Origin of the sequence: Providencia sp. 2024EL-00732, assembly GCF_044006275.1 — a bacterium.
In the GTDB taxonomy this organism is placed as follows: Bacteria; Pseudomonadota; Gammaproteobacteria; order Enterobacterales; family Enterobacteriaceae; genus Providencia; species Providencia huashanensis.
Genome location: NZ_JBIPDG010000013.1, coordinates 1 through 57,671 on the forward strand (window position 1 = coordinate 1; position 57,671 = coordinate 57,671).

The window sequence follows — 57,671 nt, forward strand, 5'->3', positions numbered from 1 at the left end:
TTGTCAAACGAGAGAATAACGTTAAGCCAGGCGATGCTAATGCTGCGGTTACTTTTGAATATTATCAGGATTAAGAGCCATGAAAAAAATAAAACAGGGGTTACTGACTTTTTTAATGCTCCTCATGTATTACCCCGTGATGGCGGCAGATGATTACAAAGTAGAATACCAATTTTCTGTTTTATTTTTAGCTAAAACCTGTGAAATTGATGTCCCAAATGAAATTATATTTGGTAATGCATCTGGTGTCACAACCGTCAGTGAAATTAAAAAGGATACGGTGGCAAAGAATTTCTCGATTGGTTTAAGAAATTGTACTACGACGGATCAAAAAACGGCGGCGGTTTATTTAGCATCAGGTAATACATTAAATGGCAGCAAAAACTTCTTCAATGATGACCCAAATGGTGTCATCGGTGTTCAGTTATTAGAAGGAAATCGGGTTATTGATGTTAATCAGAACTCATTATTAAAGCCAGATGCAGCCTCAATAATTTGGGATAATATTCAAAGTGTCAGTGAAACAAAAATGGTGACAGCCAAATTACGTTGCGCTGAAAGCAATTGTAACCCTAGCGATGGTGATTTCTCTGCAACATTAACTATTGGCTATTATGCCGATTAATAATATAGCGGAAGTTTAAATGAAAAAGATAATACAAGCCTTATTAGGCATAGTTTTTGTATCACAAGCTTCATTTGCTGCGGTTTCACTCGACCATTCAAGGGTTATCTTTACTCAGAATGATAAAAGTCAAAGTATTACAGCACATAATAGTGGTGGGAAAAAATATCTGGTACAAAGCTTAATTTTTTCAACCTTAGAAAAGGAGGGTGAGGCTAGTGAAAATTTCACAGTCATACCTCCAATTGTAACACTAAAAGAAAATTCAAATAACGCATTGAAAATCATACCAAAATCATTAGGCGATTTACCTAATGATAGAGAGTCCTTATTTTATCTCATGTCTAATTTTATTCCTGAGACACAACAAAGGAATAATGATGATAGCGATAAGGTGAACACAAGATTCAACTTATCAACAAAAATTGTAATAAAGATGTTCTACCGTCCAAATGGAATTAATGGTCATGTTAATGATTACATTAATAAACTAACAGCAACTCAGGTAGGAAAGAAAATTGTAATTAAAAACCCATCTCCTTATTACTATACCTTAGTAAATATAAAGATGGATAACATCGATTATGATAGTGATAGAGCACCAATGGTAGCCCCATTCTCAACAGTTGAATTAAATACAAATAGAAAAATATCAAAGTTAGAGTGGAGCATAATCAATGATTATGGTGGAGAAACAAAAGCAAAACCACTCATCTTAAAGGGTACTCAACATGATTAAAAATAGCGTATGGTCCTTTTGGTTTATTATTCTACTTTATCCACTAATTGCATCGGCGGATAACTCAACAGGATTTGACTTTGTACTAAAGCGTTATGTTTATAATGAAAGCAACTCAGGCGGTATTAGTATTGATATGACTAATGCAAACCCCGATAGCTATTTAATGGAAGCTTGGGTTGCTAATATTGATGAAGCGACCTTACTTCCTAAAAGTGAAAATAAAAATGAGCAAGTTCCATTTATTATCTTACCTCCGCTAAAGAAAATGGACCCGAATACTCAAACCTCATGGAATATCCGTCGAATTAGTAATCAAATTAATAATACTGATATACCAAAAGATAGAGAAAGTTTGTATTGGATTGGGATTAGAGCTATTCCTGGTGAAGGGAAAAATAAAAAAGAAAATAGCGTCCAATTGAATATTATCCCAAATTTCTATTTTAAATTAATCTATCGTCCTAAAGCGATTGAAGAACTTAAGACAGCGGAATTAGCGAAAAAAGTTAAGATAACTCGCAAAGGTAATTTATTACAGATTGAAAATCCAACCCCGTTCTATCTATCATTTGATTATTTAAAAGTGGCTGGAAATAGTATTAAAAATGAAGGTAGGGAAATAACATTAACGCCTTTTTCAACCAAAGATATTACATTACCTAATTCGAAGGCTGGAAAAATCGAATGGCGATTTACCGATGAATATTTAATGGAGTTACCTCCTCAATCCATAGAATAAACATCGATTGAAACATAAATAACAAGAATAAATAACGAAAGGTGATGCAGTGAAAGGGATAAAAATAAAATTAATTGCATTAGAGGTCTTTATTTGTTGCTATGCAATGGCCCCCTCTTTTATGCATGCCGAATCGTATTTTGACCCCGGCCTATTAATGCACGGCAGTGGGATAGACGTTTCTCAACTCGATTTAAATGACTTTGCGGATAACAATACATTAACGCCCGGCGTCTATGACGTGGTCGTTAATGTTAACATGATCCCGTCAGGGGAATTTAATCTCGCATTTGAAAAACAGCAAGATGGTCATGTTGCCCCCGTCTTTACAGTCGGCGAACTGAAAAAACTGGGTGTTAATACGGCATCTCTGCCCAAGTTAAGAGATTTGAGTGAAGACACGAAGATTGAAAACTTATCCAGTTACATTGCCGATGCTGCCATCACCTTTGATGTACAAACCTGCCATCACCTTTGATGTACAAACGCTGACGGTGAATTTATCCGTCCCTCAAATTGCTATGGTGCCAAACTTTGCTGGCTATGTACCGCCTGAATTACGCGATGATGGCGTTACAGCGTTAGTGATGGACTATGTCTTTAACTACAGTAATAACCGCCAACTGGGCAAATATCACCAAAAAGCAGGAACCAGTGATTCTCTGTTTAGTAATATCAATGCAGGGATCAACATGGGGCCATGGCGCCTAAGAACGAGTTATTTATATAACTACAGTAAAAGCAGTGGGTCTTCCAGCACAAGTGACTCCAACTTTTCCAATACTTATATCTATCGCACCATTAATGCGATTAAATCAACGCTAAAAGCCGGGGAAATCTCGACAGGCGGGAATATTTTTGACGCCATTCCTATGAAAGGCGCCACGCTAAAATCAAACCCTCAGCTTGACCCTAGCAGCATGCAAGGGTTTGCACCTATAGTGGAAGGGGTGGCGAACACCAATGCGACTGTCACTGTGCGCCAGAACGGCAGTGTGGTCTACCAAACTTTTGTGGCGCCTGGGCGTTTTATTATTCGTGACATCCCTGCCAGCGGCTTAGCCGGGGATATGGAAGTCACGGTTGAAGAAGAAAATGGCAAACAAACTGTTTTCACTCAGGCTTATTCCTCGCTGCCAATGATGGAGCGCCAAGGCGCTTATAATTATGAAATTTCCGCGGGTCGTTACAATGGCGGAATTGCCGTGGACTCTGAGCGGAAAAACTTTACGCTTGGTTCCTTCAGCATCGGGCTACCACATAACATCACCACCTATGGTGGGGTGTTAGTTTCTAATGGGTATAACTCTTTTGTGGGTGGGGTCGGCTTATCGTTGGGTGTATTAGGGGCGTTATCTACCGATATTACCCACTCGGATGCTCGATTTTCAGGGAAAAGCCTCAAAGGGCAATCCTATCGTATCCGTTACTCAAAAAGTTTGTTGTCAACAGGGACCTCATTTGACTTAACGGCATTACGTTATACCTCTGAGAACTTCTATTCGTTCTCAGATTACAATAATGCCGGTTATGCGATTAAAGATGACTTAGCGCCTTGGACGGGAGCGCGTCAACGTTATAGTTTCCAAACCTCAATTAACCAATCTTTTGACTCTTATGGTTCCCTTTCATTAAGAGCGTCAAAAAATACTTATTGGGGCGGCCAAAACTCAAATACCTCGGTTGGGATGTCTTATAACAATAACTATAAAGGGGTTTCTTATAGTCTCAGTTATATGGTTGACCGCGTGAAGAGCTATAACAATACTTGGCCTGAGAACCGCGTGGTTTCCTTTGATGTGTCTGTGCCGCTCAGCTTATTGACGAACAGTGAAATGGCACAAACCATGAGCGCGCGTTATGGGGTCAGTGTAGATCAGCACGGTGAAACTCGTCATCAAGTAGGGTTAACTGGTAGCGCGATGAATAGCCGCTTTAGTTATGGTCTTTATCAGAACTATGACAGTTATAATAACAATTACGGGGGAAGCCTGAATGGGACTTACTCCGCGAATAATGCAACATTATCAGCCGGTTACAGCTATTCAGATATGAGTCGCTCAATGAACGGTACCCTAAGTGGCGGTGTAGTTGCGCATTCAGATGGGGTCACATTATCGCCAAACGTGGGGGATACGATTGCGATTATCACCGCAGAGGGGGCAAAAGGGGCGTCATTATCCTCTGGCGCGCAATTTGACCGCTTTGGGAATGCCATTATTCCTCAGTTATCCAGTAACACGGCTAACCAAATTGCGGTTAATGTGAACACATTACCGGATGATACGACCTTTAAAGACACCTCGATGATGGTATATCCAACGGAAGGGGCGGTTATTAAGCGTAAGTTTAAAACCAAAATTGGTTATCAAGCGATTATTAATCTGAAAGCCACGGGGAAAATCCCACCTTTTGGGGCGATCGCGACGTTAGTATCAGAAGACGATGAAAACGATATCAATACCGGAATTGTGGGTTCAAATGGCCAACTTTACATGAGTGGGTTACCAAATACTGGTCGTATTAACGTTAAATGGGGTGGTCAATCGGGTCAGTGTACCATTAACTATTCTGCATTAGACACGATTGCAGTTACTGCAGATTCGCCAGTAAGAACTTTAACGGCGGAATGCCAGTAGTCAGACGGGCTAAAAAGACACATTATTATTTATTTTTTACCTATTTTTTGCTTATGTTCATTCATCGATACTAAGCAAAAGATAGGTAATTTTTTTGCTTTCATTAAATTGTCGGGCTAACTCACAAAAAACTCTCTTTAACTCCCCCATCGCACTATGATCTATCGTATAATCGGCGGATTGAGCACCTACATTGATTTAATGTGACTGACTAAAGTTATTTTTGGGTCAATAATATGATGGGTTAACTCATCACATTGATAGGAGGGGGTATGCTAGATTTTTTGAAAAATTACGATAATTTAACCATTAGCGAAAAGAAAGTATTAAAATATCTTACAGATAATATAGCGGATATCCCTTATTTAAATATCAATGAATTAGTTGCTAAAACCTTTGTATCAAAAACGGTAATTATTAATTTATCCCAAAAATTAGGGTTTAGTGGGTTCAAAGAGCTTAAGTTTCAAATTAATAACTCTATTTTAGAGCAAAATAAAATAGAAAAAGTAAATATATCATCGTATAAAAAACAGTTAGAAAAGAATATTAATAAGAGCTTTACCTTAATAAATGAAGAACAAATTAAGGATTGCGCTAAGATTCTGCATGGCTCTAGAAATATTTTTATTGTTGCAAGAGGGACAAGCAAAGCAGTTGGCTACTACCTTGAGCATTTACTTTTTGCACTCGGTTTACACTGCTTTTTTATCAATGACTACAATCTTTCTGATTCCTTCACTCGGTTAGTCAGCAAAGATGATACCGTGATATTTATTTCTTTATCTGGTGGGACTAAAAAAATTATTGAAACGGCTAAAATTGTTCAGTTAAAAGGGGCGAATATCATTAGTATGACTGCATTTAACACGAATGAGTTAACCACCTATACTGATAACTCGCTTTTCTGCTTTGCTGATAGTTATGACACTAAGCGCGATGACACAAAATCGAGAATTGGTTTTTTTATTCTCGTCGATTTACTGATTAATGAACTAGAAAGCTTACTTTAGTTACTGCTTCACTTAGTTTTAATTTTCACTTAACACGCTTTTAAAAAGAGTCGTTTCAAAATGACCTAGGTCATAAACCATGACCTAAGATAATCTTTAAAACCGAGACATCATTTCTTTTATAAAACCCCCGAGCTAGTATGCCTTTAATTCTAATAATAGAAGTCATAAGGAAAAAGTATGGCCAGAAGAAAGTTTGGTGAATCTGTTCAACGCTTTGGGAGAACATTACTCCTTCCGATCGGTGTTTTAGCACCTATTGGTATGATATTGGGCATCAGTGGCGCGTTAGTTCAAACTTATATGATCGCGCGTTTTCCATTCCTTGGAAATGAAACTGTTAACGCATTACTCATCAGTATTCGTTCTATTGCAGGGGTAATTTTCGATAATATTCCTCTTTTGTTCGCCATGGGGGTTGCTTATGGTATGAACCAAAGAGATAAGGGGATTGCGGTTTTTGCCTCCGTAGTCGGTTACTTGACCTTGTTGATTACCATGAATATCTGGTTAGTTCTAACAGGTAAACTTGCTGATGCAGCAATCATGAGTCAAGTGGGGCAGATAAAAGTACTTGGCATACAAACCTTAAATATCAGTGCTGCGGGGGGGATCATTACAGGGTTAATTGCATCATGGGCAACCGAAAAATACTATAACCTTGAACTACCAACCGCATTTGCATTTTTCTCAGGTAAGAAATCTGTTTCCATCATTATGATTGGCTTGATGATCATAGTTGGTGCGACACTTCCTTTCATCTGGGAAGTGTTAGTTATGGGATTAATGAAACTATCAGCCGTCTTTTTAAGCCCAGTAGGTCCGTTCTTTACTGCGGGTGGTGAGCGTTTATTTATTCCTTTTGGTTTACACCACGTTTGGAACGTATTATTTAGATTTACAGAAGCGGGTGGTACGTATGTTATTGATGGACAAACCTTTGTCGGTGTTGTTCCTGCATTAACAGAAGTCTTATTTAAACAAGGCCCTGACAGTGAATATTGGGCTATGATGCCAAGCTTGACTCGCTTTATGGCACAGCAGCAAATGTTAGTGACCTTGTTCTTGTTCCCAGCGATCGCATTAGCGATTTATAAAACATCGAAAAAAGAAAACCGTGCAGAAGTGAAATCCATGTTAGTTACGATGGTATTAACTGCGATGCTCGGAAACGTGACTGAACCACTCGAATTTACTTTCGTATTTATTGCACCTTTACTGTATTTAATTTACGCCATCATTGTAGGTATCGGCGCGGTATTATTGTCTTTGGCCGGCGTCGCTATTGGTTATATTCGAGGAACAGTATTCGATTTTACTATCTTTGGATTGCTGTACGAGCACACTAACTGGATATTCTTAGTCATCATCGGGAGCTGTTTAGCGGTTGTCACTTATTTCATCTTCTACTGGGCGATTATCAAATTTGATATTAAAACGCCAGGACGTGAAGAATCGAGTAACTTGAAAAATACATTAATTAAAGAAAAGCGTTATGGGGAAATTGCGGAAATTCTGGTTGAAGCTTTAGGCGGTAAACAAAATATTCGTAACGTAGATAACTGTATTACCCGTATGCGTATCGATGTCGCAGAAGTCAATAAAATCAATAAAGATTTAATGTTGGAATCAGGATGTACCGCATTCTTCTTTCCATCGGCAAACCATGTCCACGTTGTTTATGGACCGAAGGTTGAGTTTGTTCGCAATGCTGTTGATGAAGCAATGAAGAAATAGAGAAGGGACACAAAATGAGAGCATTATACGATTCTAAAAGTAAAACAATTGATGACCGTGGTATAAAAGATCTGCTATCTAATGAAGCGAAATATAAAACTTGGTTAATGTTTGAATCAATGTTAGCTCAAGCGCAAGCAGAGCTGGGGTTTATTCCCCAGTCTGCGGCAGATGAAATAAAAGAAAAAGCGGTTATAGAGAATATTGATTTTGAAGAAATGAACCGTATTTACCAAAAAATTGGCCATGGCTTTGTACCTTTTTTGAAGGTACTCGTGAACGCCTGCTCAGAAGAAAGTGGTAAATACATTCACTACGGTATTACTACGCAGAATATTCAGCAAAGTTCACAGCTGTATATGATGAAAACAGTACACAACAAATTTATGTTGTTGCTGAGCGAAATTATTGAGAACTTATCGAATTTAGCCGAAAGAACCAAACATATGGTCATGCCAGGAAGAACTCATGGGCGTCATGCTATTCCGATTACCTATGGCTATAAGGTTTCAGTTTGGATCAGTGATTTCATTGATTGTTATCAGCGCATGCAAGAATGTGAAAAACGCGTATTCACCATTATGATGGGAGGGGCGGTTGGTGCATTTAACTCGATGCCAGAAGTTGGCATGGCAGTGCAAAAAAGAGTCGCTGAATTAACTGGAATGGAAGCGATGGAAGTGCCATCAAGAAACCTCAGTACCCATAAATTAGAATATATGGCGAATTTGGCACTGATGGCTAACATTTGTCATAAAATCGGCGAAGAAGTTTATAGCACAACCTTAGAAGAAATAGCGGAAGTTTCTGAAGGGTTTACTAAGGGTACCGTTGGCAGTAGTACGATGCCCCATAAAATTAACCCAAAATTAGCCAAGGGAATTATTGCTAATTCGCAGAAACTTTATTCCTTACCAAGTGTAGGAATGTATTCTGCAGTAAGACCATATGAAGGGGACAGTAGTTCCTATATGTTATTCGATGGGCTAATAGAAGAAGCTTTAGAATTGACGACAGAAATTCTCTTAAGGACGGAAGAGCTGTCTAGAACCATCGTTCCTCATGAGGACAGAATGCTACATAACGTACTGAGAAATAAAGGATTAGATAATACTGAGTACGTCATGATGAAGATGGCAGAAAAATTAGGTAAAGATAAAGCTCACGCACTGTTATACGAAGAAGCGATTAAGACGGCAGCTGATGGTGAAGATTTTTATACCAACCTGACTAAAAATAGTGTGATCACCGCAGCGTTCAGTGATGACGAAATCAAAGCCATGTTGGACCCAAGATCCTATATTGGTTTATCGGTGGAAATCGCGGAAAAAGAAGCAAGGCGTGGATTGGCTATTTCGCAACAAATCAAGCAACACTATAAATAAAATCATTAGTCATTTCTAAATAAAGAGTTACCTAATTTATTAGGTAACTCTTTTTAATTATATAACAGTGCTGTTATATAATTTTATAGTTTGTGTTAATTGATATGTTTGAATATAAGAAACTTATTCATTATATATAGATATACTTTTTAAATTGGTGGTAATTATTATCTCATCAAGATGGATATTATCTATGTTAAAACAATATCGATTTACTGCGAAAAAAATTGATTTCTTATTACCGATTATTAACCACGCCTCAGAAAAACAAAGTACTATTTATATTTATGCTACGGGCTATTTTGATAATGACGAGGAAATAAAAAAAATCAAATTAGATCTCACTGATTTGGCCGTAAACTCAGCACCATTTACGGCTTTGCTCGCCTTTGTTTTTGGTTCAAAAGGGGTTGATGCCAAAACGGGCTTTGTTCCTCCAACTGAACTCGTTTTCACTTGTACAGAAAATAAATGGAATAAAAATACCTATGATATCGTTTCGTTAGCGATTGAATCTGAGGGGCTTTGGCCGTCGTAAAACCATCGCTACTCACTGCTGAGTAGCGATATGCTATGACGATAATTTTAATTTCCAGCTAATGCTCTAGGGAATAATAAATTATTTTCTAAATTAATATGGTTCATTAAATCATCGATTAGTTCATTAATACCATTATATAAAACGCGCCAAGTCGTACAGGCTTCTGGTGGTGGCGTTACATTATGAGTAATGCTTTTGATCGCTTCTAATAAATCGCCAGCGTCATCATGTTCTTGCTCCATAACACTAATGGGGCCAGCTGCATTTTGCCCTAATCCATTTTTGATCATTGGAAATAAAATACGTTCTTCTTTCATCATATGACTTGCAAGCTCTTCAAGTAGAGCTTCTAAGTATTTGGATAACCCATTGGGTACCGTGGGTTTGTTGGCATGAACTCGTTCTACTTTTTGCGCTTGTAATATGAGCTCGGGTAACTGTTCTCTATGCCTGTTATGATAACGAACAACAATGAAATCAATAATTTCACTAAGTGGTGCTTCTCGCCAATCTTTTTCTAATGTCTCTGTAGATAATTCAGCTAATTGGTTTTCTAACAGCTCAATATCTAAATTTAACTTTTCCGCGGAACGGCTTAGCGTTTGCTTTCCACCACAACAAAAATCCATATTATATTGGCGAAAAAATGATGAGGCTCTTGGAATAGATAACGCCAATTGTCCGAGTGTTTTATCTCTTAATTGCATGTTGGGGTCCTTTAAAAATAATACAGCCTTGAGGTTGTTATTGTGAGTCGGTTTTAAGCTGGCAGCGCCCATTGACGAGCAATATCTCGTCCATATGCACGGCAGTCATCTAACGTTTTTGTATCTGGTTTCCATTTGGCTTTTAAAGACAAGGCGGTATTAAAGCCAGCATCCATTAAACGAGTTTGCACGCGGTCAACAGCGCCGCCATTCCACCCAAAACTACCAAAAGCCGCGGCCTTTTTATTTAAGAAACGTAAACCCGTAAGTTCCTCTAGCATTCCTGCAATTTTAGGCATCATGACATTATTCATCGTTGAGGTACCGACTAGTGTACCTTTAGACCTAAATACATGAGTAATAATGTCATTTTTATCACTGCGAGCGACATTGAATATTTTAACTGCAACGTTCGGATCTGCTTCATTGATGCCTTGGGCAATTGCATCTGCCATTAAACGCGTATTATTAGACATCGTATCGTAGAAAATAGTAATGCGATCTTCTTGGTAGTCCGCAGCCCATTTTAAATATAATTCAATAATTTGTGTTGGGTTATCGCGCCATACAACACCATGAGAGGTTGCAATCATATCGACGGGTAGGTTAAAGCCTAAAATTTCGTTCACTTTTGGTGTGACAAGACGGCTAAATGGCGTCAGGATATTGGCGTAATAACGCTGACATTGTTCAAAAAGTTCATTTTGGTCAACTTCATCATTAAACAAGCGTTCATCACAATAATGCTGTCCGAAAGCATCGTTACTAAAAAGTACTGCATCTTCAGTAAGATAAGTCATCATGCTATCTGGCCAATGCAGCATTGGCGTTTCAATAAAAATTAATTGCTTATTATTGCCAATATCGAGGGTGTCACCGGTTTTAACAATTTGGAAATTCCACTCTGGGTGATGATGGTGACCATTGATTGAGTCTATGGCATTGGCGGTACAGTAGATAGGAGTGCGAGGGATATAGCTCATCAGTTCAGTCAATGCACCCGCATGGTCTTCCTCTGCATGGTTAATCACAATATAATCAATCGTGTTTAAATCTATTTGTGCACGGAGATTACGAACAAATTCACGGCTAAATTTATGGTCGACGGTATCAATGAGTACATTTTTTCCTTCACAAATCAAATAGCTATTATAGCTGCTTCCCTTTAGTGTTTTGTATTCAGTTCCATGAAAGTCTCGTACTTCCCAATCACGTTGCCCAACCCATTGAATATTATTTTTTACATGAATAGCCATCTTAATTTTCCCTATATTTTCGATATATAGAGATACATAATCAATATTCATGCCAATAATATAATTTATTGATTTTATGCGTTTTTTGTATTTTGAGAATTAAATGTAGGTCATAATGACTATACTTAGAGTTGTCATTATGACTATAATCTTAGTCAAATTGACTATAAGGATGCATGATGGGGTTTTCCGTAGAGGCCTTGGCAAAAATCGCAATAGAGTTACAAAGTGGCATCGAGCATTCAGACCGCTTTCAGCGCCTGATCACCACATTAAGGCAATCACTAAAATGTGACGCCTGTGCTTTGTTGCGTTATGAATCGGGTCAATTTATTCCGTTGGCTATTGATGGGTTAATGCCTGATGTTTTAGGGCGGCGGTTTTTATTAGACGCTCACCCACGCCTTGAAGCCATTGCAAGGGCCGGAGATGTCGTACGTTTTCCTGCCGACAGCCAACTTCCAGACCCCTACGATGGGCTAATACCGCATCATCAACACCTTAAAGTTCATGCTTGTGTCGGCTTACCTTTGTATGCAGGGCAAAATTTAATTGGTGCGTTGACGTTAGATGGTATGGAGCCAGACCAATTCGATGCATTTAGTGATGAAGCGTTAAGATTGGTTAGCGCACTAACCGCAGGAGCATTAAATAATGCATTGCTGATTGAACAGCTTGAAAAGCAAAATATACTCCCCAGCCAGCCCGCTTTATTTAAACCGACAGGTCAGACTGAAATTATTGGTTTATCAATCCGTATGCAACAGTTGAAGAAAGAAATTGAGATTGTTGCGACCTCTGAATTAAATGTTTTAGTGGGGGGAGAAACCGGAACAGGCAAAGAACTCGTTGTAAAATCCATCCATGAAAAATCCCTTCGTGCTGACCATCCATTAATTTATTTAAATTGTGCGGCATTACCAGAAAGTGTTGCAGAAAGTGAATTATTTGGGCATGTAAAGGGGGCTTTTACGGGGGCAATTACCCACCGTAGGGGCAAATTTGAAATGGCCGATAATGGCACTCTATTCTTAGATGAAATTGGTGAATTGTCACCATCATTGCAAGCTAAATTACTGCGAGTTTTACAATATGGTGATATACAAAGAGTGGGGGATGACGGTAGTTTACGGGTAAATGTGCGTGTATTAGCTGCAACGAACAGAGATTTACGTGAAGAAGTTTTGGCAGGAAGGTTTCGTGCAGATTTATTTCATCGTTTAAGTGTATTCCCATTATTTGTGCCGCCTCTAAAAGAGCGCGGCGAAGATATTATGTTATTAGCAGGCTATTTTTGTGAACAGTATCGGCTGCGATTTGGGTTGTCTAGTGTGGTATTGAGTGCGCCATTGCAGCAGTATTTACTTAACTATTCATGGCCGGGCAATGTCCGTGAACTAGAGCATGCGATACATCGTGCGATAGTTTTGACTCGTGCATCAAGTGAGACTGGCGATATTATTTTACAGCCACAACATTTCACATTTGATTACCATGACCATGAATTAACAACTACGGCTCCATTAGCAATTCCAACGATAAAAAATTTACGCGATGCGACAGATGATTTTCAGCGCAAACTGATCACACAGGTATTAGAGCAAAACCATCAAAACTGGTCTGCTTGTGCAAGGGAGCTCTCTTTAGATATTGCCAACTTACACCGATTAGCAAAACGACTAGGCCTTAAATAAGCTCTAGAATACTGAGAGTTTGTTAGCCTTTGGTGCTTATTTTCTCTAACCCATTGATAATAAGATTTAGCCCATCAATAAATCGCTGGTCGTAGTTGTTAGAAAATAGCATTTCTTTTGCTTCCCATGTGTAGGGGAATTTGTCTTGCGACAACTGATTAAACTCAGACTCTTTATTAATTAAATCGCTATCAGCAGAAAAAATAGCGGCTTGCTGTTCAATACAGCAACCTAAAATAAAATAGAAAACAGTCATGGTGCTGCTAGCGGCTTGATTGGCAGAAACCCCTGATTGCACAAATGTTTTAATCAACGCGTTATTAATGCGTAATACGTTATCGGAAATAACATAGGTTCCAGCAAAAACACGGGCGCCGTCTCGATGTTGTAATAATGCATCTCTTAGTTGAGATGTGAGCGTAATCAGATTCGCTTTCCAATCTTGTTTATATTGAAAATTAATCGCCACTGTCGCGACAATGTGATCAGCCATTCCTTCAAGCAAGGCTTGTTTATTACTGAAATGCCAATATAACGAAGCTGCCTTAATACCTATGGCATCGGCAAGTTTTCGCATGGTTAACCCTTCAATCCCCTCAGTTTCAAGCAGTGTTAAGGCTGTTTCAAGTACCTGTAAACGTGTGATTTTTGGCGTTCTCATAAATAATTCTCATTTTGTTCTTTATTATCTAACAATGTTAGTTTAACATATTTTATAAACCTAACAATGTTAGATTATCAATATTATTCATCCAGTCGGCAATGCTTAACATACTGTTAGGCTGCATTGAGGTTAATAAAATGACGACAAATGAATCTAAAACATTATCAAAAAGAATCATTTCCTTAACACCGTGGCTTAGTGTGTTATGCATTGGTTTTTTGATCTTTTTTGCAACCTTGAATTGGGACCAATGGCAGGGAACTAAACGTTACCAAGAATCAAATAATGCTTATATTAAAGCAGATTCGGCCATCTTAAAATCGCGTATGACAGGGTATGTTTCTCGTATTTTAGTTGATGATTATCAATTGGTTAAGCGTGGTGACGTTATCGCAGAAATTAATAATCAAGAAGAGCATTTCAAGCAGCAAATAGCGCAAGCTAATTACCAAAAGGCTCAACAAAATCTCAGCAATCTAGCGGATGAAATTAAAGAGCAAGACCTGACTGTTCAAATGTTATTTAGCCGTTACCAAGCCGCGAGTATTGAAGTTCAGCAAATGAAGCGGAGCCCATTGCTACGTAAAGCATTAATTAAAAGTGGCGCAATTACCCAACAAAATTATTTGGATGCCAATTCAGATCTACAACGCTTAATGAAATTAGAACAAGCAGCGAAAGCGGAATGGGAACAAGCCAAACAATCGTTACATATATTAAGCCAGCAAGAATCAATACGGGTCGCAGAACGGGATATTACCTTTGCGAATTTAAAACAAGCGGAGACTCAAACTTCTTATGCCACTATTACCGCTCCATTTGATGGGCAATTAAATAAAGTTAAATTGAATATTGGTAGCCTTGTTACACCCGGTACAGAGATTGTTACTGTCACACCTAATAAGCAGCCTTATATCATTGCAAACTTAAAAGAGACACAACTGAAAAATGTCTATGCGGGGCAAGCGGTATCTATCATGGTTGATGCTTTTCCAGATTCCACTTTTAAAGGTGTTGTGCGCGATATTGGAGCGCAAAGCAGTGGGGAATCCGCATTAATTCCCGCGGATAACAGTAGTGGGAATTTTACTAAGGTTGTTCAACGTATACCGGTTTATATTAGTTTTTTATCTGAACAAAATCATTTAGATAGGTTGCGTCCAGGTATGTCAGTAGTTGTGGATATTGATACACAAAGTATGGCTAGAAAAGGTAAATAAGATGTTCTTAAGCTTATTTCACGGTGCAAAGGAAACAAAACCTTTATTAGCTGTAGTTTCTGTTTTTCTTGGCGCTATTTTATCGACATTATTTACTCGTATGTTTTCCCTTTCATTAGGTGATTTACGGGGGGTTTTTGCGCTTGGTGTTCAGGAGGGAAGTTGGTTAAACATTGCTTTAAATGCAGCTCAATTAACCAGTATGACATTAACCCCTTGGTTTATGGTTATTTTAGGCGCTGAAAGGATATTGATGGCAACAAGTGCTATTTTACTGGGTGTTTTTGTTGTTTTTCCTATTATTGGAGGAAATTATGGGTTTACAGAATTACTAGTTATTCATTTTATTATTGGTTTGAGCTTAGGTGTTTATTTGCCAATGACAATTTCTTTAGCACTAAGAAATTTACAACCTAATGTCTGGTTGATTGTCATGGCCGCTTACAGCTTAAGGGTTTCTTTAGGAATGGATGCGGGGGTTGGTGTTTCTGGGTCATTTATTGAGGTTATTGGCTGGCAGTGGCTGTATTGGGGATGCGCATTGTTTGCTGCAATGATATGCATATTCGCATGGAAAGGATTACCGCTAAGTGAAATAAATTATGGGCTTTTCGAGAAAACAGATTGGGGAGGAATGCTCCTTAAAATTCTAAGTTTGGTTTTATTATATATAGGTGTTGTACAAGGTGAGATGTTGGGTTGGGGGGATTCCGGTTTTATTATTTCTTGTCTTATCGGGAGTGCTTCACTGTTTACTATTTTTATCGTGCGAGCATTATATTTTGAGCAGACCTTTGCTCATCCCAATTGGTTAGCTAATCGAAATTTGTGTATTTGTTTTATTATTTCTTGTTTGTACGGTTTCTTAATGTTGACTAATTCCCTATTTATTCCTTCATTTTTATCGTCTGTGGGGGGGTTAAAACCATTCCAAATTGGTGAAGTCACGAATATTGCGTTTATCGCTTATTTAATTTTTAGCCCAATTGCCGTTTGGTTTGCTAAGCGGGTTGATGGCCGATTACTAATGACGCTTGGTGTTGTATTAATGGGTTATAGTTGCCTGCTCGGTATGCAAATTGATTACCAATGGCGTATACATGAATTTATTCCGTTAATGATCATACAATCCGTTGGTGAATGTTTAGTATTAATCGGGTTAATCTCGTTATTTGTCGTGAATATGCAACCGCAATTTGCGCTGCATTTAGGTGCTTATGTTTCAATTGCAAGAGTACTAATGCCCGGGCTTGCTGGGGCATTAATGAATACGTATTTACGTATTTCTTTTGATGAGCATTTTGGCCATAAAACTGCGTTTATTCAAACAGGTGAACAAATGCTAAGTACTGAAAATAATACTATGTCTATAGTATCGTTAATTAATCGAGAATCATATGTTGGCTCGTTTATTGATGGATTTAGTCTTATTTTCGTCATTGCTATCATCGTACTTGTACTGATTTGTTTTTTAAAACCTAGCCCAGAGAATCATATTGTCCCTTTTAGTCGCTAATCTCTAACCTCCTTCAGGGGGAGAGAGAAAACAATGCATTGAGTTTTTCTTGATTAAGTATTCTTTCAATTGTTCAAGTTCTTTAATCGGCTTATTTTGGTTTTGTAACCGATTAATAAGTTGGTTTAGCTTATTAGGTTCTAAGCGATTTTGCTGTATTCGTTTTTCAAGGACAAGTAATGCACGTTTCTTGGATGGAGAATGGGCAAATTTTTTGTTAAGGATAAATAAATTTAGCCAAATACCATGGTTGATTTCAAAAAAATGTATTGTAGAGGTAAAAGGTTGTTTATTTTTCCTTGCTAGTAATAACCCGCTAAGTAAGCGATGCATTATCTGGGTTGTTGAGGGTTTGTTGCCTTTTAATAGCAAATTTATCCCTTGCTTAAATTGCTGTTCTGAGAGATGAATTAATTGCTGGTAACGTTTTTTAGGGTTGGTTGGGAAAATCCAAGCAAAAGCCGCCATCGCGACGAGCGGGCCGGATACCACTGCGATAGCATTACCCACATTTTGCGCAAATGTGAGGGGAAATGGGTAGCTAGGTTGTAGTAAAATCAGCGAAACCATGATGTAGTCAAATGCGATCAGAATTAATTTATTGTGTGAATAAATCACAACGCCACTGATGATTACTGGGATGATTAACAATGTCATCTGCCATGATGATGAGGCGAAAGGCCATAAACACCAAGTGCAAATTAATGCGACAATCGCGCCAAAAAATTGCCCGGTAAAGATGTATTTCATAAACTTTGCTGGGTAATCGATAGAAGCAAACAGTGCTAACATTACGGAAAGACCGAGTGTGAGATAGGCTAAAGCTTGCCATTGTGTCCATAGCCACAAAACCCCCACGGCACCTATTGTAACAAAGGAACGCGTAAAAGCATGCCAAGCAGAAATCTTATTTTGATGAAGTTTTAGCGGGTCATTTTGATTCGTGCGTTTGATTGATTTACCTAACATTGCGTAGTAAAGGGGGATTAGCAGTGTTTTGAGCGCCCCATTCGGGCACAAAGATAAAATATGTTTCCATTGGGTATCCGTGGGCTCCTGTGATGGGAAATAGAAAGATGGCATGGATTGAAATTGTTCTAAGTGTAGCAATATCTGGCTTTGGGAAATAAGTTTTTGCCGTGCTTTGGCGACCTGTTTACGGTGATAACGCCAGCCAATACGGTTAGCTTCTAAAATATCTTCATAGCTCACCATTGCCTGCCACAGTTGTTCAATATCCTGTTGTTTGATAGGCTTTTTTTTCTCGATCACTTGGTGCATAACTTGATAAAACTGCGTATCAATTTGGTTTTTAAGGGTAATCACAGGTTCTTGTTCACGTTTTGGGGTAAACAAAAAATTGAATACCACCGCTGAAAGCACTCCGACAAGGATTGTCCACAATCTATCCCAAGCTACCATAAACAAGTCATCGGTGCTGTGAACACTGAGCATACTGACCATCACCGCAGAGTAACCTGCCAAAAAGGTACCATAGGCCACGAAGCCTTTTTGTAGTTGGCCTATGCCACTACATGCACCTAACCACATAGCTAATCCTACGATAAACAATAAGGGGTTGATGAGATGTAGTTGAATTAATACCATCCCAGCTAATACGCCTATCACGGTTCCCGCGAAACGCCACCAACTTTTTTCCAGTAGGTTTTCACGCCAAGGTTGTGCTGAGGCCCAGACGGTCATAGCGGCCCATTGTGGGTGAACAAGTTGTAAATATTGTGCAATAAAAAGGGCGGCAATCGATGCGCAAGCGGTAATGATAGCAAAACGAAAGCGCATAGGGTTAAACCCTAAGCGAAGCAGTAAATTTGTATTATGTGGCATAGATTATCGATAAATTTGGCGTGTTAAATGGGTTAGTAGTTGATAAAATCAACCAATTGCGGTGTGATTATCGACTAATTAGTTGATAAAATCAACTAAAGAGGGTTTTATGCGTACAGAACAGGCTCGGGTATTTGGGGTGATCAGTCGAGCGGCTCACCATTATATGAAATGGATGGGGGAGCCTTATGGGCTCAATGCGATTGAATGTTTGATGATTTTACATGTTCATCAATATGATGCCTCTACACTAGAACAAATTTCGAAAGCGATGGTGGTGGATAAATCGGTAACAACGCGAGGGATCGGTAAGTTTTTAGACAAAGGCTGGATAGTGAAAACCAATAGCCAAACTGATAAACGGGCTTACCATATATCGTTGACGCCACTTGGTCACACTATCGTGGGTGAATTGAATGATAAGTTAGATAAGTGGAATGACTACTTAGCCGCTGATCTATCTGAACTGGAAGCGCAGCAATTATTTGCTTCCTTGGAGAGCCTAGCTAAGCGTGCGGTTGAAAGTTCAGCAGATGATTTTCCTTTGATATGCGAAGGAAAAACGCAGTGAGACTCAATAAAAAGCCAGTTGAGTTTAGCAACTGGCTTAGTGGTTAAATCAAGTTGTTATTTAAATACTAGGTTTATGAGGATATCGGTTTCCTCCTTCCCAATAAAACTCTATTTCGTTAACAGTTGCTGATTTATCACCAAATTTCAAATGAGTTTTTAGATTCCCCGTTCCATACTCACTGCGTAAACAATTACTTAGTACAGAGTATTTTCTCTCGATACTATTGAATTTATATCGTTCTGACGTGGTAAATTCAAAATAGTTATGAAAATCAACATTATCTGCATTATTTTTGACGTGTTCAACGGTATGGTTAATACGCAGTGGCGTCAGTAATTTTTTACTGCCTATATCCAGTTTAGTGATTGGCTGGATCATAAAATGTCGCGGGTTTCTAAAGATATCCAAATTCGCTTTACATTTATTATTGCTATCATCTTTATTAACTTCAAATTTATAGTCGGGCTTTATGATGCTGTATTTGCCATTTTTTTCATCAATAATTTGACCGACGGCTGCAACGACTTGAGGGGCTAACGATTTGACGTGATCGAAGCCATTCTTGCTATTCACATTGAAAGGTAAAGGTTTTTTCTCTCCCGCAAAACCAGTGATAACATCAGTGAATGACAGGTGGATCACATCACTTTTTTGATATTGTAGAATGATATTATTATTTCGGTTAACAAAATCGTAGCGACTGCCAACTAATGAACGAAGCTTACTAACAGCTTCTGAGTCAATATGTTGTTTTCACGTTTTTCCTAAATAATAGTTAATGTTGAGGCCAATGCGTGAATCTTGCTGAGTGAAAAATCCTTGTCTGCCTCGAGCCGAACTTGAGCGTTGCCAGTTCGATTTAGCCATTGTTGAATAGAATCACTTGCTGTTGACATCGCCATATTGCGAGCTTTGCGAGCTAGCTTTTCGGCTGAATCTACACTGGGTTTATTTGAGAGAAATTTACCCGCTTGAGTGGTGAATTGAACGAACTTCATTTCTTCGGGGGTTGGCGTTGCTGCCGGTTGGGGCTGTTTTATATCATCCCACTGGATTGTTGGGAGGGGAGCCATGGGGATATCTAATTCATCACCCGGCTTTAATTGTTCAAATGAATGGGCGAAGGTACGGAATTGATTCAATTTCCTTAGTGAATTCACGGACATATTATAGTGTTTAGCGATGGTCGCCGTGCTTTCTCCCTCTTTTAAAACATAGGGTTGGGTTTGACGGTAGTTTAGAGAGGCGGTGTTTGGCAACCATTTAACGTTATTGTTATTTGAACTACTCGCCATGATCGGGGTGAAGGTACAGGGCAAAGGAAAACTAATTTGGCTAATAATATTTAGCCAAGTTATTATTTTGTAATGTTTAGGAATAGGGTCCCATGCTCCGGTTTTCATCAAATAGCTCCGAATAGAATAAATTAAGAATATGTTTATGGTGTATTTCAATGGAAATACCTAGCTCCATCCTTGGGGCTAAAATAAACGTCATAGAGTGATAATTAATTTATTTTATGGTTTTATTTGAGCGGTTATTTCATTAATGATATTGTTTTTTGTATAAACTCGTCACGGAATTTTAATTGAATTATTATTTATATACTTATTTTGTTGATGATACTGAAAGTGTGATTTTTTCTGACAAATTCCTAGGTAATTCTGTTACTTTATTGTTCATCAAGATTAACTCACCATTTTTTTCAACTCGGATGCTAATGCCTAAATTTGGAGCATTATTAACAAGCTCCTCAAGTAAATCGAGTTTGAAACTAATGACCTTGCTAGCTTCATTGGTGTGTAGTTGATAGTTTAATAAACTCTCTTTTGGTGATGCTAATGTATCTATTGGGCTGATAGATAGAGTAATTTCTGAATTTTCAGGAATGATTGACTGTGAATAAATCTCCCCTTGTAATTGGTGGTCTGTGTTGCTTAGAAAGTTTTTAGGAAAATAGCTACAGCCTAACAATGTGCTAATAAATAATATAGGTAACAAAGACTTATATGCTTTTCTTAATGCTTTAATAATTAGCATGATAATAACTCAACTTATTGGAATGAACGGACAAAGATTTTCTGGAAGAAACATTTAATATAAGAATATAATGTGTTTCCTAAATTGTATTTTGATAAAATAGGCATCTCTGATTTTTCCCCAGTATATAAAATGCCAATTCTAGGTAAGGTCATAATCAAATTTTCGTCTAAATCAACCTTTTTAAAAGATTGGCGTAACTGCCTAACTAGCTTGTAATAGCTACTTTCAGTCACAATAGTTCCTCTTTTCTCCCAAATTTCATACATAACTTCTCTCTTGTTGCTTGTCTTAGTTAATAATATTTTTAATAAACAAGACTCGTTTTCGGTAAGATTAGCGGATATTTTCCCTCGTGAAAGGGTTCTTTTTAATGGGTCATAAACGACTTGTTCAGCTAATAAGACCGTTGGCTCGATTTCATTGTAATCAACACTACTCATACATTTTTCCATAATTAATAAACTGATAATAAGTCATATCTACCCTAACTGGCGATAATATATGCTTCAATATAAAAAAATGATGTTACATAAAAATAAGGTCGTTTTTTTATATTAAGACATATTATGACAACAGGGTAAATTTAAGGCATTTATGGTGGGTATATATATCAAAAAAATAGTGATATTTTTTATTTTTTTGTTGGGCGAGTTCAGGTCGTATGTTTTTTATTAAAAATTAAGACGAAATTTATTAATGATTGATAATACCCCCAACAATTGAAATTGATGGGGGCGGTAAAATTAAATGATCTCAACATCATCCTCATCATCAGTTTCTAATTTTATCTGACCAATATTACGGTTGAGTTGTTCTGATATAGGTGCACTCATCAGGCTGATTGAGATATAACGCTTTAAAGCTTTATTAAATCGGTCATTAAGTGACGGGACTTTTTCATCTGAGCGTGATGAAAGGGCTTGAGAAGCTCCAGCAATAAACTCTTCTTTTTCATTTTTACTTAAGTGGATCATGGTCTTAAAAAAGTAGGCAAAGAACTCTTTCTCGCTATCTTTTTGTTCTAATTGATTAATGAAAAGATCAATTTTCATTTTTGTCTCCGATGACATGGGGATAGCCGTAGTTTTTTTATCATTTAAAGTAGATGAAGAGGTTGGGTTGGACGCCGCTGTCATTTTTTGTTGAATGTCTTGCTTCGATGACAAAGTAAGTTCTGGCGTTAACGTCAACAGTGGTGATGAGTTTAGATTATTTACTAATAGAGTCATGTTCGCCTCGATGAATGTTCAATAATGTAATTAGCGCTTGATACGCTTTTTTCCGTTTTTCTATAATTTGGCAGCGGTTAGCGACAGAAAAAATTTGCGGTAACGTATTTTTGGCAGCAATTGATGGCGAAAAATAACAAATTTTATTATCTACCTCTAATGCAATGGTTGTGCTACTTGTATTTGTTTGAACTTGTATTCCAGAATGCTGCTCTTTCAAAAAGGGTTGCATATCAGCGGGAAGGTGTAGGTTTATATTACAAGGGTTTTCCTGTTGATGAAGAAAATAATCTGCCACAATATCCTTTATGCGTGGGTCACTAAACAATTTAACGAGTAACGTTTCAAGTTGTTCTGCACTTTGGCTAAGTCGTTTTTGTAATGCGATTTCGCTGTTATTAAGGCTTTCAATGAAATCGGCAAGTAATTGTTTAGCACCATCATTATAACCTTGCTGATAAGCGGTTTGGTATATGCTTTCTTTTTCACTTACTGCCTGCTGGTAGTAATCATTTGCCTTAGATTGAGCATATTGAATTACATTTTTTTGGTATTGAGAGGCACTTAAAGCTCGTTTTTTAATTAACACTCTTTCTTGTGAAGTCTCTTTAACTGATGGCGGTATTTTCATTGTTTTTGTTTCTATTAATATAATGGCATATTTCTTCAATGATATTCCAAGGCAACATTGTTTCTCTATGTGCTGGGATCATTTGTTGAATTTCACGATTAAACATATACTTAGCACGTAGGATATAAGCGCTGCCAAAAGGGGCTAAACTCGATAAAACCTTTGCAGCACCTAATGCAATTAATGCGGTAGGTGCATTATTGTTTAATATATCTTGGGCATTTAATGGCCTGCGGAAATATCGGCGTAATGTTTCACTATTTGGTAATTTCCTTGATTGTTGCTGAGACTCAGTTTGCATTACCCCTCCAATGTGCACTGCCACAATGGGTAATTGCTTCCAGTGTATGGATAGTACGTTAGGCAATAAGGGAGTACGAGGGTTTGCGCTGGGTAATGCGTATTGTTCTATCAGTTTGTGGTTATGCTGCTCCTGTAATAAAACGGGTAATTGATGATAAAAATCACCATTAAATTCCGAGTGGAAATAGCTACCAGGTGCAAGAAAAATATCTTGCTGTTGAATAAGGAGTTTATTTAGTCTCTGCATTGGGCGCATTCTCAACCATTTTTATGGGGGCTTTTTTATTTGCTTGGCGCTTCCAGATAAAAACTAATAAGCCAAACAATAAAACGATAATGCTAATAATGGCACCCAGAATGATTGGGTTAATTAAACCTGTCGGTTCTGATTTAATTTGGTATTGCAATGGTGGTCGGTTAACAATCACCACAGAAACATTATCGTAAGTGGTTTCTGCAAAGCTACTGTTTAAAAACAGTTTGATCTTATTCATCATCATCTTGGGGTCTTCATTCCCTGAATATGTCACCAGACTTGATATTTTTTGTACTTGTTTAGCCGAACCATTGCCATTTAATGGGTAGCTGACATGTACTCTGGCATTGACGACTTGTGGAATAGACAGTAATGATTGTTCAAGGCGTTGTTCAATCAAAGAAAGTAAACGTGTTCGCTCTGCTTGCGGAGAAGCGACCAGTGAATCACCAGGAAAGGCTTGGATAATTTCGACTGGGTCTTTTGATGGCAAGTTATACTGGCGCAATAAGTCGACTGCAATCACGAAGTTGTCGGGGGAAACTCGAATGGAGTCTCCCGTTTTATTATCGTGTTTACGGTGAGCTTCAACGCCATGCTCCTGCAAAATCGCTAGCACCTCGTTGCTTTGCCGTTGGCTTAAGTTACTGAGTAGTAATTGGTTATCACACCCCAGTAATAAACCTACAAAGCTAATTAACAGTAGTTTCTTTAAAATATTCATGGCTTATTGTGCTTTTAATACCGTATCAATCGCGGAAACACTTTTATGTGTTAGTGTACTCACCATACTCATGGCTAAATTGTAATTACCGACTTGATTTTGAATTTCAAGTAATTTAGCTGGGTTACTGACATCTGTATTATTGGCTTGATTAATTAAATTGGCTTTTTCATTACTAGCTGCTGCAGTATATTCTGCAAATAATTGTTTTACTTTGTCTTCAAATGAACCTATCGGTACTGCTGTTTTAATATCATCGGTAATATTAGGTAATGTAGAAAGTGATATTGGGGTAATCATAAATTTATCCTATAGAAAATAAGGGTGCTATATATAACAGCTCCCTTATAGGCTTATTAAACGTTACGGATGATTGCTTGAGCGGCGTCTTTAATCGATTTCATGACGTTGCTTTGTAATTGACGAGCCATATTATAGTTACCACTTAATGCGGTAATCTGACCTAGTACTAATGGATTGTCTACTTCAAGTGTGGAATTATTAAGCATAGCATGTAATTCGTCTGCAATCGCTTTTGTTCTTGTACTGATACCAGCGGAAGCACGGTACATCATCCCATATTTACTTCGTATAGAGTCGATGGTTTCGAAGGTTGATGCGTCCCATTCTCCTGTAGTTGAACCTGTAGTTGAACCTGTAGTTGAACCAGTAGTTGGCATAATAACTTCCTCTTTTTTGTTAATATTAAAATCTATTTGAATTGAATAACCAATGGTTGTTACCTAATAAAATATAACCATTGGATTTTGTGATAAAAGACTTGCCTGTTAATTCATTATTGGCTAATGAAATAGAAAATTGAATTTGTCTTTCTCCCCATTGTTGATAAAACGAACTTACGAAAGTTATTAATGAAGTAGTTTGTTTGTCATTTAAACTATCTTTAATAACGAAGATTGTTTTGTTATTTTCGGTTATTTTATGCCATTGAACATTACTTTCTGTTAATCCTAGTTCGGATTTTTTTATTAATTCATCAATGTTTGAAGTTTTAAATTCACTTTTACTATAACATTGAAAATAACTTGAGAATGTTTGGTTGATAAACTCTATTTCTTTACTTGATATTTTTTCTTTTAATAGTTTTATAGTAGGGTTGCATGGGTTATCAATATTTATTTTTAACAAGTTAGGAATGAATTCTGCTAGTTTATTCTCTATTTCATATTCAACATAACTGATTTTATTTATTTTAAATTGATTGCGATACTTAGATTTTAATAGACGTTGCATGCTCCAATCTAAATCCCTTTGAGTTTTAACTAAAACCAGGATTTCATCTTTTTTGCCTTCAGTGACCACGACTGGGTAATGGTTTCCATTAATCAACTCTTCAATAGCGTGTCTTTTTTTCTCTACTATTGTTTTTGTTGTTTCGGAATTATAGGGAATAGACATGAAACCGATAAATGCCAGTGTGATTATTGATATACCGATTATTATTTTGCTGGCGTATGGCGATTTTTTAAATTTATGCCTCATTTTTTCTGTTTTAATAGTACTGTCTGGAATAGTTTCCTCCATAAGAGGGAGCTCCCAAGGTGTATCGATACGTTTAATCGCAAAAGGAAATAGCTCTTTTAAAACAGTCTCATGCAGATTGATTGGGATGATTTTACTTTGATTTTTAGTATGAAGGTCAATCGCGATCTGGTCTTCATAGGAAATGATTGAGAAGGTAAAAGCTTCCTGATGGCTGGGTATCGAGTAACTCGTGAACCCTTCATCAGAAATATTAGTTTTGTAATCATTATCCTCACCAATAATAATCAAGTTAGCATCTAAATTTATTATTATTTCCTGATCGCACATTTCACCACTGGCGATCCTCATAATGTAAGTGCGGTTATTTATGTCTGTCATACATGTAATCTCAATAAAATTATTTAAACGTATTAAACAGTGAAAATATTATTCAGTCAGCTGAATAGATCTTATTCATTTACACTAAGGGGTGAGGAGGCAAAGTATGAAGTATTCTGCTTTATTCCTTTGTGTTTTGTGCGAGCATCCCGCACCCTGATTCTAAATATTAATCAATAGAAAGGGCTTATATAATGCTAAAGAAAGACATTGCTGCATTATTGAAACATGGGGATCTCTGTTTTTCTTTGCAGGATAAACTGATTTTGGCAGTTCCCTCTGAGGGAGCAGCGACTTTTTGTTATAAATCTCCATATTCAAACTTAAATATTCAATTTGAAAAAAACGCTATATTTATCGCCAATGATGCAGTGTTGAGTACTAATAACAACCCAAACTGGGATATTTACTCAATAGAGTTATCAGAGTTAGTTGAAATTCTTGCTGTTATTGATACTGCAACAAAGCAATCTTTCCTTTCTAAGAAAGCGAAATGTGGTTCTAGTAATGAAATAGTACAAGAATATATTCCATTGGATGAAGAGTTTTTTACAACCATATCAGTTAAAAATGTTGTCATCGATTTAGTCATTAGAGAGCAACCTGAATTTGAGTTTTGGTGCAATATATTGCGTAAATATGAAGCCTACGGAATGATGCGATTTATTCTTTCTGCAGCGCAGAGTGATAAAAGTGCCAATATTAATCAGCTTTGTGCTCGTTATGGAGTTTCAGCCTCTTATTTTAGACAGCTTTATCGAGAAAACTTTAATAAAACAGCGAAGCGAAAGATTATGAGTGTTCGCATGGCAAACGCTATTTTGCAATTAATTGAAAGTGAAAGCTCAATTTTGGATGTGGGATTAGAAGCGGGTTACTGCTCTGCCTCACACTTCACCAATGATCTTAAAAAAGAGTTGGGACTTACCCCTTCAGAAATAAGACATCTTGGAGACAATTTATATGAGCAGTAACAAAAGAGGAGTGGTATTACTGGCACTCCTTTTATTATCGATGAGTGGTTATTCAGCTCAGTCTGAAATTTTTGTTGCACAACCTGTAGCTCAAGAAAAAAACCATGACACATTTGTTGCAAATAATATTGCTGTTGGCAAAGTTTTTGAGGCGGTCGCTGAGCAATTAAACAAGCCTATTATTTTAAGTAAATTAGCGGCACAGAAAAAAGTAACGGGCAATTTTAATCTAGCCAATGCGGATGAGATGTTTAAAGCATTAACTCGCCGTATTGCATTAGTGTGGTATGACGATGGTGCCAGTATTTATGTTTACGATAATAGTGAAATGCGCAGTACGATTATACCGACTCATGGTGTTAGTAGTGGGCAGGTTCTCAATTATATTCAACGTAATGGCATTTATGATGAACGCTTTCCTGTTCGTTCTCAAGGAGGTGATAGCTTATTGTTTGTTTCGGGGCCGCCTTTATATGTTGAGCTAATTAAGGCTGCGGCACTGTATTTAGATAAGCAGATTCAACAAGAAGAACAAGTGGGCAGTGAGGTTGTGGTTATCTCTTTAAAACATGCCTCAGTTACTGACCGAAGCTATACATCGCGCGGCCAAAGTACAACGGTACCTGGCATGTTAACGGTCATTTCGGCTTTATTTAAAGATAACGGAAACACCGTTGAAGAAACGATTAATGTTCAGCCAGCCAAATTGAACTCAGTAGAAGATTCAATTGATGAATTATTAGATGCTCCTATTGGTGAAAGTGTTCCATCACAGAAACAAGTGATAGTGAAAAGCTCGTCAGGGAGAAATGTACTCTCGCTGGTGGCGCACTCTGATAGCAATAGTTTGATTGTCAAAGGTAGCCAAGAACAAATTAACTATGTTAGGCAACTGGTTAGGACCTTAGATACTCGTCGTCGACAAGTCGAATTATCTTTGTGGATTATTGACATAACACGATCAGAGTTAGACAACTTGGGGGTGAATTGGGAAGTTGGCACCTTTAAAGCGGGTCGAGGGGCTGTCGCATTTAACCGTAGCACACTATCAAATAGCCAAGATTTTTTATTACAGATTGATGCATTAAGTAAAAAGGGAAATGGGCATATTGTGTCACGTCCTGTTTTACTGACTCAAGAAAACATTCCTGCTTTATTCGATAACAACACCAGTTTTTACGCTAAGTTACAAGGTGAGCGCATTGCGACATTAGAGCAAGTGACTTACGGAACCATGATCAGTGTGATGCCTCGTATTTCTGCGGGTCATCAGGTCGAAATGGAAGTTAACATTGAAGACGGTGCACAAAGTCATGGAAGTGATGGTAAAGCTTCAAGTGTTGAGGGGTTGCCATCGATTAACCGCACGACTATTAATACTGTTGCTCGTATCGCGAAAGACAGCAGTTTACTTATCGGTGGTTATACGCGTGAACAATATATTGAAAATGAAAGCAAAATTCCTGGACTAGGCGATATTCCTTTTGTTGGCGGCTTATTTAGTAGCTCGTCAGTTAATCAGCAAAAAATGGTAAGGTTGTTTTTGATCCAACCGCGTTTATTAGATGAAAACGAAGCTTGGGATGGGCGTCAGTTTTCAGAAAAAACGCGTATTACACAGCACAATAGTCAGTTGCATGGCACGGTACAATTTCTCCAACAGTATATGAGCGAGTCATGGCAATAACGCCACTGAACTATAGCAACCGTTTTTCGGTTGGTACGCAAGATAAAAGCAGGGCGTCAGCGAAGAGTAATACTGACGACAGTGACGAGGTAACCCGAGGGTTAGGGGTCATTGACAGCAGCAGCGAATATGCCTCAATGGCCATGTTAGCGGCAAGCCATATTCGCAGAGGAAGTTCTCGTAAAGACCCTGAAGAAGAATGGATGCGCTTTGCTGAGCGTATTTTAGATAGCAATGCAGATGGAAAAATTACCCAAATTGAGGCTCTGCTAAATAAGCAGTTAATGAATCCTCGGCAATTACGCACTTTATTATTGCAATTTTTTCCAGATCCTAGTGATTTATTAATGGCGCTTGCTTCATTAATTCATCGCAAAAAGTTTAAAAATGAGCAAATAGCATATCTCGAAACACTTTATGAGCAATTATTGAATGAAGAAAATGCGCGTAGTGCACAAGCTGGCGCTAACGTGGCATTACTTGCCAAGGCATTTGCTCAAAAATTGAAACAAAGCGCAGGGAACTTGCGTAGTGTTTACCGTGAATTCATTGGTTATGACGGCCCTGTCGTATATTTATATGAACAATGGGTTGAAGTCATGGAACTCCAAGAGCGGGAAAATATGATGCGTTATTTGGCTCGAGCCTTAGCGTGTGATCTACAAGCATTGCCGCTTGGTGATGTGAATATCAGTGAATTTGGTAATTTTTTTATTCGAGTTGGTCGTTTACGTGAACTGCAATCTCTTGATTGCATCTTTAGCCAGAAAATTTTTCAAGCGGATTTTTTTCGTTATCAAATAGATAACCAAAAATTGGTGTTAGAGAAATCCCTCAGCCAAATATTTATTAGCGGTATTCGTGGGCTAGCTGATTTTGAAGAGCAAATTGTCATATTTGTGAATAAAGAATTACGGTTCATGCACACAGAGACGCGAGCAAGGTTTTTGCAATTAGTATTTTTGGCCTTTTCTACTATTCCGATTTCGGTATTTCCTATATTGGAATCAAGGGATGAAATATTGGAACATTTAAAAAAACAAATGAATGACATTGTGGCACAAGAAATTATCAAAAAATAAAAATAGGAAATAAATAACTCTATGAAAAGCATAACTGGATTTTTATTACAAATCCGCCAACGGCCAGAGTTAATGGTATTGGTTATTATGGTGATGGTAATTGCGATGTTAATTATTCCATTACCTACAATATTGGTCGATTTATTAATTGGCTTAAATATTATGATTTCAGTCCTCATTTTTATGAGCTCTTTCTATATTACACGGGTACTGAATTTTCAATCATTTCCATCCATATTATTAATAAGTACATTATTTAGATTGGCGCTATCAATTAGTACTAGTCGTTTGATTCTATTAGAGGCGGATGCTGGGGATATTATTGCCACGTTTGGTGAGTTTGTTATTCAAGATAACTTAGTCGTTGGGATGGTGGTTTTTGCCATTGTGACTATCGTACAATTTATCGTTATTACCAAAGGTTCTGAACGTATTGCTGAAGTTGCCGCTCGCTTTTCTTTGGATGCGATGCCTGGTAAACAAATGAGTATTGATGCAGATTTACGTGCAGGTGTTATCGATGAGGCAACCGTTAAAGAGAAACGAGGCGATTTAGAAAAAGAAAGCCAGTTATTTGGTTCATTCGATGGTGCAATGAAGTTTATTAAAGGGGATGCTATCGCCGGTATTGTTATCATTTTTGTAAACTTAATTGGTGGTATCTCTGTTGGTACAGCCCAGCAAGGTATGGATGTATCAACGGCCTTAAATACTTTTTCATTATTAACGATAGGTGATGGTTTAGTTGCACAAATTCCAGCGCTGCTGATCTCTATTAGTGCGGGCTTTATTGTCACTCGTGTAGGGGGCAATGATAAAAACTTAGGGGAAAACATTGTCTCTGAGCTATTTGCCAACAATTTTACTATTTTAATTACTGGTTTAATTGTATTTTTCATGGGCTTTTTGCCGGGCTTCCCGACGAGTATATTTTTACTTCTTTCTGCTCTTCTTTTTGGGTTGTTTGGTGTTCGTCATTACAAAAACCGTAAGAAGAAAACTCATGAGACCCAACAAGAAAGTCAGTGTGTTAATCCTGAAGTGACCGAAGGGGAAACTCAGCGTGCAAATCAAGAATTTGAGGAAGAATATATTCCTGAAACACTACCCATTATTATTTCTGTTAATCAGGATTATAAAACGCATTTAGAAGAACATCGTTTTCTAACGCGAATGAAAAAAGATGTGTTTATTCGTTATGGGTATCGTATTCCTGATATTGCGATTAATTACTCTCCTATTGTACCCGAAAATAAAATTGTGGTTTTAATTAATGAAGTTAAAGCGGGTGAATACGATATTTATTTTCATGGTCATCGCCTATTAACACAAACGGATGAGTTGGAGCATCTTGGAATCGAATTAACCAAGTACACTGATGAATATGGTGTTACGAGCCATTGGGTTGCGAACCAAGAGAAACAAAGCATTGAACAACTAGGGTTATATAGCCGTGATGATATTACGGAAATGATTGATTGTGTTAGTACCTTGATGCTGCGTCATATTAATGAATTTTTTGGTATCCAAGAAACTAAAAACCTACTTGACGACCTTGAGAGAAAATACCCTGAACTACTGAAAGAGTGTTATCGCCATGTAACAGTACAGAAGGTTACAGAGGTTTTCCAGCGTTTATTGATGGAAAAAATATCAGTACGGAACATGAAGCTCATTATTGAAAATTTGGTGCAATGGGTACCTAAAGAAAAAGATAGTTTGATGTTAGTTGAGCATATTCGCAGTGGTATGGCGCGTTATATCTCTTCGCGTTTTGCCGTCGAGGGGCGTTTAAATGTATTAATGGTCAATTCAGTGACTGAAGACACGATCCGCCAAGGAATTCGCCAATCATCTGGAGGGGTGTATTTACACCTTGAACCAGAAACCAGTAATGCGTTGATTCAAGCAGCTGAGCTAGCGTTAGAAAATAGCTACTTGTCTGTTAGAGATATCAGCATGTTAGTGCCAGTTGATATTCGCCGTTTTGTTAAAAAAATCCTAGAGGCTCGATTCCCTGAATTGGAAGTGCTCTCTTTCAATGAAGTTTCTGAGACCGTAAAAGTTAACGTTATTAATACAATATAACCAATAGCAATTACCGATAGTAAAACATTATCAAATAAACATAAGGAATAAAAATATGAAATACCGTTTTGTAGAAGTACTAAATGAATATTTAGGTGAAATGGGACGTGATGATTTAATTAATACCCAATTAGATTGCCACTCGAATATTCAATTAGAAATGAATGATTCACCGGCAATTAATATTGACCTAACATCGGACGATATTATTATTTGGTGTGCTTTATCAGAGTGTAATTATAGCCGTTTAGATTCGGTGAGCGGTTTATTATTGAAATCTATGATGGAGTATCCGCCTAATAATTTCCAAGTTGGTCAGCCTGCTTTAAATTTGGTTGATGACACGCTTATTTTATCTGCAGTTTTAAAAAATTCAGCTTTGAATGAAATGTCATTATTTTCAAATAGTTTTGAAGAGTTTTTTGAGCGCGCAAATGTATTGCGTGATCAACTTTCAGCCTAAATTATCAAGATAAAAAATGAAACTCTTTGATATCTGCGCGCATCCTGCGCGCATTCATGGATGCCTAATTGAAGCACCCCTACAAGGGGTGTTTATTGGTGAAATTTGTTTTATCGAACGGTCTATTTCGCATCCAGAGATTATTGCGAAAGCCCAAGTTGTGGGCTTTAAAGAAGGTTTAACGGTATTAAGTTTAATTGGGCGTATTCAAGGTTTAACGCGTGAGGTGGTTATTCGCCCAAGTGGCTACCCATTTGTTTTTTCTGTGAATGAATCGTTGGCAGGGAAAATTTTTAATGCGGCGGGTGAGCAAGTTGGACAATTAACTGAGAATGCTGATGAAGTTTCTTATCTTGATAACCGTTTGCAACGGATTGATAGTCCACCGGCTAACGTTACACAACGGCGTCCAATTGATGAGCCTTTAATGACAGGTGTCCGTGCAATAGATGGGCTATTGACCTGTGGTTTAGGGCAGAGAATTGGTATTTTCGCTGCGGCGGGAAGTGGAAAAACGTCATTGATGAATATGATCATTAACCATGCTAGTGCGGATATTCATGTGGTGGCTTTAATTGGGGAACGAGGTCGAGAAGTTATTGAGTTTATAGAGGAATTGAAGCATTCCCCTCATGCTGCACAAACTATTTTAGTGTATGCCACATCGGATAGCCCGCCAATAGAGCGTTGCAATGCCGCATTATTAGCGACGACTATTGCGGAGTATTACCGTGATTTAGGGCGTAACGTGTTGCTATATGTTGATTCCATGACGCGCTACGCAAGGGCGTTACGAGATGTTGCATTGGCAACGGGGGAATTACCGGCAAGGCGTGGATACCCTGCCTCTGTATTTGAGCAATTACCCATGTTACTCGAACGTCCCGGGCGTTTGAAACAAGGTGCCATCACGGCTTTTTATACGGTTTTGCTTGAGAGTGAAGATGAGGCTGATCCTATTGGTGACGAAATTCGCTCAATCCTCGATGGACATATTTATCTTAGTCATAAACTTGCTGGCCGGGGTCATTATCCCGCCATTGATATTTTGCAAAGTATCAGCCGTGTTTTCCCCAAAGTCACTTCACCAGAGCATAGAAAAGCCGCGGGCGAAGTACGTGAAATGCTTGGGAAACTTGAGCAACTTCAGTTGTATTTAGATTTAGGTGAATACCGTGAAGGGGAAAATGTGGATAACGATAGGGCACTAGCAAAGCAAACGGATATTGAAATGTTTTTAAAACAAGGGATGGAACAGCCTGAAAGTTCTGAAGATATATTGACGCAACTCAATCGATTAGTGTCATGAGTGTTAAAAACTTATTACTTCTCACTGAGCGCCGCTTAGATAAAACACGGCAAGAACAAGGAAAAATAAACTTAGCTATCTATGAATTACAGCAAAATATTTCCGAAGTTCAGGAGCGGGTCAGAATTTTAGCGGCACAAGTTATTTTATATGAAAAGTCTCAAGAACTAAAACCGATTGCATTTTGGGAACGCCAACGCCTCAAAGCTGCGGTTTTGGCAAATATTGCGCAATTTGAATATCAAATCGACAGCATGTCGGTACAAATAGAAAAATACCAACAATTAGCAGAACAAATAAAAGCACAGGCACTTTTGTTACACAACAAGTGTGAAAAATTCCAAAAATATCTCAAACAGCAACGTACTAAACAATGTTTAAAATCAGAGCGTCAGCAGCAACATGAAATAGAGGAGCTATTTGTTCATGTCAGCAATTAAATCACTTTCGAGTGAAAAAGTAATCAATAATACCACTGAGCTAGTTGGAGCAATCGTAAAACCAACACATGGCTATAACCAACAAGGTAAAGAAAACGCAAATGCTCTTTCTTTTCAGCGACTCGCTAAGAAAGTCGCAAATGTTTTTGCACAAAAGACATTACTTAAACCAAAAACACAATCCGATTTTGCGAGTAATACCCTATGTTTAGGGGGGCAATATACTGCTTCTATGGGGATTGCGGAGCCGGTCGTTTCTATGCCTTTACGCTATTTACCCCAAAATACAGACCACATGATGTTGGAAACTGAACCGCAGAATGTATTACAAGTGGAAGCGCTGATTGTAGAACATTTTACTCCCCAATTAGAGATAGATGGCACATGGTTACTTAACGGTGAGTCTAACCCGTTGTTATTAGAGGGGAATGAGGAAGATAGCACATTGATTCTAGGCGATGTTCAAGACGATTTAGAAGATTATACGCTGTTAGATGATGATATTCCGTTAATCAATATGAGTGGTATGCCAATTCTTCATACACACAATTCTGATGCAGTGTTAAAGCCGAATAGCTTATTGCGTTCATCCGGCGCAATGGAAGGTGAGGCTACTGAACAACCGGTGTTAAATTTATTCAACAATGAAAATGATGTGAAAGCTTCAGTTGCGAATAAAGGTCAACAGCATGTTTTTTCTACCCTGTTGTCCCCCGAAAAGCCATTTATCTCAGAGGTGATTACCGCTGAAAAAATGATGGGGTCACCAGAGTCAATACAGACAAGTAGTGAGGGGCAAAGCAGTAATGAGCATGGGGTAGCGGCCTTAGAAACAATGCTAGAAGGTCACCAACCGAGTGTTGATGAGCATGCAGGAATATCCACAGAGCGTTTTATGCAAATTCTGACGAAAAGTGAGAAAAACCAGTCCGTTTTGCAAGAGAACACAAATAATGATGGCGCTAATATAGCTCGAAATAGCCCGATGCCTGTTGAAGTTGCGATGGTGCCACAGGCTCAGGTTGCCGTGGGGACCCCAGCTAGCGAGCTGTCCTCGACCGCGCAAAAGGTGGAACAATGGATTGAGCATAGTAATGCAATTAAGAATGCTCAAGTGAATGAGAGTTCACCGCGAACCTTAACTTATACCTTTCAGCAATGGAAGAATGCACCGTCGGTAACGTTTGAATTAGCGACAAAAACAGATGTTATTGCGTCTACCTATAGCCGCGAGGTACAGCATGTGTTGCAGGACAATAAACATTTATTAAGTAGTGAAAAAAATATTTATTTCCGCCAAGAACAAGAACGCGGTCAGCATGACCAACAGCAAAAACAGCGTCAGCAGGAACAGCATCAGCAAGAAGAAGATTAAATATGTTGAAAATTCGGCGAGTCAGTCAGCGAGAAAGGCAGTTAAAAACTTGGCAGCAACAATACCAAGTCGAGGTGGTTACCCACGGTACACATTCACAGCAGCGTTATTTCAATGTGTGTTTACAGAAGGAAATGCAACAGGTGAATGTGTTGACGCATGTTGAGGATTGGTGCCGGTATCGCTGGCCTGACTTGGCGCATTATGCATGGAGTTCATTAAGTAGCCAAATGCTCTGTGACATTTTTGCTTTCGAAAATAAGGACAAATGCTTTTTTGATAGCCAGTTTAATTACCAATCGGTTGAAGTTATTGATGGTAACGCGATTAACCAGTTTAGTTTGTCTGTGAAAGAAAAGCATCTTGGAAAGGCTTTTCTTTGTGCTCCAATTGACGGTTTGGCAGTACGTGAGCAAGCAAATGGTGGTTTGGAAAACCTCTCACTCCTCGCTGATTGGGTGTTAGGGGGCAGTTATATTAGCCTCTCATTACTGCGTTCATTAGCACTGGGAGACGCACTTTATATTCAGCAACTACAGTTGCACATGTTGGTCGCTGGGCGTGTATTTGCTCGGTTCCAAAAACAAGAAGAAGGCTTATTTATGATTGAAGAAATATTATTACAAGAAGACGGTACAGATACTCAACCGACAGAAGAATATCAAGATGAAATTGAACGCCCATTTAATTTAGCGGATATGAATGTCAAACTTACATTTGTATTAGGTCATAGTGATATTGCGGTTACTGAGCTTAATAATATCCAACCAGGTTCTATTTTTTCTATTGGGGAAAATAAAGAACGCGAAGTTAAAGTCTATGCAAATAAGCAACTCGTTGCTGAAGGTGAGCTTATTTACTTAGGTGATGATAGTGAATTAGGTTTGGAAATCACTCGCATAATTAGCCTAGGTGACTCAAGGGTTTAATATGCCAACGGTACCACAAGAAATCCCTTTATTAGCATTAGTTGCATTTTCAACATTATTACCCTTTATTATTGCCGCAGGAACGTGCTATTTAAAAATATCGATTGTATTAATTATGGTTCGTAATGCAATGGGTGTACAGCAAGTTCCTTCGACCATGGTATTGAATGCAATTGCTCTATTATTATCTCTATTTGTGATGATGCCAGTATTGCAGGACGTGAATAACTATATGCGCCAAGAAAGCGTCGATTTTAGTAATGTTGAATCGATTGATAACTTTGTTGATGACGGGCTAGGACGCTATAAAACGTATTTGCAAAAGTATTCTGACCCACAATTAGTGACTTTTTTCGAATCCCTTCAACAGGGGCGTACTGAAGACGAAATTAGTAAAGAAGAAGCCGAACCAACATTATTTTCATTATTACCTGCTTATGCGTTAAGTGAAATTAAATCTGCATTTGAAATTGGCTTCTATGTGTACTTACCATTTGTTGTTATCGACTTAGTTATTTCCAGCATTCTATTAGCATTGGGAATGATGATGATGAGCCCTGTAACTATTTCAGTTCCTGTGAAATTAATTTTGTTTGTTGCTATTGACGGATGGACGTTAATTTCCAAAGGGTTGGTAATGCAATATTTTGAACTTGCACAGCATTGACGTGGGATATTGATATGGATGAAATTGTATATATCAGCAATAAAGCAATGTTATTAATTGTTGTTTTATCAGCAATCCCTGTCATTGTTGCGACGGTTGTCGGGTTATTAGTAGGGTTAATACAAACCGTGACCCAACTGCAAGAACAAACGCTACCTTTTGGCGTTAAGCTATTAGCTGTATTTGGTTCGTTATTTATGATCTCCGGGTGGTTAGCCGATAAGGTAATAAATTATACAATAGAGGCAATTACCATTGCGATTCCTGCGGTAGGGTTATTCTAATGAGCCAAGAGTTAGTTTCGCTGGCATCATATTTGTTTTTTTTGTTTCAGCAGGAACTCATAAAACTAGCATTAGCATGGTTACGAATAGCGCCCGTGATGTTCTTTTTGCCTTTTTTTAGCAATAAGCTATTAAATGGAGGGGTCATCAAAAACTGTGTAGTTATGTATATTGCATTGGGGTTATGGCCATTTTTTGCAGGGGCAAATATTCAATGGGATCAAACAAATTTAGCTGAAATTTTTTTATATGAAATCGTAGTCGGTTTAATATTGGCTTTCATCTTAGGTTTACCTTTTATGATCGCAAGTGTGATTGGTGAGCTAATTGACACTCAGCGTGGTGAAACCATTAGCAGTATTGTTGACCCTGCAAGTGGGACGGAAGCGTCTGAACTTGCTGTTTTCTTGAGTTACATTGTTTGTATGGTATTTTTAGCGCAAGGAGGGATGTATCAACTTTCTGTAATTTTTGCACAAAGTTATCATTTGCTGCCATTGGGGCAAGGGTTTTCCTCTTTTAATAGTCTGCCTCTGGGGGAATGGTTGAATAACATGGTATTAAAAGGTGTTATTTTAGCTGCGCCGATTATTGTAACTTTATTTATTACAGAGGTTGCACTAGGTTTATACTCCCGCTTTTGTCCTCAATTAAATGCGTTTTCATTATCATTGGCAATAAAATCAATAATTGCATTTATTGTATTCTTACTTTATTTTCAAAATGAAGTGCCAGATATATTAGTAAATATGATTTCATTGTCACCATTACAAAGTGTTTTTCTTGCTGATTAATTTTAATTAGGCTAAGAACTATGGTGAAAAATTATGGCAGAGAAAACAGAGAAGCCTACTGACAAAAAAATTAAAGACTCCGCTAAAAAAGGGCAAAGTTATAAAAGTAAAGATTCAGTAGCAGCAATTGTATTAGTCGTAAGTGCTTTTGTATTCGATGGAATGACAAGTTTAGAAGACTTGGCATTTTTAATGAGGAAAATACTACAATCACCCTCGAATATTAATATCGATACTTTACTCTGGGAGTTTTTTGTTATTTTTATTGGTGTTTTATTACCTATTTTACTAGCATGTTTTTTAGCGGGAACAATAATTTCATTATTACAAAGCCGTTTTAGGCTCGCAACAGAAGCAATAAAGCTTGATTTTACTAAATTAAATCCTATCGCGGGCTTAAAAAAAATATTTTCTTTGAACTCACTAAAAGAACTGATCAAAGCATTTTTATATTTAATTGTATTTATTGTATCTGCAGTGGTCTTTTTTTATCTTTGGCGGCACGATATTTTTATGCTTTATCGTACTGTCATCGATGGGATGATCCATCAATGGGCAAGTTTATCGACTACATTTATTGTGGTATTTTTGTCTGTTGCACTGTTGATTATTTTAGTGGATATGATCACTGAGTTTTTCTTATTTATTAAAAACTTAAAGATGGAAAAACAAGAGGTTAAAAAAGAGTATAAAGATAACGAAGGGGACCCTCATATTAAAAGTGCACGTAGAGGGTTGCATCAAGAGTTGTTATCAGAAGAAGTTAAATCTAATGTCCGTAATTCGACATTTGTTATGGCCAACCCCACTCATATTGCAATGTTAATTTATTATGATTCAGATATTGCTCCATTACCTTTTTTACTGTCAAAAAGTCGAGGCATGCAAGCTAAAGCTATTATTAAATATGCTGAGCAACAAGGTGTCCCAGTTGTTAGGGATATTCCTTTAGCAAGGAACATTTGGCGGTTATATAAGAAAGACAGTTTTATAGATGAAAATGGGTTAGAGGAAATCATGCAAATTATATCTTGGTTAATTAGGGTCGAATTAGTGCAAATGGGAATAGATGTGGATGAAGCTTTGAATGAATTAATGAGGAAGGAAAGACATTGATTTATAATTTTCTCGAATGAAATTAAATAATTCATAGAATAAATCGTTTTTTTAAAGCCAAAAAAAATCTGATTAATTATGATGCAAAAGTAAAAATGCATCATATATTCAATATTAATGCAAAGGTAAATAAATGAATAATACCCAATATGAAGAATCACAAAATATTGATATGGACGAATTGCTCGGAAATATCACAACAGCACTAATGGATGGTGCGACTTATAAAGATATCCATGGTATCCCACAAAGTACAATGGACGGTATCTATTCCTATGCTTACGAATTTTATCAGCAAGGAAAATTAAAAGAGGCTGAAACTTTTTTCCGCTTTTTAAGTATTTATGATTTTTATAATACAGATTATGTCATGGGGCTTGCTGCAGTTTATCAATTAACGAAACGTTATGACAAGGCCACTGAATTGTATGCTTTAGCGTTTGTTCTTGCCAAAGACGACTACAGGCCGTTATTCCATGCGGGGCAGTGTAATTTAATGATGAAGAAAAGTAGTGCGGCACTGCATTGCTTTGAAAGTGTATTGGAAAGCAGTACTGATGTTGATTTACAAAACAAATCACAGGCTTATTTAACGGCATTAAAGAAAAATCTTGCAACAGTAGAGCCCAAGGACCCAAGCTCTAATACTTAAGGATATAAAAATGGTTGATATTTCAAATAGTGGAAATAGCGAACGAATAAAAAATATTCACACTTTTCTGAAGGGTGAGAACCCGTTAGCTTTGACGGAAGATATCACGAAATCAGTTCTAGTCTTAGAAGAAGCCTGCGGGGCATTAGCTTCAACAGAACAAATGAAACGTTCTCGTGCTGAAAATTCGCCACAATTAAATGCACCAAAAATGCGGGCGATGGCTAAAACAGCAAACCCGCAAGGGGCAAATTCGCCTCAGCAAGAAAAAAGCTTTAATGCAAAGTCGTTACTGATAGAAACTTTTTCAACAATACGCCAATTGTTGCACGAAGGGAATATTAGTGAGTTGAGTAACAAAATAAAGCTACTGAATGTAGAGTCTGAATCAATCAGAGAACAAGGTAATATCCTTTTAGATACTTTTAAGAAAAACACCGATGCATTGAGTAGCTTGCATGACCAATTTGAGGAGCAGCAAAAAGAAGATAAAACACTGCGAGCGGAGTTAAATAGCTTAAACAGACAATCTGATTCTTTACAAGAACAGTTCGAACAGGCTGGCCTTAAGCTACAAACTGCACAGGAACAATTAGCTGAAATCAATGAGTTAATTACCATACCTCCAGCCAACTCCACCGATGCAGAAGATATTGAAGCATTGAATAAATTGTCACAGGCAAAGCAATCTTTAACTCAGACAATTGAAGGGTTAACCAGCCAAAGCAATAAATTATTAGCAGATAAGCAACAGTTAAACCAATCAATAGCCACGCTAAATCACCAAATCAACCTATTAAATATTCAAGTACTGGCAACAGCTGAGTCGGTAACAAAACAGGCGGAAATTGCACAGGAAGATAGCCATAAGCTAAACCAGTTCTTTGAAAATGCACCACGCAGACCTGACATTGATGGTGATAAATGGGAGAACACGTTAGCACTTTTAACCATGCTAACGGCCCAGCTTAAAAAAGCGATGAACGAAGACTCTATTCGTAGCATGAAAGAGCAAGAAGAGGTCATGATGAAAATCAATGAAGCCTCTCGGAAAGACTCAGAGAAAAAAGCCAAAGAGGCCGCGGAAGCTGAACGTAAAGCGGCAGAATCAAATAAAGCCGCTTCTTGTGCGAGTAAAATTTTCAGTTATGTCTTATTGGCTGTTTCAGTGATTGCTACGGTGGCAACTTTTGGTGCTGCTGCACCGTTGACGCTTGCTATTGCCGCCATTGGGATTGCGATGTCAGTTGCAGATATTGTTCTGGAGGAAACGGGACATGGCAGCTTAATGCAAATGCTGGCAACTGAAATTTCTTCTGTAGTAACCGATATGCTGATTGAGTTTGGTGTTGATAAAGATAAAGCGCAGCAGATCGGCAGCATTGTTGGAATGATTGTTGCCGCGGTAGCGTTCTTAGCTGTCTCATTAATTTCAATGGGGTCGATGATAAAAAACATTGTTAACACAGTGAAAAGTGCCGCTAAATTATTAATGAAAAACGTGGGGACATTGCTAAAAAATACCATTAAAGCAATGCCTAAAAACCTAACGAATGCATTAGGGAATATTGCAAATAATACTGCCAAAGTAAGTGATTCAGTTGCTGATAGCGCAGACAGTATGGTGAAACTATCTAAGTTGGCTAAGTTATCGGATAAGTTTGATGAGGCAAAACATGTCACCAAAGCGATTAGCCAAGTGGTGGCTAAAGCTGAGAAATCCTCAGACTTAGTCTCCATTGGTGGGCAAATGGTAAAAGTGAGTGATTCTGTTGCGGATGGTGCAGGTAGCGTTGCGAAATTAAGCAAACTCACTAAGTTAGCTGACAAAGTTGATGATGTGAAAGATACGGTAAAAACTGTTGAAAAAACAATAGATAAAGCCCAAAAAATCGAGAAAGTGAAGAATCAAAGTGTGGCGATGGCAAAAGTGGAAGTCGTAGCAAAAGGCTCGGGTGCTGCGCTAACCGTAGCCAGTGCAGCAACAACAGGAGGACTCAATTTACATGCAGCATCTATGGGGGAAAAAATGAAGGAGATGCTTGCAGGGATGATGCTAAACAATGCGGCGATAGAAGCCATTACTGAGTTGCTAAATCAGTTAATTAAAGCCATGTCAAAGAATTATGAACAGTTTGATGAAATGTTCACAACCATGCTTAACGGTCTTCAGCAATCTAGCCAAAACAAAGTCGATATGATGAAAACAGCGCGTTATGCGTAAATTAAGGAGTAATTAAAATGACAGCCATTACTATGCAACCAGCGATTTCAAATAAAACTATCTTCAATACTGGAGGAATAACTAACTCTAAAGAGATACCTACATCAACGTTGGTAGGAGGAAGTCAGGAAATCAGCTTGTCTAATTTACCATCACTTATTGAGAATGAACTATCTGAAAAGCCAATATTAAATCTACCTGTAATTGAGCAGATGAAGCCAGAGCAATTAATATATGCGCTTTCAAGCCTTGATGTGCAAGAAATGGAAAATATTGAGCAGATCTCAAGCCTATTACAACCGAAAATTGCGAATGAATTGCAACGTATTTTTGAACAAGCAGAGCAAAAGGCAATTGGGCAAGTTGATTTAGCCAAGCCTCGTCAATTTCTTGGAATTATAAGTAGTGACATTATTGTAGAAATATCAAAACTTATTCGTAAAGTTGCCTCTGAGATAAAAATTTCTGACCGTCAAATAAGCACCGCTTTTAATGTGTTGAGTGGCAAAATGGTAGAAGCAGCAGCCGCATCCACAATTAAAGAAGGCAAAAAAATGATGGAAGGCGCTATTATCAATTTTAGTGTTTCTTTAGGCGTGAGTGGCGCAGGGGCAGCATTCCAAGCAAAATCGCTACATACCCAGAGTAAATCAATTAATACGAATTTAAAATCAGGTATTAACAATATCAATGCAGGTGACAGGTTATCGCAGCTAAATGGTCAAGCATATGCATTAACGGGTAAAACCAATGGTGGAGCTGTGTTAAAAGGCAAGGATGGATTGTCTATTGAACTAACTGATCAAGCCACAATGGGGCAAAAAGCATTAGTCGCTAAAAATGGTCAAGATGCCGCCAACAGTACGAAAGCTTATGGTCAAAATCAGCTTAACGAACACAATAATATTGCTACTAAAGAGAGTATAAAGCGTGGTGTTGCAGAGCAAGGCGCTCGTTTATCCGATAGTGCGGGGAATATGGCGGCATCAACATCACAGGCAGAAGCAAAAGCCCAAAGTGCTAACGCGATGATAGAGCAAGACATTTCATCCGCTGCGCGTAAAGTGTCTGAAAATGCGGATAAAGCGATTAGTGAAAGTGGTGAATTGCTGAAGAAAATGAATGAGACGCTAAGAGATGTTCGCGATGGCAATATACGCACATTCCAAGCTGTGGTAAAAGGCTAATAGGAGCTAATAATGGAGGTAATATTCTCAACTGTATTAGCCAATTCTCAAGTTTCCTATGTTAAGCCTTTTGTAGAAATGGATTTCCCGCCTATTGGGTCGGGTATTCTTATTGACCCGAATGCCGATATTTACCAGCAAGTGGACAGTTATTTTCAACAGTTGGGTTATGAAGTACCAAGCCCTGCAGTGCGCACCCAAGTAGAATCAAACCAACTTGCTCAAATCACTGAGCAAGTAAAAACGTTATTGCGTGAGTTAAAAATATCGGGAGATAAGGCGTCGAGAGTACTATTAGGCTTAAACGAAGAGTTTGAACTTGAACCTAGTGGCGCAACGATGATGCGAAAGAAATCATCGAATACATTACCCCCGATTGAAGATGGTAGAAAGCACATTGGTGCCATTAGTGGCATGATTGATAATATTCATAAAGGTTACCAAAAAGAATTTGGTGAAATAATAAAAGCAACCACAAAATATATGCAAGGTGTGAATACGGCATTAGGTAAAATACCCGAATATATTAAAGCAGGAGACAGTGGAAAGATAAAACTGCAAAGAACAGCTTTATTAAATAGGCTAGATGAGCTTTTTGAGCCTTATACCGACCATAAAAAAGTAAGAGGAAATAAACCGTCAATTAAAGATTCTGATGCGGCAAACATTAAATACTATGAAGATTGGTCTAAGCCAGAAACTAGCGCCGAAAAAATCTATGAAATCAAATATAGTGAGCCTGTTTTTGAATTTTGGAAAAAGAAACTGGACGGCCAGGGATTTAAAGTCGAAACAAGAGGTTCTGATGATAGTAAAGTTATTCGAATTTATCCAGACCTGAAGCCACTACGCGAAATTATGAAATCAATCTATGATATTGATTCTTCTGGTGATGGGTGGGCAAGTAAAGGCGTAAATTTGCTTGCACAGAGCGTACAAAGTATGCAAACAGCGATTGACGCACAAAAAAATGTGATTAATAACTCTGTTTCACGTTTATTAGAAACATTCCGTCAAGATAATAGCCACTTTGATACATTAACTCAGTTGCTAGTTCAATTAATAAAAGATTTAAACCAATATAATAGTGGTTTTATCAGTATGTGATCTTTCTTGGTATAAATTAAAAATATTAATTATCATAAGGACTAACTATGATTAGTACTCAGAATAACTCTGGGATTCATAATATCTCTAATTCTCTCCATCATAATTTAGTTAATAAAGATGGTAATGTATTTTCTTCTAATTTAAATAATATTCATTCATTGGAATCCGAAAGTATTTTACCTAAAAATAATATTAAGAACGAAATTAATATTTCTGGTAATGTTAGTGATTTACACCGTAATAACCACCAGAAGCAAATAGACAATATAACACAGCTAGTTATTAAGTCAGATAGTAGCATTACTCGTAATATGGTGGCGAAAGTTTTAGGAGCGGGTGCTCATGGCAGTACAATTCAGCAAGAGTTAAACCTTCGTCCAGAAACAGCTTTAGTGACATTAACGTTATTTGCTCCTGAAGAACTCCCCTCAGCATTAGTTTCTGCAGCCGCAAAATTAATTAAAGAAATAGATGGAATACAAGATTTAAATACGGATGAGAATATTGAGGTTACGCTAAAAAAAACACAGGGAAATTTAGATAAACAGTTAGATAAATTCTTATCGGATAATATTACACTGGAGAAATTAGCTATTTGTTATCAAGAAAAATATGTTGACTCTGCAATTAAACACCAACTTAGTGCGTTTTTTTCTGACGAGGTGATTAATAGCCGTTCAACGGATAGCTTTTTGGTGAGTGATTTAAATATACAAAAAGGAAGGGATATCGAAAATACTATAAAGGAGTACAGTAACCTTGAACAGAAAAAATATGGTGATAAATATCAGCATTTAAATAATTTATTTCGTTATATTGAACAAAAGATAGAAATTATTAGCCCATTAAAAATAAAAATGGCATTGAGTGAGCCTGTAAAATCAGCAACACCATCAGTGAAAACAGAGGATGACGTTATTGATGGCATGTATAATCCAACAGAAAAAATGGGTGCTCCATCATCCAAGATAACAAATAGTTATAATACAGAATATCACTATCACTTAGGCTCTCCATTTAGCGAAAATATTAGTCAGATAAGTCATCAAGAACCTGGAGTAAGTAACACATCGTTTCAGGAGCCTACACAGGCTACAAATGATAAGGATTCGGCATTACCACCATCGAAAAAACCACTAACACGTGTTGTATTCAGCCAGCCAGTACAAGAGCCCGATGTGGATTATGATATGGACAATGCTAAAGACCAGGAAAATACTGAAGTAAAACAGCCTATTATTGAAAAGCCAGTTACGGCATCTAATAAGGTATCACCGTTGAATAATACCTCTTTGGAGCCACAGGATAGCTCTCACTTGATTAGGACTGAAGCTTTGGAAGAGTCTCGTTTGCCATCAGGGGAAAAATCCATTGAGGCGAAGCCAAAAACAACGGAGTTTTTCATTAACACTCAGCCAAAAAATGATTTTACGGTTAACCGTTACCAGAAAGATGAAAATAATCATTGGGTGCTGAAAAAACCTGATGCACAAAAACCAGTGACTTTAACGGCGAATGGGGCACTGACTCGTAATCAGTCAGATAAAGAGGTTTATCGTGGTGAACGTGAAGCAACAAAAGTCGTTGTGGATACTAGCTCACATCTCCCTAATGCGGGGTCGCTAGTGACATTAACTGAGCGTGGTGCACTGACGCGAGGCCAAGCGGAAAAAGAGCGTTATGCTGTTGCAACGGAAGAACAGATGAAACCTCTAAATGGTATTATTGGCTATCAGAACGCGGCGACTAAAGGTGGATCACAATGAGTCAAGTTCACCAACAATGGTTAGAAAATACTATTTATGCGCTGCGGGCTTATTCAGGTATTAAATTACAGGTTACGATGGATTCAAGTATTATCGAAGATCTGCATATTGACTCATTAGAAATGCTGGAATTGATAACGGAAATTGAGCGATACACTGGTTTGCCCCTTCTAGACGAAATCTGGATGAAATGGCGCTATTTACGCGATATTGTTAATTACCTATTGAGCGTGAAATGAAGATGAAAAGCCACTTAATATAAATAGTGGCTTTTCTATTTCCGTAATCAATATAACTAACATCGAGGTATTTTACATTTTCTGATTCTTTATGTTTTCCCCCAAAATTTCTTCTTTTATTTTCAGTCATATAAATTTCATATTTCTATCATCAAGTGATAATGCTCACAAAATAACATTCCCTCGTTTGCTTAATTCTACGCGCGTAGACTATCCTTTAAGTAAATAAAAATACCAGTTAGATTATTTTACAAATAGGCTTTGCGCCAATACCAAGGGTTTATGACTATGGCAACACATTTAAATACCGAGGCTAACCAACAAGCCGCACAAGAGCGGTTAAATACGCCTGAAGGGAAAAAAGATTTTCGCCGAGCGATTTTTTCCTGTTGGTTAGGGACAACCATGGAATATGCCGATTTTGCTCTCTATGGTTTAGCAGCAGGTATTATTTTCGGTGATGTTTTCTTCCCTGATGCGACGCCGGTTATGGCACTGTTATCCAGTTTTGCCGCGTATTCTGTTGGGTTTATCGCTCGCCCAATCGGTGCATTATTTTTCGGCTGGCTAGGTGATAAACATGGTAGAAAAATGGTGATGGTGATTACCATTGCACTGATGGGGATATCTACAACCCTAATTGGCGCAATTCCAAGTCACGCGCAGATTGGTGTTTGGGCGCCGGTTTGTTTGGTTATTTTACGGTTTGCTCAAGGACTTGGCGCTGGGGCTGAGCTATCTGGTGGAACTGTGATGCTCGGGGAGTACGCTCCGGTCAAGCGGCGTGGGTTAGTCTCTTCGATTATTGCCCTAGGTTCAAACAGCGGAACATTACTGGCTTCAATGATTTGGTTGATAGTCTTACAGTTAGATAAAGAAAGCCTCATGTCATGGGGATGGCGTATTCCGTTCCTTGGTAGTATTTTGATCGCGCTAGCAGCGTTATTTATTCGCCAACATATGCGTGAAACCCCTGTATTTGAACGGCAAAAAGCCCAACTGGCAGAGGAGCGTCGCCAAGCGTTGGCGTCTGATGCTGTAAGTCACCCTGTTGATAACCGTACTTTTTGGCAGAGAACGCGTGCATTTTGGACCATGGTTGGCTTACGGATTGGCGAAAATGGGCCGTCTTACCTAGCCCAAGGTTTTATTATTGGTTATGTCACCAAAATATTGTTGGTGGATAAATCGGTACCGACAACTGCGGTTTTAATTGCCTCGATCCTCGGTTTTGCCATTATCCCTTTTGCCGGCTGGTTATCTGACCGATTTGGTCGCCGTATTATTTACCGCTGGTTCTGCTTATTGTTAATGTTGTATGCAGTCCCCGCCTTTATGCTACTGGATTCACGGGAACCGCTGGTTGTGATCCCAACGATTATTGTTGGAATGGGGTTAGCATCTCTGGGGATTTTTGGCGTGCAAGCGGCATGGGGTGTAGAGCTATTTGGGGTACGTAATCGCTATACAAAAATGGCCTTTGCTAAGGAGCTTGGTTCTATTTTGTCGGGGGGAACAGCACCGCTTGTCGCCTCAGCGTTATTATCTTGGACTGGGCATTGGTGGCCAATTGCTATTTATTTTATGGGGATGGCATGTATTGGTCTAGTTACCACATTTTTTGCACCAGAAACGCGAGGCCGTGACCTTAACTTGCCAGAAGATGCAATATAAGTGAACGCAGGTGGTATATAAAAACCAGAGTGGCTGCTATTCTTTCGTAAGATAATAGTAAGTGAAAAAGGAATTGCTGCGTGCCTGATGTGAACTATCGTAAAGTGACGCGGGTAGATGTTGCCCGCGAAGCCGGAACTTCTGTTGCAGTGGTCAGTTATGTGATTAATAACGGTCCCCGTCCTGTTGCTGAGGCGACGAAACAGAAGGTGTTAGCGGCGATAAAAAAAACGGGGTATCGCCCGAATGGTATCGCTAAAGCACTGGCGTCTGGCAGTACACAAACCTATGGGTTGGTGATCCCTGATATCTCTAACCCTTTTTTGGCTTCTATTGCACATGCATTGCAACGTGAAGCTTTCAAGCATGGTCATGTCTTGTTATTAGGGGATGCAGGGGATTCCCGTGTGCGTGAAAAAGAACTGATTAACAACCTACTTTTACGCCAAGTCGAAGGGTTGATTTATACCAGTGTTGACCGTCATCCGTACATTGACCTGATCCAATCTTCGGGTACCCCTTGTGTGATGTTAGATAGGGTCGACCCTACCGAAGGCGTCAGTGCTCTTCAAGTCAATGAAAAGTTGGCAGCCTATAAAATCACTCGCCATCTCATTGAGCATGGTTTTAAAGATATTGGCATTATTTGTGGGCCCATTGAAATGCTTAATACCCAAGACCGGTTAAGTGGTTGGGAAAACGCTTTGGTAGAAGCCAACCTTGAAATACAGCAAAAATGGGTTATTGCAGGGCAATATACGCGTGATTGGGGTTACCAAGCTATCTATCAAATGCAGAAAATAGGGTTCCCTGAGGCCATTTTTGCAACCAATGAGTTACAAGCTTTTGGTTGTTTGAAAGCCTTAGCTGAACTAAAACTGCGGGTACCAGAGGACATTGCTCTGGTGTGTTTTAATGGTACTGTGCAATCGGAGTATACTGTTCCTACACTCACGACTGTTCGACAACCTGTTGATAAAATAGCAGAAAAAGCGATACAGATTCTACAAAACTGGCCAAATAAAGAAGCCATTTGTGAGGTGGACTTTGAGCTACAAATTGGGCACTCCTGCGGGTGCTGATAATGTATTATTTCAGGGAAATTTATGCGTGTAATTATTGATTGTGACCCGGGAAACGGCGTTGCAGGCGCGAATGTTGATGATGGGCTTGCTCTTGCACTTGCGATAGCAGCGCCAGAAATTCAACTAGAGATGATCACAACCGTTTCAGGGAATACGCCTAGTGAGGTTGGTTTTAATGTGGCCAGCCATTTAGTCAACTCGCTGAATGAGGACATTCCTGTTTACCGCGGGGCGTCATCGGCACTAATTGAAGCTAGCGGACCATGGCGCGAATTATTAGATAATGGCGCACAGCGGGCGCAACTTAACTATTTGTGGGATAACCTTCCCCCTGTGCCTGCTTTACCTAAATCAGCACCAGAAGCTGCGTGGCGTATTGGTGAGCGGGTGTGTCAGAACCCGCATCAGGTCACTATTATTGCGATTGGTCCTTTAACCAATATCGCCATGGCCATGCAATTGTTCCCTGAAATGGCAGAGAAAGTGGCTGAAATTGTTATTATGGGAGCGGTATTTAATGTCCCTGGTTATATTAAAGATACCAATTTTGGGCTAGACCCAGAGGCGGCCCATGCGGTTTTGAATAGTGGTGCCAATATTACTTTAGTGCCAATGGATGTTACGGTACAAACACAGATGGTACAGAGTGACCTCGATAAGTTTTCTGTACTTCAATCCACATTGAGCCAATTTCTTGTTAATACTATGCGCCCGTGGATTGATTATTCGCGGGCTACGCGTCAGCTGGCGGGGTGTTGGGTTCACGATGTGTTAACCGTTGCATGGCTATTAGATAAAAGCCTAGTAACCTACGAGAAAAAACAAGTGGGTATTGAGCTGCAAGGGGCATTACGTGGAAAAAGCTATTATTATGATGCGTTACGTTTACGAGTCGGTATTCCTGAGCCAATGGCAAAACCGATTACAGTATTACAAACTGTAGATAATCAAGGTTTACTGGGTTTAATTTTTGCCACGGTTAGCCGATATACTGCAAAGCCAGCCTGAAGCTAGCGCCATTCGGCGCTAGTTCAATGAACTGACATTAAGCTATCGATTTTTGCATTGTGCCGTAGGCGAGTTTGCCTTTATGGAAAGAGGCATGCCTTGGTGAAATTCGCGCAACGGCCTCAGCTGAGCAAGATGCGTCGACGAGAACAAAGCTAGCATCATCGCCTTTGGTGGGCCAAATTTGCTGGCCTTTGGTATCTAATGGCAAAATATTCCCTGTCGCAATTGCTAAAGCGCGAGACAGTGCCAGTTCATCTGGGCGAGTATACAACTGAGCATACAAGTTGGCTTTTTCGAGCATATCACCCAGCCCAAACGGTGACCAATGGTCGATAACGCTGTCTGTTCCGGTCATCACAAATACGCCATTATTATTTAATATTTTCAATGGCATATGTAATGTACCTATCGGTACTGTTGAGGCGATAGTCATTTGTTGTTCCGCCAGTTGCCTTGCGGTTTTTTCGGCTTGTTCTGGGCTCAGTGTTGCAAGAGCAAAGGCATGGCTAATCGTTACTTTACCGCGCAAACTTGGGTTTTCATTCACTGTTTTGATCATATACTCGATGGCAGCAAAACCCGCAGGGCTGGTTTCATGTAAATGAATGTCTACGCCTTTATTATAATCGAGAGCGATTTGGAACATCGTATCGAGAGATTTTTCCATTGCCCCATCAACGTTAGTGGGGTCTAAGCCTCCCACATAATGGGCGCCAGCTTGCATGGCTTCGCGCATTAAGGGTTCTGATTTTGACAACAATAACCCATGCTGTGGGAAAGCGACAATTTCACAAGTTAAATCTTGTTGGTGTTCATTAAGTACTTTTTGTAGGGTTTCTAAATTTTTTAACCCAGAAACGGGTTCGATATTACAATGGCTTCTGGCAATGGTTGATCCATGGGATTGGATCAACGTGATCAGCGCATTGGCTCTTTCTTCGGTGAAGGGTTGCAGTTCAGGTAACAGTTTCTGCTCTAGGGTGATCATATCCATAATTGTTTTACCTTCACGTGACTGTGGCGCTTGCCATGGCCCGCCATAGAAGGTTTTATCAAGGTGGATATGCATATCGCGAAACGCCGGTAGCATCAATTTGCCTTGAGCGTTATAAGCATTTAGCTGGTGATTAGCATGTTGTTTATTCGGTAAAATGGCGACAATTTTACCTTGATCGATTTCAACCGTTTGCAATGCGGTTTTAGTGCCAATCACCGTAGTATCGCGGAAATTAAAGCCTGTTTCGAGTAATACATCGTCAAGGTAATAATGGCTGTCGGTAATGCGAGTAATATCGGATGACATTGTGGGTTGATTTTGCGCGGATGCAATACCTGATACGGTACCAAAAAGGGTACAAGCAGCGGCGACTTTGGCGCTAGTGGAAAGGAACTCTCTTCTGCCGGATGATTGGTCTGCTTTCATAGAAACTCCTTGTGATCATGAAATAGAGTCGAATTTCCAGTTTTTGATCAGCAGTTCACCATCCAGATCGCTATTTTGCGATCTGGGGGTGATATTGAGACATTAACGAGAAACTCTAGCGTTCCAAAATAATGGTACGTTGTAAATAACCCTTACCCTTGGATGATATGGGTTCCCGTCTCACCTCGTAAGGCTTCCGGTAGTTTTTCTGGTGTGGTGATAATCACACGTTTACCGCCATTGGCAATAAATGACAGGCTCGCTTCGATTTTCGGTAACATACTGCCTGCGGGGAAATGGCCTTCTTCCATATAGCGTTGCATGTCGCTAGTGGTCGTTTCACCAAGAGCTTTTTGCTCTGGTTTACCGAAGTGAATGCAGACTTTTTCGACACCGGTAGTAATAATCAAAATATCGGCATTTAATTCTTTCGCCAGTAATGTCGTGGAGAGGTCTTTATCTATCACTGCATCAACGCTTTGGTAGCCACCATCGCCATTTTGAATAACAGGAATGCCACCGCCTCCAGCTGCAACCACTACGTAGTCATGTTCCGTTAAGGTACGGATCGCTTTTGATTCAACCACACGTTTTGGTTCTGGAGATGCGACTACTCGGCGATAGCCTCGACCGGAATCTTCGACAAAATGCCAGCTCGGGTTCGCTTGTTGTAATTCTTTAGCCTGTTGTTCTGTAAAAAATGCACCAATTGGCTTGGTTGGGGCGCTAAAGTTAGGGTCGTTCTTATCGACTTCAACTTGTGTAACAACTGTAATAGCTTGGCGATTGTGACGTTTCGCTAGCACGTTAGTGAGTGCCTGCTGAACTAAATAGCCAATGCCACCTTGAGTATCAGCGACGCAGTTAGCAAGGGGGGTTAACGGCAAACCTTCTGTTTCATGGGCTATTTCAGCGCGGCGTAGGTCTAATCCAACTTGGGGTCCATTTCCATGGGTCAAAACAATGTTGTAGTTACCCTCAAGCATGTCACTAATATGCAGTGCCACTTCTTGAACGGCTTTTTCTTGAGCTTCGATAGACTGGCTGTTGTTATCTTTGATAATACTGTTGCCCCCGATGGCAACAACCACGAGTTCTTTCATTGTTAATGTTTCCTGATACAGAGATTTAGCTCACAGCCGGTGTACTGTAGACACCGGCTATAAAAGGTTGGTTTGATTACACTGACTTACTGAGTTTCTCAGATTGTTCAGCTTGTTGTTCTTCCACCGATTTACGGCTATCTAAAAAATATTTGAGTACAAATAAAGCTGCCATCATGAGGTAAGCGTAAACAAACATCAAGGTTGAACCGGTTGCAATTCCTACTGCTGGGGAGTGAATAATTCCAAAGAATACTAATATTGCGCCAGCTGCCGCAGCAATTGCCCCACGTAGTGGTTGGTTGAGGATAGCGAAGATAGCGATACAACCCCATAGCATACTTGCCAATGGCGCACCGTTACCTAAGTGTACAAGACCTTGATAATAAACACCTTTGTGTAGTAATGTTTCAACGCCTATTGCACTTGCTGACGTCCCTGCGGCCCCCATCACACTGTTGACCATAGTGAGCGCCCAGTTAGCAATCCATGGGAATAGACAGATAAAGATAACAGGCACTTCAATCTTCGGTGTTTCTCGTACCACTTGGTTGGCAGTGACAACACCGATAAACACCAATATTGGTACGATAGCTGTCATTGGAATGATAGCGAGCATGAATGCACCGATACCAAACAATGGGACAATAAACATGGTGATACCTGATGCTAGCGTATAACCAACACTGGCCCCCATTGCTTTCCAGCCAGCATGCCCAACATAAACAGTGACTGGGAATGGGTTACCCATGAAGCAGCCAACAGTTGAAGATAAGCCGTTAGCTAACATAACTTTACGGGTATTGTATTCATCACCTGCAGCGTGAGCACTTTCAATGTTTTCAAGGTCAAAGATATAGTTTGCTAAGCCCAATGGTACCGCAGAAGCTAAATATGGAAGTGCATGCGGTAAGCCTTGGAAGAAGCTGTCAATATGAATCCCTGGAGGGTTAAAGCCGAATGACGCCATAGAGTCTTTTATTGCCTCTGCACTTTGCAGCCCAGAAGCCCACGCAAGTACTGTTCCCGCGATAAGCAATAATAAACCGGTAGGAATACGTGCAAAGATAGGCTTTTTACCAAACCAGTTAATGAAAATTAATAATAAAACAATAAATGAAACGGTTGGTGCTTCAAAGGCTTGCAGCATTGGGTTCATTGCTAGCAATAATAGCCCAAGCCCAGAAAGACAAGATAACAGCACCGTACGAGGGATCATTTTACGGATAGTTTCGCCTAAGAATGAGCCACCAACGAGGATCATTGATTCAACGAAACACCAAACCAATGCGATTTGGATAGCAAACTCAGCATTCTGCGTGGTTTGGTACACCGGCATAATGACTAAGAAGGTCACGGTAAAGATAGAAGGTGCACTTGGCCCTGATGGCAGAGCGGTTACATCGCTGCGCCCTGTTTGTTTGATCATTTGCTGGCCAAAGTAAGCATAGCTAATACTGGCAAGTAAAACGGCGAGACCAAAAGCGGGTGCAATGCGACCATAAACAAGTTCAGATGGGATACCAACAACGAAAATTAATAAGCCCATCATGGTGAGTAGATTAGTTAAGTTATTGGTCATTAAGCCAAAATAGGCAGCCAAGTCCCCACGTTTCCACTTTATATTAAATATACTCATATAGTATTCCCCTGTATACCCGTCATACTTTGAGCCACAGCTGTGTTGGCTGCTCTTAGCTATCTAAGTCACATACATAAGTATGCTCCTTGGGATATCTTCGTTTGCCGCCTTGCTGCAACTCAAATTATTTAGGGTATACACGCTAGAGGGTGTATATCATGATATTCAAAGTTGCAGTTTATCTGTGTTGCTGAATATTCAGGGTATTTGTTTTATTTTTATTGCCCAACCGAAGTTGGGCGTCTTTTTTATGATTGAAAACTAAGCATATTTCTGTGCGTAGGCCAACATGGCTTTTTCAAAGCAATCAAATGGCGGGTGAACAATACCTGCTCCAATCATACCGATACCTGCATCTTTGTGGGCAATTGCTGTGTTGATAACAGGTAAAATACCGCTGGCTGAAACTTTGGTAATATCGATGGCTGTCGGGATACCCATAAAGCCGAGTAATGGGATAGTCACATTCGGGTTTTCACCGAGTGTGATTTCGCGCATTTGACGTGAGAAATCTACCGCCTCTTCTACCGTACCACCAACCAGCGCAACGATGGCAGGTGCGGTTGCCATTGCAAAGCCCCCAATACCGTAGGTTTCTGTGATTGCCGAGTCACCAATATCTAAGCCAGAATCCTCAGGCTTATAACCTGCAAACATTGGGCCAATAACTTGCTGTGAAGGCCCTGTAAACCACTGACCCTGTAATCCGCTGATACGTAAACCAAATTCATAACCATTACGAGCCATGGTGGTGACAACGGTACTGTATTCAATACCATGTGCTGCATCCATTGACGCTTTACACATTGCCATCCAAGTTGGGCCGGAGAAGTAATCACTACTTGCCACAAAATCAAACACTTCTTTTTGTTGTGCGACAGAGAAATCAGTTTGAATAATTCCTGTCGTTAATGCTTGGATCAGTAAGGTGGTACCAGCGTTATTACGGTTATGGCACTCATCCCCCATGTGTAAGGCTTGGGCTAGCATTAAACGCAGGTCAATTTCACCTACAATTTTCATTGCGTCGCGTAGCATTGGCCCTAATACATCACGCATCCAATTTAAACGGTCAATAACGCTTTGGTCATTGGCACCCATGCGTAGGATTTTCGCCATTTGTTCACTGAGGTTGGTGAATGCGCGGTTGCCATAGGTTTTGTTTTCAACGATATGCATAAACATAGATGCAGACGTTACCCCAGCCATTGACCCAACACAGTCGTGTTCATGGCAAGGGGAGAAAATAACCTCACCAGATGCCGCTACGCGCTCTGCATCGGCTAAATCTTTCGCGAGCCCTTCAAAGACCAGTGCACCAGTAACTGCCCCTTTCATAGCTCCACACATGTCTTTCCAAGCAACGGGTGGACCGGCGTGTAGGATGGTGTTTTTAGTCATGCCCGGTACCACATTAATCGCTTGGTCATAGCCAACTAATACTGGTTGGGATTGAATAATGCGCTCAAGGGCTTGTGCGTTAGCCGCTGCAATTTTTTCTTGTAATGCCGCATTACCTTCAATTTGGTCGAGGGCGCGGATCACTGCCACGTTCCCTTGTCCTGGAGGCGTCCAGTTTAGGTGAGTGACTGGAACATGTTGTTTTTTCAGGTCATCACTGAACATCTCGATGCCAACGTTGATAACATTTAGCGGTTGTTTAAATAATGAAGTCATTATGCGTTCTCCCCTTTCCACACAAACTCACGTCCTAATAAACCCGTATTGGTGCTGCTACTTGCCCAGATGACCCCTGCATCTGTCAGCATTTTGACTTGTGCATCCATGGATGGAGTATCTTGGTCCGTACCGAGTACATAGCCTAAAATTTCAAGTTCACGACCATCTTGTTTAGCGATGTTTTTAGCTTCTTTGATAGCATCAATCATGACGCCAACGGGGTCTTCGTGAGAACCGAAGCCTAAAACAAAGTCCATCATAATCACGCCGACCTCAGGGTCGCGAGCTTCTTGTAATAAGCGTTCGATACGGTTGGTCGGGTCGATCATTGGGTGAGGTTTACCATTAGTGAAATCATCATCACCAAAGTCGAGGAAAGTGTGAGCGATACTTTGATTTAAGTCTTTCAGGCGGTAGTCAGGGTTTGGTTGAATATTGCTGTAAACATCATCGTATTTTTCCAAAGCGGCAAACATCGCTTCATCGCATAGCGTTCCGCCACAGAATAAGCCACGAATATATTTTTGCTCAGGTTTGAGCTTCGCTCTGACTTCTTCAATTAAAGGCCAGTTTAGAGAATGTAAATCTAAATCTTCTTTACGAATACCCGTTAATAGCACTGCTTTTAGTGCCGCCTCTTTGGTGCTTTGTGCAAACGTTAGCCCAGGTTTATCTTCTGGTAGAGGCTGGCTACCTAAGAAACAAACAACGACTGGTTTGTGGCATTTTTCAGCTTGTTCTAGTACTTTCTTTGCAACAGCGGCGGCTGGTGGCTTAGAAATGAGGGCAATAACTTGGGTTTCATCATCGGCATCTAACATCTTTAGGGCATCAATCATCATGATCCCGCCAATTTTCTCACTTAAATCGCGGCCACCGGTACCAATTAGTTGAGAAACACCTGCACCAAATTCATGAATACGAACGCTAAGCTCTTGGCTGCCAGTACCGGATGCACCGATGATCCCAATGCTGCCACGGCGCACGCTATTACCAAAACACAATGCAGTGCCATTGATAATTGCGGTTCCGCAGTCTGGGCCCATCATGAGTAGACCTTTCTTGCTAGCGAGTTGTTTGAGTGCTAATTCATCTTCAATTGAAACGTTGTCAGAAAATAACATCACGTTGAGGTCGTTTTCTAATGCAATGCGGGCTTCACGGGCGGCAAATTGGCCATTCACAGAGATTACCGCAAGGTTAGCATCGGGGATGTGGGTTTTCGCAGAATTAACCGTGGCATATTTGGCTTCGTGTTGGCCACCACCTTGGTTTTTTTTATTAAATAAGTCTTCAATAGCAATTAATGTGGCATCGTTAGCATCATCGCTTGGCCCTTTAATGACAATCATTAAATCGCCATTTTTAGCCTCTTCCAATTCAGGGGTTAATAGCCCTAAATTTCTGAGTACGCCTTTATTCATTTCTGTTGCCATCGCAACAAAGGCTTGTTCAACATTATCAAGTTGATTGGCCTTTGTTGAAATAGACATCAGTGACACGGAATCAAAATAAGTATTCTTTTTTATGACAACTTTAGTCGACATAGTTTTCTCCGAAATAATGGGTGAGATACAGGGCATCACGTAAGCCAAATAGCATGTCGCTGCCAGAACTTGACCCGATATTTAAAATCTCTAAAAATTGTGGATAAATATTTGTCTCTTTCGCATCAACTAACATTTGAATTAATTGCTGCA

Annotated in this window: 55 protein-coding genes and 1 pseudogene (1 of these 56 running past the window's edge); 35 read left to right on the plus strand and 21 right to left on the minus strand. The window is 39.1% G+C overall.

The features are described 5' to 3' along the window. The first annotated feature begins 79 nt into the window (after nt 1–79). The 9 genes from ACHB7C_RS17115 to ACHB7C_RS17155 all read left to right on the plus strand — a co-directional run bounded on the left by ACHB7C_RS17115 (nt 80) and on the right by ACHB7C_RS17155 (nt 9,418). On the plus strand, nt 80–625 hold the full coding sequence (locus ACHB7C_RS17115; RefSeq protein ID WP_395348013.1) for a fimbrial protein: 546 nt from the start codon (nt 80–82) through the stop codon (nt 623–625). 19 nt (nt 626–644) lie between these two features. Next, nucleotides 645–1,364, plus strand: coding sequence for a molecular chaperone (locus tag ACHB7C_RS17120; protein ID WP_042848886.1), 720 nt, complete (start codon nt 645–647; stop codon nt 1,362–1,364). Then, nucleotides 1,357–2,106, plus strand: a complete 750-nt coding sequence (locus ACHB7C_RS17125) for a molecular chaperone (RefSeq protein ID WP_198861054.1) — start codon at nt 1,357–1,359, stop codon at nt 2,104–2,106. Before ACHB7C_RS17120 ends, ACHB7C_RS17125 begins: the two co-directional genes overlap by 8 nt. Before the next feature lie 49 nt (nt 2,107–2,155). Beyond that, complete coding sequence (locus ACHB7C_RS17130) at nt 2,156–2,584, plus strand: FimD/PapC N-terminal domain-containing protein (RefSeq protein WP_395348016.1); 429 nt, start codon at nt 2,156–2,158, stop codon at nt 2,582–2,584. After that, complete coding sequence (locus ACHB7C_RS17135; RefSeq protein ID WP_395348018.1) at nt 2,499–4,745, plus strand: fimbria/pilus outer membrane usher protein; 2,247 nt, start codon at nt 2,499–2,501, stop codon at nt 4,743–4,745. The genes ACHB7C_RS17130 and ACHB7C_RS17135 overlap by 86 nt, the downstream gene beginning before the upstream one ends. 272 nt (nt 4,746–5,017) lie before the next feature. Next, the gene (locus ACHB7C_RS17140) at nt 5,018–5,758 is read left to right on the plus strand and encodes a MurR/RpiR family transcriptional regulator (RefSeq protein WP_042843313.1); all 741 of its coding nucleotides are present in this window, start codon (nt 5,018–5,020) and stop codon (nt 5,756–5,758) included. Between the two features lie 180 nt (nt 5,759–5,938). Continuing rightward, the gene (locus tag ACHB7C_RS17145; RefSeq protein WP_042843314.1) at nt 5,939–7,495 is read left to right on the plus strand and encodes a PTS transporter subunit EIIC; all 1,557 of its coding nucleotides are present in this window, start codon (nt 5,939–5,941) and stop codon (nt 7,493–7,495) included. A gap of 14 nt (nt 7,496–7,509) precedes the next feature. Further along, the gene (locus ACHB7C_RS17150; RefSeq protein WP_042843315.1) at nt 7,510–8,880 is read left to right on the plus strand and encodes an adenylosuccinate lyase family protein; all 1,371 of its coding nucleotides are present in this window, start codon (nt 7,510–7,512) and stop codon (nt 8,878–8,880) included. 193 nt (nt 8,881–9,073) lie between these two features. Next, nucleotides 9,074–9,418: a hypothetical protein gene (locus ACHB7C_RS17155; protein WP_395348021.1), complete on the plus strand. Its 345-nt coding sequence runs from the start codon at nt 9,074–9,076 to the stop codon at nt 9,416–9,418. A gap of 47 nt (nt 9,419–9,465) precedes the next feature. Here the strand turns inward: ACHB7C_RS17155 and ytfE are convergent, their stop codons facing one another. Both ytfE and norV read right to left on the minus strand, forming a co-directional pair. Continuing rightward, the gene (ytfE, locus tag ACHB7C_RS17160; RefSeq protein ID WP_042843317.1) at nt 9,466–10,128 is read right to left on the minus strand and encodes an iron-sulfur cluster repair protein YtfE; all 663 of its coding nucleotides are present in this window, start codon (nt 10,126–10,128) and stop codon (nt 9,466–9,468) included. A 62-nt stretch (nt 10,129–10,190) separates the two neighbouring features. Continuing rightward, a pseudogene (norV, locus tag ACHB7C_RS17165) lies at nt 10,191–11,384 on the minus strand (anaerobic nitric oxide reductase flavorubredoxin); the annotation flags it as partial. Between the two features lie 179 nt (nt 11,385–11,563). On the opposite strand from norV, the gene norR reads away from it, so the two are divergent. Then, a complete protein-coding gene (gene norR / locus ACHB7C_RS17170; protein WP_198861056.1) occupies nt 11,564–13,078 on the plus strand; it encodes a nitric oxide reductase transcriptional regulator NorR in 1,515 nt (504 codons plus the stop codon). Nucleotides 13,079–13,100: 22 nt separating this feature from the next. Here norR and ACHB7C_RS17175 read toward each other — a convergent pair whose 3' ends face one another. Beyond that, nucleotides 13,101–13,739, minus strand: a complete 639-nt coding sequence (locus tag ACHB7C_RS17175) for a TetR/AcrR family transcriptional regulator C-terminal domain-containing protein (protein WP_071547578.1) — start codon at nt 13,737–13,739, stop codon at nt 13,101–13,103. A gap of 140 nt (nt 13,740–13,879) precedes the next feature. Here ACHB7C_RS17175 and ACHB7C_RS17180 point away from each other — a divergent pair, with 140 nt between their 5' ends. Continuing rightward, entirely contained in the window at nt 13,880–14,962 is a 1,083-nt protein-coding gene (locus tag ACHB7C_RS17180; protein ID WP_042843324.1) for an HlyD family secretion protein, read from the plus strand. A 1-nt stretch (nt 14,963) separates the two neighbouring features. Next, nucleotides 14,964–16,478: an MFS transporter gene (locus tag ACHB7C_RS17185; RefSeq protein ID WP_042843325.1), complete on the plus strand. Its 1,515-nt coding sequence runs from the start codon at nt 14,964–14,966 to the stop codon at nt 16,476–16,478. Between the two features lie 3 nt (nt 16,479–16,481). Here ACHB7C_RS17185 and ACHB7C_RS17190 read toward each other — a convergent pair whose 3' ends face one another. Next, nucleotides 16,482–18,323: an FUSC family protein gene (locus tag ACHB7C_RS17190; protein ID WP_395348025.1), complete on the minus strand. Its 1,842-nt coding sequence runs from the start codon at nt 18,321–18,323 to the stop codon at nt 16,482–16,484. 109 nt (nt 18,324–18,432) lie between these two features. On the opposite strand from ACHB7C_RS17190, the gene ACHB7C_RS17195 reads away from it, so the two are divergent. Next, nucleotides 18,433–18,894, plus strand: coding sequence for a MarR family winged helix-turn-helix transcriptional regulator (locus ACHB7C_RS17195; protein WP_042843327.1), 462 nt, complete (start codon nt 18,433–18,435; stop codon nt 18,892–18,894). A 60-nt stretch (nt 18,895–18,954) separates the two neighbouring features. Here the strand turns inward: ACHB7C_RS17195 and ACHB7C_RS17200 are convergent, their stop codons facing one another. From ACHB7C_RS17200 to ACHB7C_RS17250, 11 genes are all read right to left on the minus strand, one after another. Continuing rightward, complete coding sequence (locus ACHB7C_RS17200) at nt 18,955–19,539, minus strand: hypothetical protein (protein WP_210855430.1); 585 nt, start codon at nt 19,537–19,539, stop codon at nt 18,955–18,957. Nucleotides 19,540–19,661: 122 nt separating this feature from the next. Continuing rightward, the gene (locus ACHB7C_RS17205; RefSeq protein ID WP_395348027.1) at nt 19,662–20,300 is read right to left on the minus strand and encodes a LysM peptidoglycan-binding domain-containing protein; all 639 of its coding nucleotides are present in this window, start codon (nt 20,298–20,300) and stop codon (nt 19,662–19,664) included. 205 nt (nt 20,301–20,505) lie between these two features. Beyond that, on the minus strand, nt 20,506–20,937 hold the full coding sequence (locus tag ACHB7C_RS17210; protein WP_131680911.1) for a hypothetical protein: 432 nt from the start codon (nt 20,935–20,937) through the stop codon (nt 20,506–20,508). Between the two features lie 14 nt (nt 20,938–20,951). Beyond that, nucleotides 20,952–21,380 carry a hypothetical protein gene (locus ACHB7C_RS17215; RefSeq protein ID WP_129466901.1) on the minus strand — a complete coding sequence of 143 codons (429 nt, stop codon included), beginning with the start codon at nt 21,378–21,380 and terminating at the stop codon, nt 20,952–20,954. A gap of 303 nt (nt 21,381–21,683) precedes the next feature. After that, a complete protein-coding gene (locus ACHB7C_RS17220) occupies nt 21,684–22,169 on the minus strand; it encodes a hypothetical protein (protein ID WP_395348029.1) in 486 nt (161 codons plus the stop codon). Beyond that, entirely contained in the window at nt 22,150–22,800 is a 651-nt protein-coding gene (locus ACHB7C_RS17225) for a hypothetical protein (RefSeq protein ID WP_129466903.1), read from the minus strand. Before ACHB7C_RS17225 ends, ACHB7C_RS17220 begins: the two co-directional genes overlap by 20 nt. After that, complete coding sequence (locus ACHB7C_RS17230) at nt 22,778–23,350, minus strand: hypothetical protein (RefSeq protein WP_071548810.1); 573 nt, start codon at nt 23,348–23,350, stop codon at nt 22,778–22,780. The genes ACHB7C_RS17225 and ACHB7C_RS17230 overlap by 23 nt, the downstream gene beginning before the upstream one ends. Next, nucleotides 23,334–24,083 (minus strand): type III secretion system inner membrane ring lipoprotein SctJ, encoded by a 750-nt coding sequence (gene sctJ, locus ACHB7C_RS17235; protein WP_129466904.1) that lies wholly within the window; start codon nt 24,081–24,083, stop codon nt 23,334–23,336. Before sctJ ends, ACHB7C_RS17230 begins: the two co-directional genes overlap by 17 nt. A gap of 3 nt (nt 24,084–24,086) precedes the next feature. Continuing rightward, nucleotides 24,087–24,383 (minus strand): type III secretion system inner rod subunit SctI, encoded by a 297-nt coding sequence (gene sctI, locus ACHB7C_RS17240; RefSeq protein ID WP_164975530.1) that lies wholly within the window; start codon nt 24,381–24,383, stop codon nt 24,087–24,089. 56 nt (nt 24,384–24,439) lie between these two features. Continuing rightward, entirely contained in the window at nt 24,440–24,763 is a 324-nt protein-coding gene (locus ACHB7C_RS17245) for an EscF/YscF/HrpA family type III secretion system needle major subunit (RefSeq protein WP_129466905.1), read from the minus strand. Between the two features lie 25 nt (nt 24,764–24,788). Then, a complete protein-coding gene (locus ACHB7C_RS17250) occupies nt 24,789–25,967 on the minus strand; it encodes a PrgH/EprH family type III secretion apparatus protein (protein ID WP_129466906.1) in 1,179 nt (392 codons plus the stop codon). Nucleotides 25,968–26,161: 194 nt separating this feature from the next. Between ACHB7C_RS17250 and ACHB7C_RS17255 the strand changes: the two genes are divergently transcribed. The 22 genes from ACHB7C_RS17255 (at nt 26,162) to ACHB7C_RS17360 (ending at nt 50,120) form a co-directional block, all read left to right on the plus strand. After that, the gene (locus tag ACHB7C_RS17255; RefSeq protein WP_198861060.1) at nt 26,162–26,941 is read left to right on the plus strand and encodes an AraC family transcriptional regulator; all 780 of its coding nucleotides are present in this window, start codon (nt 26,162–26,164) and stop codon (nt 26,939–26,941) included. Continuing rightward, a complete protein-coding gene (gene sctC, locus ACHB7C_RS17260; protein WP_042843340.1) occupies nt 26,931–28,628 on the plus strand; it encodes a type III secretion system outer membrane ring subunit SctC in 1,698 nt (565 codons plus the stop codon). The genes ACHB7C_RS17255 and sctC overlap by 11 nt, the downstream gene beginning before the upstream one ends. After that, on the plus strand, nt 28,619–29,710 hold the full coding sequence (gene sctW / locus ACHB7C_RS17265) for a type III secretion system gatekeeper subunit SctW (RefSeq protein WP_048605520.1): 1,092 nt from the start codon (nt 28,619–28,621) through the stop codon (nt 29,708–29,710). The genes sctC and sctW overlap by 10 nt, the downstream gene beginning before the upstream one ends. Before the next feature lie 21 nt (nt 29,711–29,731). Then, nucleotides 29,732–31,798 (plus strand): EscV/YscV/HrcV family type III secretion system export apparatus protein, encoded by a 2,067-nt coding sequence (locus ACHB7C_RS17270; protein ID WP_129466908.1) that lies wholly within the window; start codon nt 29,732–29,734, stop codon nt 31,796–31,798. Between the two features lie 55 nt (nt 31,799–31,853). Continuing rightward, a complete protein-coding gene (locus ACHB7C_RS17275; RefSeq protein ID WP_048605518.1) occupies nt 31,854–32,261 on the plus strand; it encodes a type III secretion system protein in 408 nt (135 codons plus the stop codon). Between the two features lie 16 nt (nt 32,262–32,277). Next, complete coding sequence (sctN, locus tag ACHB7C_RS17280; protein ID WP_042843346.1) at nt 32,278–33,570, plus strand: type III secretion system ATPase SctN; 1,293 nt, start codon at nt 32,278–32,280, stop codon at nt 33,568–33,570. Beyond that, on the plus strand, nt 33,567–34,010 hold the full coding sequence (locus tag ACHB7C_RS17285) for a hypothetical protein (protein ID WP_042843347.1): 444 nt from the start codon (nt 33,567–33,569) through the stop codon (nt 34,008–34,010). The genes sctN and ACHB7C_RS17285 overlap by 4 nt, the downstream gene beginning before the upstream one ends. Further along, nucleotides 33,997–35,385, plus strand: a complete 1,389-nt coding sequence (locus ACHB7C_RS17290) for a hypothetical protein (protein WP_129466910.1) — start codon at nt 33,997–33,999, stop codon at nt 35,383–35,385. Before ACHB7C_RS17285 ends, ACHB7C_RS17290 begins: the two co-directional genes overlap by 14 nt. Before the next feature lie 2 nt (nt 35,386–35,387). Continuing rightward, the gene (locus ACHB7C_RS17295; protein WP_042843349.1) at nt 35,388–36,314 is read left to right on the plus strand and encodes a FliM/FliN family flagellar motor switch protein; all 927 of its coding nucleotides are present in this window, start codon (nt 35,388–35,390) and stop codon (nt 36,312–36,314) included. A 1-nt stretch (nt 36,315) separates the two neighbouring features. Next, nucleotides 36,316–36,981 carry an EscR/YscR/HrcR family type III secretion system export apparatus protein gene (locus ACHB7C_RS17300; RefSeq protein ID WP_042843350.1) on the plus strand — a complete coding sequence of 222 codons (666 nt, stop codon included), beginning with the start codon at nt 36,316–36,318 and terminating at the stop codon, nt 36,979–36,981. A gap of 14 nt (nt 36,982–36,995) precedes the next feature. Then, nucleotides 36,996–37,265: a type III secretion system export apparatus subunit SctS gene (gene sctS / locus ACHB7C_RS17305; protein WP_210831752.1), complete on the plus strand. Its 270-nt coding sequence runs from the start codon at nt 36,996–36,998 to the stop codon at nt 37,263–37,265. After that, on the plus strand, nt 37,265–38,059 hold the full coding sequence (gene sctT / locus ACHB7C_RS17310) for a type III secretion system export apparatus subunit SctT (RefSeq protein ID WP_071547587.1): 795 nt from the start codon (nt 37,265–37,267) through the stop codon (nt 38,057–38,059). Before sctS ends, sctT begins: the two co-directional genes overlap by 1 nt. Before the next feature lie 33 nt (nt 38,060–38,092). Then, nucleotides 38,093–39,175, plus strand: coding sequence for an EscU/YscU/HrcU family type III secretion system export apparatus switch protein (locus ACHB7C_RS17315; RefSeq protein WP_131680907.1), 1,083 nt, complete (start codon nt 38,093–38,095; stop codon nt 39,173–39,175). A 133-nt stretch (nt 39,176–39,308) separates the two neighbouring features. Beyond that, entirely contained in the window at nt 39,309–39,827 is a 519-nt protein-coding gene (sicA, locus tag ACHB7C_RS17320) for a type III secretion system translocator chaperone SicA (protein WP_042843355.1), read from the plus strand. Between the two features lie 10 nt (nt 39,828–39,837). Continuing rightward, nucleotides 39,838–42,051, plus strand: a complete 2,214-nt coding sequence (gene sctE, locus ACHB7C_RS17325) for a type III secretion system translocon subunit SctE (RefSeq protein ID WP_395348036.1) — start codon at nt 39,838–39,840, stop codon at nt 42,049–42,051. Between the two features lie 17 nt (nt 42,052–42,068). After that, nucleotides 42,069–43,238: a hypothetical protein gene (locus ACHB7C_RS17330; protein WP_129466914.1), complete on the plus strand. Its 1,170-nt coding sequence runs from the start codon at nt 42,069–42,071 to the stop codon at nt 43,236–43,238. 12 nt (nt 43,239–43,250) lie between these two features. After that, the gene (locus ACHB7C_RS17335) at nt 43,251–44,345 is read left to right on the plus strand and encodes an IpaD/SipD/SspD family type III secretion system needle tip protein (protein WP_129466915.1); all 1,095 of its coding nucleotides are present in this window, start codon (nt 43,251–43,253) and stop codon (nt 44,343–44,345) included. 47 nt (nt 44,346–44,392) lie between these two features. Continuing rightward, nucleotides 44,393–46,114, plus strand: a complete 1,722-nt coding sequence (locus ACHB7C_RS17340; RefSeq protein ID WP_166685481.1) for a hypothetical protein — start codon at nt 44,393–44,395, stop codon at nt 46,112–46,114. Further along, the gene (locus ACHB7C_RS17345) at nt 46,111–46,353 is read left to right on the plus strand and encodes a phosphopantetheine-binding protein (RefSeq protein WP_048605503.1); all 243 of its coding nucleotides are present in this window, start codon (nt 46,111–46,113) and stop codon (nt 46,351–46,353) included. Before ACHB7C_RS17340 ends, ACHB7C_RS17345 begins: the two co-directional genes overlap by 4 nt. 288 nt (nt 46,354–46,641) lie before the next feature. Further along, on the plus strand, nt 46,642–48,027 hold the full coding sequence (locus ACHB7C_RS17350; protein WP_042843359.1) for an MFS transporter: 1,386 nt from the start codon (nt 46,642–46,644) through the stop codon (nt 48,025–48,027). Nucleotides 48,028–48,107: 80 nt separating this feature from the next. Continuing rightward, nucleotides 48,108–49,109, plus strand: coding sequence for a LacI family DNA-binding transcriptional regulator (locus tag ACHB7C_RS17355; protein WP_094301194.1), 1,002 nt, complete (start codon nt 48,108–48,110; stop codon nt 49,107–49,109). Between the two features lie 24 nt (nt 49,110–49,133). Further along, nucleotides 49,134–50,120, plus strand: coding sequence for a nucleoside hydrolase (locus tag ACHB7C_RS17360; protein ID WP_395348041.1), 987 nt, complete (start codon nt 49,134–49,136; stop codon nt 50,118–50,120). A gap of 37 nt (nt 50,121–50,157) precedes the next feature. On the opposite strand, the gene ACHB7C_RS17365 is transcribed toward ACHB7C_RS17360, so the two are convergent. The 6 genes from ACHB7C_RS17365 to ACHB7C_RS17390 all read right to left on the minus strand — a co-directional run. Then, the gene (locus ACHB7C_RS17365; protein ID WP_210831666.1) at nt 50,158–51,546 is read right to left on the minus strand and encodes an amidohydrolase family protein; all 1,389 of its coding nucleotides are present in this window, start codon (nt 51,544–51,546) and stop codon (nt 50,158–50,160) included. Between the two features lie 152 nt (nt 51,547–51,698). Then, nucleotides 51,699–52,649 carry a carbamate kinase family protein gene (locus tag ACHB7C_RS17370; RefSeq protein ID WP_042843364.1) on the minus strand — a complete coding sequence of 317 codons (951 nt, stop codon included), beginning with the start codon at nt 52,647–52,649 and terminating at the stop codon, nt 51,699–51,701. A 76-nt stretch (nt 52,650–52,725) separates the two neighbouring features. Then, on the minus strand, nt 52,726–54,288 hold the full coding sequence (locus tag ACHB7C_RS17375; RefSeq protein ID WP_042843365.1) for a xanthine permease: 1,563 nt from the start codon (nt 54,286–54,288) through the stop codon (nt 52,726–52,728). Nucleotides 54,289–54,552: 264 nt separating this feature from the next. After that, nucleotides 54,553–55,968 carry a DUF1116 domain-containing protein gene (locus tag ACHB7C_RS17380; protein WP_395348044.1) on the minus strand — a complete coding sequence of 472 codons (1,416 nt, stop codon included), beginning with the start codon at nt 55,966–55,968 and terminating at the stop codon, nt 54,553–54,555. Continuing rightward, nucleotides 55,968–57,518, minus strand: a complete 1,551-nt coding sequence (fdrA, locus tag ACHB7C_RS17385; RefSeq protein WP_129466920.1) for an acyl-CoA synthetase FdrA — start codon at nt 57,516–57,518, stop codon at nt 55,968–55,970. Before fdrA ends, ACHB7C_RS17380 begins: the two co-directional genes overlap by 1 nt. Continuing rightward, a protein-coding gene (locus ACHB7C_RS17390) for a DUF2877 domain-containing protein (RefSeq protein WP_187550791.1) crosses the window boundary here: on the minus strand, nt 57,508–57,671 show its 3' portion. 760 nt of this gene lie beyond the right edge of the window; the window shows 164 of its 924 coding nt (coding positions 761–924); its start codon lies beyond the right edge, outside the window; it ends in the stop codon at nt 57,508–57,510. Before ACHB7C_RS17390 ends, fdrA begins: the two co-directional genes overlap by 11 nt.

What these genes read in the sequence shown, in the direction of transcription:
- ACHB7C_RS17115 (WP_395348013.1), top strand. Translation starts at nt 80, where the DNA reads ATGAAAAAAATAAAACAGGGGTTACTGACTTTTTTAATGCTCCTCATG.
- ACHB7C_RS17120 (WP_042848886.1), top strand. Translation starts at nt 645, where the DNA reads ATGAAAAAGATAATACAAGCCTTATTAGGCATAGTTTTTGTATCACAA.
- ACHB7C_RS17125 (WP_198861054.1), top strand. Translation starts at nt 1,357, where the DNA reads ATGATTAAAAATAGCGTATGGTCCTTTTGGTTTATTATTCTACTTTAT.
- ACHB7C_RS17140 (WP_042843313.1), top strand. Translation starts at nt 5,018, where the DNA reads ATGCTAGATTTTTTGAAAAATTACGATAATTTAACCATTAGCGAAAAG.
- ACHB7C_RS17145 (WP_042843314.1), top strand. Translation starts at nt 5,939, where the DNA reads ATGGCCAGAAGAAAGTTTGGTGAATCTGTTCAACGCTTTGGGAGAACA.
- ACHB7C_RS17150 (WP_042843315.1), top strand. Translation starts at nt 7,510, where the DNA reads ATGAGAGCATTATACGATTCTAAAAGTAAAACAATTGATGACCGTGGT.
- ACHB7C_RS17155 (WP_395348021.1), top strand. Translation starts at nt 9,074, where the DNA reads ATGTTAAAACAATATCGATTTACTGCGAAAAAAATTGATTTCTTATTA.
- ytfE (WP_042843317.1), bottom strand. Translation starts at nt 10,128, where the DNA reads ATGCAATTAAGAGATAAAACACTCGGACAATTGGCGTTATCTATTCCA.
- norR (WP_198861056.1), top strand. Translation starts at nt 11,564, where the DNA reads ATGGGGTTTTCCGTAGAGGCCTTGGCAAAAATCGCAATAGAGTTACAA.
- ACHB7C_RS17175 (WP_071547578.1), bottom strand. Translation starts at nt 13,739, where the DNA reads ATGAGAACGCCAAAAATCACACGTTTACAGGTACTTGAAACAGCCTTA.
- ACHB7C_RS17180 (WP_042843324.1), top strand. Translation starts at nt 13,880, where the DNA reads ATGACGACAAATGAATCTAAAACATTATCAAAAAGAATCATTTCCTTA.
- ACHB7C_RS17185 (WP_042843325.1), top strand. Translation starts at nt 14,964, where the DNA reads ATGTTCTTAAGCTTATTTCACGGTGCAAAGGAAACAAAACCTTTATTA.
- ACHB7C_RS17190 (WP_395348025.1), bottom strand. Translation starts at nt 18,323, where the DNA reads ATGCCACATAATACAAATTTACTGCTTCGCTTAGGGTTTAACCCTATG.
- ACHB7C_RS17195 (WP_042843327.1), top strand. Translation starts at nt 18,433, where the DNA reads ATGCGTACAGAACAGGCTCGGGTATTTGGGGTGATCAGTCGAGCGGCT.
- ACHB7C_RS17205 (WP_395348027.1), bottom strand. Translation starts at nt 20,300, where the DNA reads ATGAAAACCGGAGCATGGGACCCTATTCCTAAACATTACAAAATAATA.
- ACHB7C_RS17210 (WP_131680911.1), bottom strand. Translation starts at nt 20,937, where the DNA reads ATGCTAATTATTAAAGCATTAAGAAAAGCATATAAGTCTTTGTTACCT.
- ACHB7C_RS17215 (WP_129466901.1), bottom strand. Translation starts at nt 21,380, where the DNA reads ATGAGTAGTGTTGATTACAATGAAATCGAGCCAACGGTCTTATTAGCT.
- ACHB7C_RS17220 (WP_395348029.1), bottom strand. Translation starts at nt 22,169, where the DNA reads ATGACTCTATTAGTAAATAATCTAAACTCATCACCACTGTTGACGTTA.
- ACHB7C_RS17225 (WP_129466903.1), bottom strand. Translation starts at nt 22,800, where the DNA reads ATGAAAATACCGCCATCAGTTAAAGAGACTTCACAAGAAAGAGTGTTA.
- ACHB7C_RS17230 (WP_071548810.1), bottom strand. Translation starts at nt 23,350, where the DNA reads ATGCAGAGACTAAATAAACTCCTTATTCAACAGCAAGATATTTTTCTT.
- sctJ (WP_129466904.1), bottom strand. Translation starts at nt 24,083, where the DNA reads ATGAATATTTTAAAGAAACTACTGTTAATTAGCTTTGTAGGTTTATTA.
- sctI (WP_164975530.1), bottom strand. Translation starts at nt 24,383, where the DNA reads ATGATTACCCCAATATCACTTTCTACATTACCTAATATTACCGATGAT.
- ACHB7C_RS17245 (WP_129466905.1), bottom strand. Translation starts at nt 24,763, where the DNA reads ATGCCAACTACTGGTTCAACTACAGGTTCAACTACAGGTTCAACTACA.
- ACHB7C_RS17250 (WP_129466906.1), bottom strand. Translation starts at nt 25,967, where the DNA reads ATGACAGACATAAATAACCGCACTTACATTATGAGGATCGCCAGTGGT.
- ACHB7C_RS17255 (WP_198861060.1), top strand. Translation starts at nt 26,162, where the DNA reads ATGCTAAAGAAAGACATTGCTGCATTATTGAAACATGGGGATCTCTGT.
- sctC (WP_042843340.1), top strand. Translation starts at nt 26,931, where the DNA reads ATGAGCAGTAACAAAAGAGGAGTGGTATTACTGGCACTCCTTTTATTA.
- sctW (WP_048605520.1), top strand. Translation starts at nt 28,619, where the DNA reads ATGGCAATAACGCCACTGAACTATAGCAACCGTTTTTCGGTTGGTACG.
- ACHB7C_RS17270 (WP_129466908.1), top strand. Translation starts at nt 29,732, where the DNA reads ATGAAAAGCATAACTGGATTTTTATTACAAATCCGCCAACGGCCAGAG.
- ACHB7C_RS17275 (WP_048605518.1), top strand. Translation starts at nt 31,854, where the DNA reads ATGAAATACCGTTTTGTAGAAGTACTAAATGAATATTTAGGTGAAATG.
- sctN (WP_042843346.1), top strand. Translation starts at nt 32,278, where the DNA reads ATGAAACTCTTTGATATCTGCGCGCATCCTGCGCGCATTCATGGATGC.
- ACHB7C_RS17285 (WP_042843347.1), top strand. Translation starts at nt 33,567, where the DNA reads ATGAGTGTTAAAAACTTATTACTTCTCACTGAGCGCCGCTTAGATAAA.
- ACHB7C_RS17290 (WP_129466910.1), top strand. Translation starts at nt 33,997, where the DNA reads ATGTCAGCAATTAAATCACTTTCGAGTGAAAAAGTAATCAATAATACC.
- ACHB7C_RS17295 (WP_042843349.1), top strand. Translation starts at nt 35,388, where the DNA reads ATGTTGAAAATTCGGCGAGTCAGTCAGCGAGAAAGGCAGTTAAAAACT.
- ACHB7C_RS17300 (WP_042843350.1), top strand. Translation starts at nt 36,316, where the DNA reads ATGCCAACGGTACCACAAGAAATCCCTTTATTAGCATTAGTTGCATTT.
- sctS (WP_210831752.1), top strand. Translation starts at nt 36,996, where the DNA reads ATGGATGAAATTGTATATATCAGCAATAAAGCAATGTTATTAATTGTT.
- sctT (WP_071547587.1), top strand. Translation starts at nt 37,265, where the DNA reads ATGAGCCAAGAGTTAGTTTCGCTGGCATCATATTTGTTTTTTTTGTTT.
- ACHB7C_RS17315 (WP_131680907.1), top strand. Translation starts at nt 38,093, where the DNA reads ATGGCAGAGAAAACAGAGAAGCCTACTGACAAAAAAATTAAAGACTCC.
- sicA (WP_042843355.1), top strand. Translation starts at nt 39,309, where the DNA reads ATGAATAATACCCAATATGAAGAATCACAAAATATTGATATGGACGAA.
- sctE (WP_395348036.1), top strand. Translation starts at nt 39,838, where the DNA reads ATGGTTGATATTTCAAATAGTGGAAATAGCGAACGAATAAAAAATATT.
- ACHB7C_RS17330 (WP_129466914.1), top strand. Translation starts at nt 42,069, where the DNA reads ATGACAGCCATTACTATGCAACCAGCGATTTCAAATAAAACTATCTTC.
- ACHB7C_RS17335 (WP_129466915.1), top strand. Translation starts at nt 43,251, where the DNA reads ATGGAGGTAATATTCTCAACTGTATTAGCCAATTCTCAAGTTTCCTAT.
- ACHB7C_RS17340 (WP_166685481.1), top strand. Translation starts at nt 44,393, where the DNA reads ATGATTAGTACTCAGAATAACTCTGGGATTCATAATATCTCTAATTCT.
- ACHB7C_RS17345 (WP_048605503.1), top strand. Translation starts at nt 46,111, where the DNA reads ATGAGTCAAGTTCACCAACAATGGTTAGAAAATACTATTTATGCGCTG.
- ACHB7C_RS17350 (WP_042843359.1), top strand. Translation starts at nt 46,642, where the DNA reads ATGGCAACACATTTAAATACCGAGGCTAACCAACAAGCCGCACAAGAG.
- ACHB7C_RS17360 (WP_395348041.1), top strand. Translation starts at nt 49,134, where the DNA reads ATGCGTGTAATTATTGATTGTGACCCGGGAAACGGCGTTGCAGGCGCG.
- ACHB7C_RS17365 (WP_210831666.1), bottom strand. Translation starts at nt 51,546, where the DNA reads ATGAAAGCAGACCAATCATCCGGCAGAAGAGAGTTCCTTTCCACTAGC.
- ACHB7C_RS17370 (WP_042843364.1), bottom strand. Translation starts at nt 52,649, where the DNA reads ATGAAAGAACTCGTGGTTGTTGCCATCGGGGGCAACAGTATTATCAAA.
- ACHB7C_RS17375 (WP_042843365.1), bottom strand. Translation starts at nt 54,288, where the DNA reads ATGAGTATATTTAATATAAAGTGGAAACGTGGGGACTTGGCTGCCTAT.
- ACHB7C_RS17380 (WP_395348044.1), bottom strand. Translation starts at nt 55,968, where the DNA reads ATGACTTCATTATTTAAACAACCGCTAAATGTTATCAACGTTGGCATC.
- fdrA (WP_129466920.1), bottom strand. Translation starts at nt 57,518, where the DNA reads ATGTCGACTAAAGTTGTCATAAAAAAGAATACTTATTTTGATTCCGTG.